This is a genomic window from bacterium, assembly GCA_021158245.1.
In the GTDB taxonomy this organism is placed as follows: Bacteria; Zhuqueibacterota; QNDG01; order QNDG01; family QNDG01; genus QNDG01.
In genome coordinates this window covers 1-40,930 of the sequence record JAGGVB010000171.1, presented here as the reverse complement: position 1 = coordinate 40,930, position 40,930 = coordinate 1, and the positions used below count along the sequence as shown (strand labels likewise).

45 protein-coding genes are annotated in these 40,930 nt (G+C 36.8%); 16 read left to right on the top strand and 29 right to left on the bottom strand.

The features are described 5' to 3' along the window. Window positions 1-3 precede the first annotated feature (3 nt). From surE to J7K93_09135, 6 genes are all read right to left on the bottom strand, one after another. On the bottom strand, window positions 4-777 hold the full coding sequence (surE, locus tag J7K93_09160) for a 5'/3'-nucleotidase SurE (GenBank protein ID MCD6117170.1): 774 nt from the start codon (window positions 775-777) through the stop codon (window positions 4-6). Further along, window positions 746-1,630 (bottom strand): acetyl-CoA carboxylase carboxyltransferase subunit beta, encoded by an 885-nt coding sequence (locus J7K93_09155; GenBank protein MCD6117169.1) that lies wholly within the window; start codon window positions 1,628-1,630, stop codon window positions 746-748. Before J7K93_09155 ends, surE begins: the two co-directional genes overlap by 32 nt. Before the next feature lie 34 nt (window positions 1,631-1,664). Further along, window positions 1,665-2,339: a tRNA (adenosine(37)-N6)-threonylcarbamoyltransferase complex dimerization subunit type 1 TsaB gene (gene tsaB / locus J7K93_09150; GenBank protein MCD6117168.1), complete on the bottom strand. Its 675-nt coding sequence runs from the start codon at window positions 2,337-2,339 to the stop codon at window positions 1,665-1,667. Beyond that, window positions 2,339-2,809 carry a tRNA (adenosine(37)-N6)-threonylcarbamoyltransferase complex ATPase subunit type 1 TsaE gene (tsaE, locus tag J7K93_09145; protein ID MCD6117167.1) on the bottom strand — a complete coding sequence of 157 codons (471 nt, stop codon included), beginning with the start codon at window positions 2,807-2,809 and terminating at the stop codon, window positions 2,339-2,341. Before tsaE ends, tsaB begins: the two co-directional genes overlap by 1 nt. 69 nt (window positions 2,810-2,878) lie before the next feature. Further along, window positions 2,879-3,604 carry a hypothetical protein gene (locus J7K93_09140; GenBank protein ID MCD6117166.1) on the bottom strand — a complete coding sequence of 242 codons (726 nt, stop codon included), beginning with the start codon at window positions 3,602-3,604 and terminating at the stop codon, window positions 2,879-2,881. A gap of 84 nt (window positions 3,605-3,688) precedes the next feature. After that, entirely contained in the window at window positions 3,689-5,248 is a 1,560-nt protein-coding gene (locus J7K93_09135) for a response regulator (protein MCD6117165.1), read from the bottom strand. A 329-nt stretch (window positions 5,249-5,577) separates the two neighbouring features. On the opposite strand from J7K93_09135, the gene rocD reads away from it, so the two are divergent. Beyond that, on the top strand, window positions 5,578-6,783 hold the full coding sequence (gene rocD, locus J7K93_09130) for an ornithine--oxo-acid transaminase (GenBank protein ID MCD6117164.1): 1,206 nt from the start codon (window positions 5,578-5,580) through the stop codon (window positions 6,781-6,783). Between the two features lie 150 nt (window positions 6,784-6,933). Here the strand turns inward: rocD and J7K93_09125 are convergent, their stop codons facing one another. The 15 genes from J7K93_09125 to J7K93_09055 all read right to left on the bottom strand — a co-directional run bounded on the left by J7K93_09125 (window position 6,934) and on the right by J7K93_09055 (window position 20,092). Further along, window positions 6,934-9,198, bottom strand: coding sequence for a GH92 family glycosyl hydrolase (locus J7K93_09125; GenBank protein ID MCD6117163.1), 2,265 nt, complete (start codon window positions 9,196-9,198; stop codon window positions 6,934-6,936). A 210-nt stretch (window positions 9,199-9,408) separates the two neighbouring features. After that, window positions 9,409-9,741: a tRNA-binding protein gene (locus tag J7K93_09120; protein MCD6117162.1), complete on the bottom strand. Its 333-nt coding sequence runs from the start codon at window positions 9,739-9,741 to the stop codon at window positions 9,409-9,411. Between the two features lie 51 nt (window positions 9,742-9,792). Beyond that, window positions 9,793-10,506 (bottom strand): GNAT family N-acetyltransferase, encoded by a 714-nt coding sequence (locus tag J7K93_09115; protein MCD6117161.1) that lies wholly within the window; start codon window positions 10,504-10,506, stop codon window positions 9,793-9,795. A 107-nt stretch (window positions 10,507-10,613) separates the two neighbouring features. Beyond that, window positions 10,614-11,096, bottom strand: a complete 483-nt coding sequence (locus J7K93_09110; GenBank protein ID MCD6117160.1) for an adenosine-specific kinase — start codon at window positions 11,094-11,096, stop codon at window positions 10,614-10,616. Window positions 11,097-11,382: 286 nt separating this feature from the next. Then, window positions 11,383-11,583: a twin-arginine translocase TatA/TatE family subunit gene (locus J7K93_09105; protein ID MCD6117159.1), complete on the bottom strand. Its 201-nt coding sequence runs from the start codon at window positions 11,581-11,583 to the stop codon at window positions 11,383-11,385. 44 nt (window positions 11,584-11,627) lie between these two features. Continuing rightward, a complete protein-coding gene (locus J7K93_09100; protein ID MCD6117158.1) occupies window positions 11,628-11,813 on the bottom strand; it encodes a twin-arginine translocase TatA/TatE family subunit in 186 nt (61 codons plus the stop codon). Window positions 11,814-11,820: 7 nt separating this feature from the next. Then, on the bottom strand, window positions 11,821-12,558 hold the full coding sequence (pssA, locus tag J7K93_09095) for a CDP-diacylglycerol--serine O-phosphatidyltransferase (GenBank protein MCD6117157.1): 738 nt from the start codon (window positions 12,556-12,558) through the stop codon (window positions 11,821-11,823). Next, on the bottom strand, window positions 12,555-13,229 hold the full coding sequence (locus J7K93_09090) for a phosphatidylserine decarboxylase (protein MCD6117156.1): 675 nt from the start codon (window positions 13,227-13,229) through the stop codon (window positions 12,555-12,557). The genes pssA and J7K93_09090 overlap by 4 nt, the downstream gene beginning before the upstream one ends. After that, the gene (locus tag J7K93_09085; GenBank protein ID MCD6117155.1) at window positions 13,216-13,902 is read right to left on the bottom strand and encodes a phosphoribosylaminoimidazolesuccinocarboxamide synthase; all 687 of its coding nucleotides are present in this window, start codon (window positions 13,900-13,902) and stop codon (window positions 13,216-13,218) included. The genes J7K93_09090 and J7K93_09085 overlap by 14 nt, the downstream gene beginning before the upstream one ends. Window positions 13,903-13,953: 51 nt before the next feature. Next, window positions 13,954-15,252 carry an adenylosuccinate lyase gene (locus tag J7K93_09080; GenBank protein MCD6117154.1) on the bottom strand — a complete coding sequence of 433 codons (1,299 nt, stop codon included), beginning with the start codon at window positions 15,250-15,252 and terminating at the stop codon, window positions 13,954-13,956. Window positions 15,253-15,261: 9 nt separating this feature from the next. After that, window positions 15,262-16,587, bottom strand: a complete 1,326-nt coding sequence (locus J7K93_09075; GenBank protein ID MCD6117153.1) for a hypothetical protein — start codon at window positions 16,585-16,587, stop codon at window positions 15,262-15,264. Window positions 16,588-16,616: 29 nt separating this feature from the next. Then, a complete protein-coding gene (locus tag J7K93_09070; protein ID MCD6117152.1) occupies window positions 16,617-17,840 on the bottom strand; it encodes a trypsin-like peptidase domain-containing protein in 1,224 nt (407 codons plus the stop codon). Between the two features lie 15 nt (window positions 17,841-17,855). After that, window positions 17,856-18,512 (bottom strand): fructose-6-phosphate aldolase, encoded by a 657-nt coding sequence (gene fsa / locus J7K93_09065; GenBank protein MCD6117151.1) that lies wholly within the window; start codon window positions 18,510-18,512, stop codon window positions 17,856-17,858. Between the two features lie 33 nt (window positions 18,513-18,545). After that, window positions 18,546-19,283, bottom strand: coding sequence for a tRNA pseudouridine(38-40) synthase TruA (gene truA, locus J7K93_09060; protein ID MCD6117150.1), 738 nt, complete (start codon window positions 19,281-19,283; stop codon window positions 18,546-18,548). A gap of 8 nt (window positions 19,284-19,291) precedes the next feature. After that, entirely contained in the window at window positions 19,292-20,092 is an 801-nt protein-coding gene (locus tag J7K93_09055; GenBank protein MCD6117149.1) for an energy-coupling factor transporter transmembrane protein EcfT, read from the bottom strand. A gap of 316 nt (window positions 20,093-20,408) precedes the next feature. Between J7K93_09055 and J7K93_09050 the strand changes: the two genes are divergently transcribed. Beyond that, window positions 20,409-21,344 (top strand): hypothetical protein, encoded by a 936-nt coding sequence (locus J7K93_09050; protein MCD6117148.1) that lies wholly within the window; start codon window positions 20,409-20,411, stop codon window positions 21,342-21,344. A 277-nt stretch (window positions 21,345-21,621) separates the two neighbouring features. Here the strand turns inward: J7K93_09050 and J7K93_09045 are convergent, their stop codons facing one another. From J7K93_09045 to J7K93_09015, 7 genes are all read right to left on the bottom strand, one after another. Continuing rightward, on the bottom strand, window positions 21,622-22,206 hold the full coding sequence (locus J7K93_09045; protein ID MCD6117147.1) for a chemotaxis protein CheB: 585 nt from the start codon (window positions 22,204-22,206) through the stop codon (window positions 21,622-21,624). 15 nt (window positions 22,207-22,221) lie between these two features. Next, window positions 22,222-22,596 carry a response regulator gene (locus J7K93_09040; GenBank protein MCD6117146.1) on the bottom strand — a complete coding sequence of 125 codons (375 nt, stop codon included), beginning with the start codon at window positions 22,594-22,596 and terminating at the stop codon, window positions 22,222-22,224. Window positions 22,597-22,611: 15 nt separating this feature from the next. Continuing rightward, window positions 22,612-23,100, bottom strand: coding sequence for a hypothetical protein (locus tag J7K93_09035; GenBank protein ID MCD6117145.1), 489 nt, complete (start codon window positions 23,098-23,100; stop codon window positions 22,612-22,614). A gap of 31 nt (window positions 23,101-23,131) precedes the next feature. After that, window positions 23,132-23,731 carry a nitroreductase family protein gene (locus tag J7K93_09030; GenBank protein ID MCD6117144.1) on the bottom strand — a complete coding sequence of 200 codons (600 nt, stop codon included), beginning with the start codon at window positions 23,729-23,731 and terminating at the stop codon, window positions 23,132-23,134. Window positions 23,732-23,870: 139 nt separating this feature from the next. Continuing rightward, window positions 23,871-24,806 carry a tRNA (adenosine(37)-N6)-dimethylallyltransferase MiaA gene (gene miaA / locus J7K93_09025; GenBank protein ID MCD6117143.1) on the bottom strand — a complete coding sequence of 312 codons (936 nt, stop codon included), beginning with the start codon at window positions 24,804-24,806 and terminating at the stop codon, window positions 23,871-23,873. Then, window positions 24,803-26,530, bottom strand: coding sequence for a DNA mismatch repair endonuclease MutL (gene mutL / locus J7K93_09020; GenBank protein MCD6117142.1), 1,728 nt, complete (start codon window positions 26,528-26,530; stop codon window positions 24,803-24,805). The genes miaA and mutL overlap by 4 nt, the downstream gene beginning before the upstream one ends. After that, a complete protein-coding gene (locus J7K93_09015; protein ID MCD6117141.1) occupies window positions 26,502-26,888 on the bottom strand; it encodes a ribosomal L7Ae/L30e/S12e/Gadd45 family protein in 387 nt (128 codons plus the stop codon). The genes mutL and J7K93_09015 overlap by 29 nt, the downstream gene beginning before the upstream one ends. Before the next feature lie 709 nt (window positions 26,889-27,597). Between J7K93_09015 and mazG the strand changes: the two genes are divergently transcribed. The 14 genes from mazG (at window position 27,598) to tatC (ending at window position 40,165) form a co-directional block, all read left to right on the top strand. Further along, window positions 27,598-28,368 carry a nucleoside triphosphate pyrophosphohydrolase gene (mazG, locus tag J7K93_09010; GenBank protein MCD6117140.1) on the top strand — a complete coding sequence of 257 codons (771 nt, stop codon included), beginning with the start codon at window positions 27,598-27,600 and terminating at the stop codon, window positions 28,366-28,368. Between the two features lie 315 nt (window positions 28,369-28,683). Beyond that, entirely contained in the window at window positions 28,684-29,841 is a 1,158-nt protein-coding gene (locus J7K93_09005; GenBank protein MCD6117139.1) for a DNRLRE domain-containing protein, read from the top strand. A gap of 37 nt (window positions 29,842-29,878) precedes the next feature. Continuing rightward, entirely contained in the window at window positions 29,879-31,087 is a 1,209-nt protein-coding gene (locus tag J7K93_09000) for a hypothetical protein (protein MCD6117138.1), read from the top strand. Window positions 31,088-31,207: 120 nt separating this feature from the next. Continuing rightward, window positions 31,208-32,473 carry a tetratricopeptide repeat protein gene (locus J7K93_08995; GenBank protein ID MCD6117137.1) on the top strand — a complete coding sequence of 422 codons (1,266 nt, stop codon included), beginning with the start codon at window positions 31,208-31,210 and terminating at the stop codon, window positions 32,471-32,473. Window positions 32,474-32,486: 13 nt separating this feature from the next. Beyond that, on the top strand, window positions 32,487-32,939 hold the full coding sequence (gene rpiB / locus J7K93_08990; GenBank protein MCD6117136.1) for a ribose 5-phosphate isomerase B: 453 nt from the start codon (window positions 32,487-32,489) through the stop codon (window positions 32,937-32,939). Next, window positions 32,936-34,228, top strand: a complete 1,293-nt coding sequence (locus J7K93_08985) for a serine hydroxymethyltransferase (GenBank protein ID MCD6117135.1) — start codon at window positions 32,936-32,938, stop codon at window positions 34,226-34,228. The genes rpiB and J7K93_08985 overlap by 4 nt, the downstream gene beginning before the upstream one ends. Beyond that, a complete protein-coding gene (locus J7K93_08980; protein ID MCD6117134.1) occupies window positions 34,228-34,701 on the top strand; it encodes a cytidine/deoxycytidylate deaminase family protein in 474 nt (157 codons plus the stop codon). The genes J7K93_08985 and J7K93_08980 overlap by 1 nt, the downstream gene beginning before the upstream one ends. Continuing rightward, window positions 34,698-35,147, top strand: a complete 450-nt coding sequence (nrdR, locus tag J7K93_08975; GenBank protein ID MCD6117133.1) for a transcriptional repressor NrdR — start codon at window positions 34,698-34,700, stop codon at window positions 35,145-35,147. Before J7K93_08980 ends, nrdR begins: the two co-directional genes overlap by 4 nt. 25 nt (window positions 35,148-35,172) lie before the next feature. Then, window positions 35,173-36,495: an electron transport complex subunit RsxC gene (gene rsxC / locus J7K93_08970; protein ID MCD6117132.1), complete on the top strand. Its 1,323-nt coding sequence runs from the start codon at window positions 35,173-35,175 to the stop codon at window positions 36,493-36,495. Between the two features lie 30 nt (window positions 36,496-36,525). After that, window positions 36,526-37,551 (top strand): RnfABCDGE type electron transport complex subunit D, encoded by a 1,026-nt coding sequence (locus tag J7K93_08965; protein ID MCD6117131.1) that lies wholly within the window; start codon window positions 36,526-36,528, stop codon window positions 37,549-37,551. 4 nt (window positions 37,552-37,555) lie between these two features. Next, window positions 37,556-38,134, top strand: coding sequence for an RnfABCDGE type electron transport complex subunit G (locus J7K93_08960; protein ID MCD6117130.1), 579 nt, complete (start codon window positions 37,556-37,558; stop codon window positions 38,132-38,134). Further along, on the top strand, window positions 38,131-38,730 hold the full coding sequence (locus tag J7K93_08955; protein MCD6117129.1) for an electron transport complex subunit E: 600 nt from the start codon (window positions 38,131-38,133) through the stop codon (window positions 38,728-38,730). The genes J7K93_08960 and J7K93_08955 overlap by 4 nt, the downstream gene beginning before the upstream one ends. A gap of 21 nt (window positions 38,731-38,751) precedes the next feature. Next, the gene (locus tag J7K93_08950; protein MCD6117128.1) at window positions 38,752-39,387 is read left to right on the top strand and encodes an RnfABCDGE type electron transport complex subunit A; all 636 of its coding nucleotides are present in this window, start codon (window positions 38,752-38,754) and stop codon (window positions 39,385-39,387) included. A gap of 16 nt (window positions 39,388-39,403) precedes the next feature. Then, window positions 39,404-40,165 (top strand): twin-arginine translocase subunit TatC, encoded by a 762-nt coding sequence (gene tatC / locus J7K93_08945; protein ID MCD6117127.1) that lies wholly within the window; start codon window positions 39,404-39,406, stop codon window positions 40,163-40,165. Between the two features lie 76 nt (window positions 40,166-40,241). Here the strand turns inward: tatC and J7K93_08940 are convergent, their stop codons facing one another. Then, a complete protein-coding gene (locus J7K93_08940; GenBank protein MCD6117126.1) occupies window positions 40,242-40,844 on the bottom strand; it encodes a hypothetical protein in 603 nt (200 codons plus the stop codon). Between the last annotated feature and the right edge of the window lie 86 nt (window positions 40,845-40,930).

Below are 40,930 nucleotides of genomic sequence, written 5' to 3'. Positions count from 1 at the left end.
TTATTATGCAGTAACATCCCAACTTTTCACCGTTTCAATAGATTCATAATGCGTTAGGTCAAAATGTACGGGCGTGATTGAAATATATCCTGATTGCACGGCACTTTCATCAATTTCAATATTGCTCTCTTTGTTAATTTTCTGTCCTGAAAGCCAGTAGTAAATGTTTCCCCTTGGATCATAACGTTTTTCAAATTTTTCCCTGAATATTTCATTACCCTGTCTGGTAACAGATATCCCTTTTATCTCTTTCTCGTCTATTGCAGGAATATTTATATTAAGATAGACGCCCTGGGGCAATTGATTATTCAGCATTTCTTCCGCAATTTTGCAGCTGAATCTTGCTGCAAAATCGAAGTCAGGGTTTTTATAAGTAGCGAGAGAAATTGCAAATGAAGGTATACCAAGCATGGCTCCTTCTGTTGCCGCAGATACAGTACCCGAATAGAGCATATTAATTCCGGTATTTGCCCCCAAATTTATTCCGGATATTATGAGATCGGGTTTTTTCTCAAGTATTGTCCAGAATGCAATTTTAACACAGTCTGCAGGAGTTCCAGTGACTGAATATCCGGCAAGCGGACAGTCTTTTGCCACTTTTTTTACTCTAAGGGGTTCAGAAAGCGTTATAGCATGTCCTACTGCGCTTTTTTCCGATTCAGGCGCTACAACTATCACTTTAAATCCACGATCTATGAGAGCCTTGTAAACAGCCATAATCCCCGGTGCATCAATTCCGTCATCATTAGTCAAGAGTATTGTAGGATGAGCGCTCACTCATTTTCCCCCGGTCTTCAATAAAAAAATTTATAATTTTATATAATGTATCTTTCAGGTCTTTTCTGTTGACAATTAAATCAACAAAACCGTGTTCCTGCTGAAACGATGAACTCTGAAATCCTTCCGGAAGATCCTGGCCAATTGTCTGCTTGATAACTCTGGGGCCTGCAAACCCTATTAAAGCTCCCGGCTCTGCAATATGTATATCTCCAAGCATTGCATAGCTTGCAACAACTCCCGCTGTTGTAGGATTTGTAAGAATTGAGATATAAAGCCCTCCTTGTTCAGAGAAACGTGCAAGCCTTGATGATGTTTTAGCCATCTGCATAAGAGAAATAATTGATTCCATCATCCTTGCTCCGCCTGTTGCAGATACAATTATCAGAGGTAATTTTTTCTCTCTTGCTTTTTCTATAGCTCTTGATATTTTTTCTCCGACAACGGATCCCATACTGCCGCCTATGAACGAAAAATCCATTGTACAAAATACAACAGGAAGCCCGTTTATTAAACCTTCTCCTATGCGTATGGCGTCTTTCAGCCCTGTTTTCTTTTTAACTTCTGCAAGGCGAAGGGAATATTTCTTTTTATCTTTAAAGTTAAGGAAATCAACCGATTCCATATCAGGTGACATCTCTTTAAACGAACCGTGATCAAGCAATAATTTGATGTAATTATTCCCTGTAATTCTAAAGTGATAATCACATTTTGTACACACGTAAGAATTAGCTTCAAGCTGTTTTTTGTAGATAACTTCTCCGCACTCCTTACATTTTATCCAAAGGCCATCAGGGATATCCTTTTTTATATTTGATGTCAACCCTGGCAATTTCCTTTTAAACCACGTCATTTTACTTCCTTACATTCAGTTTTTCAAACAATCTCTATAACGCTCCCAAGTATTTGTTTAGATAAATGGGCGTAACACTGTCTTCTACGCTATTAGTTCCTTTTGACAATTTTTTAATACCTTCTGATGAAACTGAAGAGCCGTTCGGCATAAAATAGTCATAATTTGCAAAAATAGCACTCTTAATATAATTTTTTATTTGCGATCTTAAAAAACCATTTATATCGCCTGTAATAATAATTGATTTATCAGCAGGCAGGCCTTTATGGATATCCTTTTCAGGAAGAGTTTCATATTTAGTTTTTAAAATCCATGCATTATTTTCATTCCTGTAAACTGCTCTGTAATACTCACCTTTTCTGGATTTCAGAATCGTTGCAGCAAATTCTGCAGCAAAAGGAAGCTGTTTAACAAGAGCATCAAGGGTCGGTACGCCGATTAAAGGGATATTGCATCCTTTTGCAAGCCCTTTGGCAAATCCAATTCCTATTCTCAGGCCGGTAAATGATCCAGGGCCTATGGAAACTGCGATTGCATCGAGGTCTTTCATCGAAATATTGGATTGCTTCATAATGTGTTTAACTGCACCTGGAAGCATCTCTGCATGAGTATATCCCCTATTAAGGCGATAATCTGCAATAATACTGTTTTCATTCGAAAGGCCTGTACTGCAGACTTCTGTTGCTGTTTCTATACCAAGTACATTCATTAATTCCTATCCTCAGCTATCTTGCAAAATTCTACAGAGATAATCCTTTCATTTTCAACGAACAGGCCATTGTCAAAAACTCTTCCGAATCTTATTTTTATTGTATCAGCAGGTAAAATATCATCTGCTATTTCCGGCCATTCAATTATTGAAATCCCCCCTCTGTCAAAATAATAAAAAAGTCCGAGATTTTCAACATCCTGCATAGAAGAAAGTCTGTAAAAATCAAAATGGAAAATATTCAGATCATTTCCTCTATACTCCTGTACAAGGGTAAAGCTCGGGCTGGTTACGTAATCTGAAACATTTAATCCCCTGCATAACCCCTGAGTGAACACGGTTTTCCCGCTTCCAAGGTCTCCATACAATGCAATGATATCACCGGGATTAATTCTTTCGGCCAGTTTCACTGCAATATTAAAAGTTTCTTCCCGACTTTTGGACCTGTATTCAATCTTTGAATTACACAAGATAACGGATTCTTTTATGATTCTCTCCTTTCAAATCAATTATTCGATACAAAATATCCGGACAAATAATCACATTTGTTCCATTAATGCTATTTTTGATTGTTTTTCCGATAGCATTTCATGCTGATATTTTCCTCCGCAATATTTTTTCAACAAATCAATAATTTCAGCACATACTTGTTCTACTTCCCCGGCATTAACCGGAGGTAGCCCGTCAACATTAAATTCAACATTTTTTGTTTCAGGAATTAATATGGTATGATTTGCCTGTCTCCAGGTCCAGCGTCTTGTAAGTACTGTTTTGCCTTCTGTAAAAATAATTTCTCCAGGCAACGGATTCTCAATTTTATCAGAACCAAATGGAATAAAAATTTCATCTCCCTGTGCGTACATCAACGATAAATCATTTTTAACAGAGTCTATTGAATGTCCTCCTACCGGGACTAAATGACGCAATGAAATTATATTTCCGATATCTACCAGTTTATTTATTGACGGAATTTTATCTCCTCGAAGAACTCTTCTTGCCATAGCTTCCATTGACGGCCGGAATTTACTCGGTTTGGCACCAAACTTCCGATAAGCTTCACGCCATGACGAAATACGTTCATTCTCCAAGATTTGATCAATTTTTAATCGTCCTTTCAGAGCACTTTCTTCAGATCTTAACAAATTAACCAATTTTTCAGGAGATTCCCCGTTATTAACCTCATAACATAAAACAATTCCGCGGTGATATCCCGTGAATTGAGAAAATACTCTTTCTGAAATAATATAGGATATTCCTTTGTCCATTATCTGTCTCCTGGTTTTAAAATATCAAACAGTCCAATTGATTTTCACATTCCTTAAATTGACGTTCAATTAACAAGTATATTATTATTTGGCAGTCATTGTAATAACAGGAAGAATCATCTCCTCAAGAGAAATTCCTCCATGCTGAAAGCTGTTTTTAAAAAGAGTCAGATATTTATGGTAATTTGTCGGATAAACAAAAAAAACATCCTCAGTTGCAATTATATAATTTGTATTCAGGCTCTGGACAGGCAAACCATATTCTTCAGGGCTGTTTATTTCAATAAAACCCTTACCTTCAGCACGAATCCCTCTTCCATATTTGTATCTTAAATTTGTAGAGGCAAATCTGTCAGCATAAATAGTTGTCCCCCTCTTAACCCGAATAGATCCGTGATCAGTAGTGAGTACGGTTATAATTTTTTCCTGAGCTGCTTTTTTTATAATTTCAAACAGAGACGAATTCTTAAACCACGATTTTGTAAGGGATCTATATGCTGATTCATCAGGTACAATTTCATGAATTATTTCAGAATCATTCCTTCTGTGTGAAATTATATCAATAAAATTAAAAACCATTGCTATGAGCTGATTATTTACCATATTTTTAAAATGAATAAGTGCATGGTTTGCCTCTTCCCTGGTAATGATTTTTAAATATTGGGGATTGCCTTTAACATTGATATGGTTTTTATTTACCTGAAATTTTAAAAATTCATACTCAAATTTGTTCAAACTTGCCTCAGAATCAGCGTTCTTCATCCAATATTCAGGAAATTGTTTTTTTATCTGAGATGGGAATAGCCCGGAAAAAATACTATTCCGGCTGTATGGCGTAGCAGAGGGGATTAAAGAACACTGATAATTCCTTTCAATTTTTACAAAATCGTACAGCATAGGTTCAATGGCAAGCCATTGATCAAGCCTGAGGTTATCTATGACAATAAAAAGAACTTTTTCGCCCTTTTTAAGAAATGGGAATACATAGTTTTTCATTACATCAGTTGATAGAACAGGCCTTTTATCCGAATTTATCCATTCCCTATAGTTGCTTTCAATAAAACGTGCGAATGAATGATTGCATTCCGCTCTCTGATCTTCAAGGGTCTGATTTAAGCCAAGGTCATTGTGTTCATCAAGGTTTAAATATCTTTCAGAGAGTTTAAGATGTATCTCTGCCCACTTTTTAAAATCCAACTGCCCCTGTAATAAATTTGTAATTTCAGAGAATTCTTCAATATAATCTCTGGTAATCTTATCTCTTGCTATACGCCGTTTTTCAAGGATTCTTTTGCATGAAGACAGAATCTGGCTTGGATTAACCGGCTTTGTCAGATAATCTTCAATTTTACCACCGATTGCCTCTTCCATCAGATCTTCTTCTTCCGATTTAGTAATCATAACAATAGGTATAGACGGGTCAATAATTTTAATTTTATTCAATGCTTCCAGGCCGTCCATACCAGGCATCATTTCATCAAGAAGAAGAATATCATATCTTTCTTTTTTTACCAGAGAAATGGCATCTTCAGCATTAGTAACAGGTGTTACACTATAACCTTTTTCCCGTAAAAAAATTATATGCGATCTCAGATGATCGATCTCATCATCTGCCCACAGAATGTTCCCTTTGTTTCCATTCATATTTAGATCTAGTACCTTAAAAGCTATAAAACTTAACAATTTTTCGTATGATAGTCAATAAAATTTTCATGAGATAATTTTGCCAAACTCTCTGTTATCAATAAATTTACGAAAACGTAAATAAATATCTATATTTTACTCTTGCATTTTTCACTTATTTTCTTTAATATTGTCGGGATTTTGTTTCTAATTTAAAAGCAGATTGGAATTAGATATGCTCCTGTTTCTTCTTGTAAAAAATATGGATTTAGCATAGCATTTATCTCTATCCTGAACAATTACCATATTAATTCTGAAATATTTATAAAATTTATTACAAAGGAGACGTTATGACTTCTGAAGAACTCATTAAATTGGAAGATCAGTACGGCGCACACAATTACAAGCCTCTTGATGTTATTTTAAGCAAAGGTGACGGCATTTGGGTTTATGATGTTGACGGTAATAAATATCTGGATTTTCTCGCTGCATATTCATCTGTCAATCAGGGCCACTGCCATCCCAGAATCATAGCAAAAATGACAGAACAGCTCAATAAACTTACAATTACATCACGTGCTTTCAGAAATGACCAGCTTGCACTTTTCTGTAAAGAGGTTTGTGAACTTGCCGGAAAAGAAATGCTTATCCCCATGAACAGCGGTGCAGAAGCTGTTGAAACCGCAATCAAAATGGTACGAAAATGGGGATATACTAAGAAAAATATTGAACTTGGCAAGGCAGAAATTATTACATGTGCAGGCAATTTCCACGGACGAACAACAACAATTGTAGGGTTTTCAACAGAAGAACACTACAAAAAATATTTCCTTCCGTTCACACCGGGTTTCAAATCAATTCCCTATGGCGATGCTCAGGCTTTAAGAGATGCTATCAATGAAAATACGGCTGCATTTTTATATGAGCCTATTCAGGCAGAAGGCGGAGTTTTAATTCCTCCGGAAGGTTATCTTAAGGAAGTAAGAGAGATATGTACTGAAAATAACGTACTTATGGTTGCAGACGAAATTCAGACAGGGCTCGGCCGCTGCGGAAAACTATTTGCTTCAGATTGGGAAAATGTTAAACCTGACGCATACATAATGGGCAAGGCACTTTCAGGCGGTTTTTATCCGGTATCTGCAGTTGTAACAGACAGAGAAATAATGGAAGTTTTTACTCCGGGCGAACATGGTTCAACATTTGCCGGAAATCCCCTTGCGTGTTCTGTTGCACGCGAAGCATTAAAAGTTTTAACCGAAGAAAAACTTGTAGAAAATTCAAATGAACTCGGCAACTACTTCATGGATAAATTACGTACAATTAACAGTAAACATATAAAAGAAGTCAGAGGCCGCGGGCTGCTGATTGGGCTGGAACTTCATAAAGAAGCAGGCGGAGCAAGAAGATTCTGCGAAGCGCTTATGGATGAAGGGCTTCTCTGCAAAGAGACTCATGAGGATGTTATTAGATTCGCACCTCCTCTTGTTATCAAAAAAGAAGACCTTGACTGGGCATTTGACAGGATCAAAAAAGTTCTTGAGACTTTGAATTAGAACGAATCGGTATAAATAATTAACAGGCGTATCTTCCATAGATACGCCTGTTAATATTAATAGCATTACACTGTCATCTCAATAAATCAGTTATGCGTTTTCCTTTTTACGCAGAGATCTTCTGAAATTACAAATTTTACAGATCAGTCTTCAATTAGTGCCAACTCCCCACTGTTTATTCGGCTCAGGCCCCATAACGTACACTATTTCCCCTCCATTCTTTATTTCTTCATAAGGGATAAATGGCTTATTCCACTCCCTGCCGTTCACTGTCATTGACTGTATGTACATATTCTTTTTAGAAAAATTCTCTGCCTGAATGATCAATTTCCGTTTTTCGGCAAGTTTAACAGTTACTTTCTCAACACAAGGAGTTCCGACAACATAGATATTGCTGCTTGGAGCTATGGGATAGAATCCCATACAGTTAAAAAGATACCATGCGGACATCTGCCCGCAGTCATCATTCCCGCAAAGAGAATTCGGTTTGTTGCCGTACTGGCTTGTCATAATCATTTTTATAAGTCTCTGGGTCTTCCACGGTTTTCCGGCATAATCATAGAGATAAGCAACATGATGACAGGGTTCGTTTCCGTGCCAGTATTCGCCGAATCTTCCGCCTATATCTTCTGAACCCTCCTCAACTTTGCCTTTTTTCCCCGAATAATTAAAAAACTCATCAAGCATTTTATTAAAAGCAGCCCGGCCTTTCATAAGTTTTATCAGGCCATTTACATCATGCGGCACATACCATGTGTACTGCCAGTTTGTACCTTCTGTTATATCCCGTTTGTTCATATCTGCAATGTATTTATGGGGATAAAACGGCGTTCTAAAATTTCCGTGAGAATCCCTGCCTCTCATTAAATTGGTTGACGGATCAAATATGTTTTTGTAAGACGCGGCCCTTTTCATAAAATACTTATAATCATCTTTTTTACCAAGTTTGTTTGCCATGCGTGCTATGCAATAGTCATCATAGGCATACTCAAGAGTTTTGGATACAGATTCATTCTCATGATCAAACGGTACATATCCAATGCGGGCATATTCTTTAACCGAGTCATAGTCAGGATTCATGGCAGTTGTTTTTACTGCTTTATATGCTCGTTGATAATCAAACCCCTTCAATCCTTTAAGGCATGCATCAGCAATTACAGAAACAGCATGATAGCCGATCATACACCAGGTTTCAGTGTTGTTAAGCGACCATATTGGCAGAAGTTTGTCTACACTCTGATCATAAAGAGCAAGCATGGAATTAATCATATCCACATCTCGTTTCTGATCAATAAGTGTGTATAATGGATGCAGTGCTCTGTATGTATCCCAAAGAGAAAAGATTGCATAAGGTTGAAAATTTTCTGCATGGTGAATATTTTTATCCTCGCCGCGATATGCACCGTCAACATCATCATAGATAGTTGGTGTAAGCAGGCTATGATAAAGTGCAGTATAAAATGTTTCTTTGACATCTTCAGGGCCCTTCACCTGCATTCTGTGCATCTCTTTTTCCCATGCAGCACGGTTTTTCAGCACAACTTTATCAAAATCCCAATCAGGGATTTCAGTATCAAGATTCATCAGTGCATTTGCTGCGCTTACAGCGGAAATTCCAATTTTAACAAGTATTACTTCGTCTTTATTTGTTTTGTAGCCGGCGACAAACTGAAGATTGCGCCCGAATGCTTCATATTTGCTTGTAAACCGCCGCGTATTGTAAAATACCCTTTTACTATTTTTTATTATTGCGAAAGAATCATACGGTTTGGAAAATCTGGCTGCAAAAAAGAGACGCCTCTCTCTTGCCCAGCCGTTTACAAGATGATAACCTGTAACAAGGCTTTTATCCTCAACCCTGACATGAGACCACACAATTCTCCATTGAAGAACATGGCCGAGATCTATCATAATATTTGAACTGTCGGACTTTGGAAACGTAAATCTCAATATCCCTGCTCTCGGGCTTGCTGCCAGTTCTGCTTTGATGTTATACTCTTCTAAGTTTACGGAATAGTAACCTGCCTCTGCTTTTTCTTCAACATGGGAAAAAGGAGTGGTTTTCCCGGATTTAGGCCTGCCTTTAGTCGGAAGGATTAAAAAATCGCCAAGGTCGGGAATGCCTGTGCCGCTTAAGTGCTGCATACTAAACCCATAAAGCGTTGTATCTGCATATTCATACCCGGAAGCTGTTTCCCAGCTTCTCTTGTCAGTATCAGGGCTAAGCTGTACCATTCCGTGAGGAAAGGAAGGCCCGGGGAATACATTTCCGTCATTATTTGTACCAATAAGTGGCTTAATGTACTGAACCAGATTTTCATTCCCGGCTTTGATAGAATCGGGATTACGGCTGCTGCAGCTGATCAACATAAAGAATGACAGGTATGCCGCAAAAAATAGTTTTACTTTCATCATTTTACTGTTACTCCTTTATGGTTATTCGGGTTAAGGGAAAGTCTGTTTTAATTTAAACATTATCACCTGCAAATACAAGAATAAAAACAAAGATTATGGATTTTCTAAAATGCTTATGGGTTTTCTGCAAAAAAACACCTTTCCACAGGAAGTTCATGTAATGCTGGCCAATTATTCTGATTCATGGAAAACATTGTTTGAATAATATTTTTATAGAATTTTTGTGCCTACAGGTATTAAAGATTCGGGTGCAATCAGAACACACTCAGAGCTGTCCTCTGTTTCCGCTGCGAGAAGCATACCATTAGAGATTTCTCCTCTGATTTTGGCAGGTTTTAAATTTACAAGAACTATTATTCTTTTTCCTTTCAGCTCCTCCTCAGAATAATACGGAATCAGGCTGCTTACAATTTTCACAAGTTCCGAAGAACCGACATCCACTGTCAAGGAATAAAGATTTTTACTGTCCGGCACCCGTACAACATCTATAATTTGGCCAACTCTCATATCAAGTTTTTTAAAATCATCGTATTCTACAACCATTTAAATCTCCGATAGAAACAATCTCAAACCACAGTACACAAATAAGAACAATCAATCCTGCCATAACCCCATACGCAATACATCTCTGTAAGAGTTATCAACAAGTATCTCATTTCTTAAAATTCCCTCAACTTTAAAACCGAGTTCTTCATTTAACTTTATATTTCTTATATTTGTATCAAGAGTATTTAAATAAATCTTATTGAGCTTAAGGCCCTGTTTGCCGTATTCAATCCACAGGCTTGTGGCTTCCTTTCCAAGTCCCTTACCGCGCATCTCAGGCACACCGATAAGTTTCCGCAGCTCAGCCTTTTTCTGGAAATCATCTTTGTTTAAAAATGCCATCATACCTATTACTCTGCTATTTTCTTTAAAAATAATTGTCCCGAGAACATTATTATTGTTTTTTAAAAGTTCATCAACAGTTAAAATTCTTGATGTTGCATGGGACATCAGGAAGTAACGCCCGGATTTATCATCTAACCAGATTTTTAGGTCTTTCAGATCCAGGCGTTTATCAAATTTCCTTATTGTAATTCTTTCTCCGCTGACAGGAAGATTGTCAGCATTTATTCTTTTTTGTATGTCATTTTTTTTATAGGGCCTGTCATTGATGCTATTATCCGGATTTGTTGCGCAATCGAGGATTTTATTAACAAGCCTTACATAATCTATCTGCATAAACCCATAATCTTTTGCCTGTTTAAAAATGCTTCTTGCAAAAGTATCAATTGTTACAGAAGGAATTTTCTCTTCTTTATCCACTTTCATGTCCCCATTCTAAAGAAGCCCAATTATGCTGTTTTACTTCCATAGTAAAAGCAAGTCGGATAACAATAACTGCTTTATTAATATTTAGCTCAGTATATCTTTCATAGTTTATACCCTATTGTCCTCAAAAGGTCCTTCCTGTTTTGAATATCATCTTCTGTTTCAAACCCTTTTGGCTTTATTCCGTCAATCACACCTGTAATACCTCTGCCAAGTTCGGTTTCCGCTACAATAACCTGAACAGGATTTGCAGTTGCACAAAATATTCTGCATACTTCCGGTACATTTTTTACTGGCCCAAGTACATTAACAGGAAAAGCATTTCCGAGAAAAATGATAAATAAATGGCCTGCGCCTATTTTTAAAGCATTTTTCTTTGCAAGGTCCGTTAATTCTTCATCTGTTCCTGAAAATCTGATAAGCCCTGGCCCGGATGCTTCACAAAATGCCAGGCCGAATTTAATGCCTGGTACTGTCTGCACAAGCACTTCATGCAGGTCTTCCACAGTTTTGATAAAATGGGACTGGCCCAGTATAAAGTTCATATCCACAGGCTTATCAATGTCAATGATTTTAAAATCCATTATTTTCTCCGGAATTAAATCCTCTTAGATAAAAATCAGTCCTTAATATTTCAATCATTTATTTGTAAATTATACTCCTATATGAAAAATTTATTGGCAAAAATTAATTTTGTTTCACTAACATAAAAATGCAGACTGAGAATTGCATGTTTTCTTTTTGTATTAATCCTTTTTACGAATAAAACACTTACTCAGTTCACACTAAAAGTTTTTTAAAAAACGCAAGAACTCTGTTGTTCTTAATAAATTCTCTAACCTGATTGATTATGTCCCAAAAATCAAGTTTTTATGATTTATCATCTTCCTTCTTTTCGTCTTTATCAAATTCATCCAGTTCTTTTTCTACATCGCGGGTTGCTTTTTTAAATTCCTTCAGACTTTTTCCAAGACCTTTTGCAAGTTCAGGCAGTCTTTTTGCGCCGAAGAAGAGAAGAAGTACCATAAAAATCAGCAGCCATTCAGCAGGGCCGATTGATCCTAATCCCATTTTAATTACCTCCGAGATCTAATTATTTATTAACAGGTTACTTTTTATCCTTCCAGATCATTATTGTCAATTATAATTTTTTCCAAATCTTCTTTTGTTTTTTCAGCACTGTGTCTAAGTTTTCTTATTGTCCTGACAAATGAACGTATGACATGAGGCAATTCTTTTTTATCAAACGCAAAAAGAAAAACAATTAAAATTATAACTATCTCATAAGGGCCTATTGACATATCATTCTCATCTATTTACCTTGGGCCAGAAAAGAAATTCCAAAGAAACATCCTTTAATTTTATTTTAAAAAGCCAAATTATTAAACCGTTTAAAATATATCCGCAGAAAATCGGAAAAAGTACATAATGCGGTAAAAGCATCATTGAAATCAGAAGGGCTATCTTTATTAGAGATAAAAATGATTTTAACCATGATTTCCCGAACTCAAACCTGGGCCAGTGGTACATAACAGTACTTACCATTAGTATTGAGATAAACGGCACAATTATAAATAGCCATCCGATACTAACAAAAGTAAAAATATCCTGATAAAGCAACAGAACAAAAGAGGCTGCAGTAAATCCTGCAACAGGTATGGGAAGGCCAATATATCCTATACTTCTGTCTCCCATTTGCAGGATATTAAATCTTGCAAGCCTGTAAGCACCAGCCATTACAAAAATGCACATAAAAATAAGCGCTATCGCAAAACCATTAGATCGCAGAAGCATAAATATTAAAAGGCCCGGAGCTACTCCCGAAGAAACCAAATCCGCAAGAGAGTCAAGCTCATTTCCAAATTCAGATGTTGAATTTGTCCAACGTGCAATTTTGCCGTCCATACCGTCACAAAAAATTGCAAAAATTAAAAGCCAGGCTCCCGTCAAAAATAATCCGTCAGCAGTTGCACCTATTGAAGCAACACCTAAAACCAGATTAAGCATTGTAAAGATTCCCGGGATAAAAGGAGCTTTTATCTTCATTTTTTCAGCTCTCCGATCACTGTAACCCCTGCTTTTACTCTATCGCCGGTTTTAACTTTTAATTCTACTGTTGAAGGAATAATAATCTCAACTCTGGATCCGAATAGAATCATACCGTACGGATCTCCCTGGACTACTTTATCATCTTTTTCTAAAGAACAGATTATACGTCTTGCAACTATACCGGCAATTTGGTTAACTTTTACTGAAATATTATCATTTTTAATTAGAATTGATTTTTTAAAATTATTCTCTCCCGCTTTTTTTTCAAATGCGGGAAGAAAAAGCCCCTTTTCTACACTCACATCAAAAATTTTTCCGCTCACCGGTATTCTGTTAACATGAACATTAAAGAGTGATAAAAAAATCGCTACTTTGACTACATGTTCATTAAACAACGAATCAGACAGATTGGTTTCAATTAAGACTACTCTGCCGTCAGCAGGAGAAATTACAAGGTCTTTGCCTTTTCTACATTCTCTCGAAGGATTTCTGAAAAACCAGGTCAGCCATAAAAAAATAATAAAACTCAGAAATGCCAGACACAGAATAGAAATATAACCGGACACTGCAAAGATAATTGAAAAAATAATTGTCATGCAACCCGTAACCGCAAAAAAGAGTGCGCCCTTTTCAAACAGGATTACCCCTTTAAAATCAGATTCTTTCATCCATAACCCTGTAGGCTTCAGCAAGAGATTTGAATTTCGAGAAAAATTCCAATCCGTTATCCGAATCATAAAGCATTGTTGAATCAGCGGATATTTCATCTACGAGCATAATTCGTTTTTCATCATTCATACTGCGTCCGTATTCAAGAACAATTTTTCCGAGAAGTAATTTTCTTCTGCTGAAAAAAGATTTTAGGACAGCATTAATTTTTCTGCTTATACTGTCAATCTCTTTCATTTCATCATGAGTTGCGTGCCCGAAAGCGCTGGCATAATCAGCAGAAATCATGGGATTTTTTACATCCTTGTTTTTCAGATATAACTCAACAACAGGATACTCAAGCATGAATCCCTTTTTAATTTTGAATCTTTTTGAGAAATCCTTGTCTGCAATATTCCATACAACAACCTGTACAGGTATTACATCAGCCTCTTTAACCAGTATTTCATTATCCTGCATACTGTCAGAAAGATGTGTCAATACATGATAACTTTCAAGAAATGTAAAAAGTGTCCGGGATATTTTTGCATTTACATTCCCTTTGTTCTTAACTTTACTCTGTGTTCCGGGCAACTCATCCTTGAAATGCAGGACAATAAGGCCTTCCTCCTCAGTAGGATAGATCTTTTTTGTTGTTCCGTTGTAAATGATTTTTCCTTTTTTAATTTCCACAACTCCCCCTATCTTTAGTTTAAACAGAGACAGTATTGTATTTGATTTGCCCTATTTAAGCAAACCGACTCTTTTAAATATATTATCAACATTTCTAAGCTGAATGTCAAGATTAAACAGATCTTTTATTTCAGAATCAGTTATATTGTTTAAAATATCTTTGTTATTAACAACTTCATCAAAAAAATCTGTTCCATCCTTCCAGCATTTCATTGCCGATTTTTGAACCATTGCGTAGCTTTCTTCCCTTGTCAGGCCTCTTTTTACAAGTGCAAGAAGAAGTGCCTGTGAAAAAATCAAACCATGTGTTCTCTCAAGGTTCTTTTTCATGTTCTCAGGATAGACAATTAGTTTATCTATAAGCCCGAGAGCTTTTGTGAGCATGTAATGAATAATTATTGTTGAATCAGGAAGAATCACTCTTTCAACAGAAGAGTGAGAAATGTCTCTTTCGTGCCATAATGCTACATTTTCAAATCCCGCAACTGCATTTGATCTTACAAGACGCGCAAGCCCGCTTATTCTCTCACAAATTATCGGATTTCTTTTGTGAGGCATTGCAGATGATCCCTTTTGCCCTTTTGAGAAATATTCTTCCGCTTCAAGTACCTCGGTCCTCTGAAGATGACGTATCTCAACTGCAATCTTTTCAAGGCTTGCAGCCAGTACCGCAAGCACAGCAAGAAAGTGCGCATGCAAATCTCTCTGAACAATCTGAGTTGATACAGGGGCAGCCTTTAATCCGAGTTTTTTACACGCCATCTCTTCAACTTCCATATCAAGATGTGCAAATGTTCCTACTGCTCCTGAAATTTTTCCGACTCTTATATCCTCAATAGCATTTTCAAGACGTTTTCTGTTTCGCTTTGCTTCATCATACCACAAGGCAAATTTTAATCCGAATGTTGTAGGTTCTGCATGAACGCCGTGAGACCGGCCTATACATACTGTATTCTTAAATTCCAAAGCTCTTTTACCAAGTACATTAATAAAATCATCAAGTACTTTTAAAATGATTCTGCCCGCTTCCTGAATCTGCAGAGAACCTGCCGTATCAAGAACGTCTGAAGAAGTCATGCCGAGATGTATATATCTTGAGTCCTGCCCTACAAATTCAGAAACGCTTGTAAGAAAAGCAATAACGTCATGGTGCACAACTGCTTCTATTTCGTCTATTCTGTTTATATTAAAAGCAGCTTTGGATTTAATGTTTTTCCATGCAGTTTCAGGAATTACTCCTCTTTCCGCCTGTACTTCGCAAACTGCAAGTTCAACATCCAGCCATTTTTGAAATTTATTCTGCCGTGACCATATTTGCGACATTTCAGGCAGAGTATAACGTTCTATCACATATCCTCCTTATTTGAAATTGTATGTTATTGACATCTGGGTAAAAACCGGATTTTCCGAACCTGATAAAATCCTCATGCTATTATGGAGAAAATCGTTTACTGCCTTTGTATCAACAACAGTATCAATTGTGAAACGGCCCAATTTAAACCAAAGGCCGAAAACAGCATCAAAACCGCTTTCCGACATATTTACAGCATCTCCTGTAAAAAACATATTTGTTACTTTCATTTTTTCAAGAAGCTCATAAAATGAAAATCTTGCACCCATCCATCTTGTAAGATGAGCTTCAAGCCCAACTGAAACAAAGGGCAAAGCTTTGTATTTGTATTCAGATGCCGGATCTGCGCTGCCTGTTGAAAGTATGGTTTCAGATGATTTGAATGCTCCAGTAATTCCGGAAGCAATAGTAAGAAGAGTTTTTTCGTATGGGAAAATATCAAATCCCAATCCTGCATTGTACACAGAATAGACATTTTTATACGATCGCACTCCATCTGTTTTATCCGTACCTTTTACCAGATTTGTATATCCGCTTGACCCTGATAAATAGCTGATAAACGGTACGAGTATAGTTTTTTTTGAAAATGCATAAAATATTCTAAAATTAACACCATAGGCATTGTATCCGTAAGGGGCTTTGTACTGAGCAGTGTCTCTTGCTGCAATAATATGCCTGAAATCACCAGTGTGATAAATAATACTGCCTTCAAATCTTGATCTTCTGCCTGCTTTTGTGCTTATACCAATTGAGAAAAGTGATGATGAAAGTTCGTCGCTGAAATTCAGGCTGCTGTTTTCAGGATTTGAATATGTAAGTTCAGAGCCGTGTTTTGTAAGAGAAAATCCAAGATCAATTGCTGACATTTTCAAGCCGCCGAGCAACGTAAATCTGTGAGATGCTTCAGTAGACGCCAAACCCGAATTGTAGAGTGGCAGTAAATCATACACGCCCGAGCTCCTGTTAATCAGTCCGTTAAACCCGGTGAATTTAGTATCACTTTCAGTAATGTTCTCGGAACGGCTGTCAAGCATAAAACCAAAAGTAAATCTCTCGCCGATTTGAATAAAAACACCTCCGCGCCAAATTCCCGTACCCGGGACTGTACTGCTTGCAGAGGGAGCATGCTGGCCGTTAGCAAGAGATTCAATAAAAAACAGTCCGCCGTAGTTGGTTATTGCAGATGGAAACAGGCTCACATTATTGTAATCTCTGATGTAAAAACTTGCCTTGTATCCGAGAGCTGCTATCCGTGTATCACTCGCATGTAAGTTCATTGCAGATAAAGCGAAAAATACACAAACAGCTATGAATCCTGTACGGAAATTCAGCATTTCTCCCTCCTTATCCCAGAAAGCAGGAATCAATTGATGCCTTTTATCTCAATTGAGGCATCAAAGAGACGTTCATTCCTGTAAATCTTGAATTTTATTACGGAATTATTAATAATATCAATACTGTTTATGACCTGCTGGAATTCACGGGTGTTGTGTACTCTGTACCCGTTTACCCCTACTATTACATCACCGACTTTTATTCCCTTTTTCCATGCCGGCCCTTTTCTGCGTATACGTGATATAATCACTCCGTCTCCAGGTGAAATACCCAGCATCTTTGCGACTAGTGTATTAATATTTCCTATCTCAATTCCAATATGGGAAATCCTGTCAATTCTTCCGATTTTTTTCAAATCCGGAAGAATTCGCTTTACCCTGTTAATCGGGATGGCAAATCCTATGCCTACAGAGGTTTTTTCATAGGAACTTCCGGATATGATAATTGTATTTATTCCTATGCACTGTCCGAGGCTGTTTACAAGAGGGCCTCCGCTGTTTCCTCCGTTAATTGCAGCATCTGTTTGAATCATCCCTGTGTAGGATTTGTTTGCAACCTGCAGATCTCCTTTAAAATCCATGTTTGTTGCACTAATTACTCCTACAGTAACTGTTGGTTTCGCGCTAACATCAAAAAGGCCGAATGGGTTTCCAAGAGCAATCGCCCATTCACCTATTATGATATCATCTGAATTACCAAGGACAACATACGGGAAATCTGATCCGTCAATTTTCAATAATGCCACATCATAAACATAATCGGACCCTGCAATTTTTGCATTATACTGCTTGCCTGAAGTGGTAGTTACAACAATTTCAGAGGCATTATGAATGACATGCTCATTTGTCAGGATATATCCGTCAGGAGAGATAATAAATCCCGATCCAAGGCTTTTAACTTTCTGCTGATATGTGCGAGGAGGAAAAAACATCTGCCAGAACGGATCATCATCAAAGAGAGAACGTTGGACATATCTTTCTATCTTCATAACATTTATACCGACAATTGCAGGGCTTACCTGTTCTACAGATATTGTTATAGCATTTTGTCTTGATGTAGAAACAGATTCCTGCTCATCTGTGTTTATTGATGAAGCTGTTACTGCTTTGCTTGAATCAAGCTTTGCATTGTAAATTTTACTTTTGGACGAATTGTCCTCTCCTGCTGTACAGAAACTTGTAATCAAGACCAAGGCGAGCATAGATGCGAATGGAATTCGCGTATTTCGATAAATTCTTTTTGAAGAAGCCATTAAGGACTCTCCTTATCATTTTTTAATCTTATCCCAATCAGATAGAAATCTCTCAATGCCTATATCTGTTAACGGATGTTTAAGCAGCTGTCTGATAACTTTAAAAGGTATAGTTGCAATATCAGCGCCTATAATCGCAGATTCAAGCACATGGAGAGGGCTTCTTACGCTTGCGACTATTATTTCTGTTTTGAATTGATAGTTTTCAAAAACCGTTTTAATTTCTTCAACCAGATCCATTCCGATTGTGCTTGTGTCATCCAGCCTTCCCACAAACGGGCTCACATATGTTGCACCTGCTTTTGCAGCAAGCATAGCCTGGACTGCAGAAAAGACAAGCGTTACATTTGTATTTATACCTTCATTCGATAAAATTGATACAGCTTTCAGCCCTTCCTCTGTCATAGGTATTTTAATTACAACATGTTCATCAATTACAGCAAGTTTACGGGCTTCCTCAACCATTTTACCAGCTTCAAGAGCAATTACTTCACCGCTTACCGGGCCTTTAACAATATCACAGATTTCTTTTAAAATTGCACTACTTTCATTGCCGGTTCGTTCAATTTCTCTGGACAGAAGAGTAGGATTTGTTGTAACTCCATCTATAACACCAAGAGTGACAGCTTCTCTTATCTCGTCAATATTTGCAGTATCAATGAAAATTTTCATATTTCCTCCGTTAAACATTCTTTTATTTATTGATTATGGATAATCAACTCTAACAAAATATAGGCCTTGAGGCGGTGCAGTAGGCCCTGCTTTTGTCCTGTCTCTCTTTTCAAGAATATCAGCAAACTCATCCGGTCTTATTTTACCCCTGCCGACTTCCATCAGCGTTCCTATAATTATTCTAATCATATTGTGAAAAAATTTCACAGCTTCAATCTCAAAAATTATTTCTATGTCAGTTTCAATTAATTCAGCACGATAAACTTTCGAAAAACAATTACCGTCATTGCTTTCAACTTTACAAAAAGATGAAAATTCATGCTCTCCTTCAAGACATGCTGCTGCCTCAATCATCGGATTAACGGAAAAACTGTACTTTGGAGCCCAGCAGTAATTTCTCCCAATTGCCCTGTTCTCTTTTGATATCACATATCTGTAAATTCTTCTTACTGCATTTCTTCGTGCATTGAAATTGTTATCCACATACTCTGCATTTTTAATTATAATATCTCTCGGCAGCAGCACGTTCAACCCCTGCTTGAATGCTTTCAGGGGGAGATTTGAATCAATTTTAAAACTTGCAACCTGGCCCCATGCATGCACACCTGCATCTGTTCTGCCTGCAGCAATTATTCTTATGTTCTGTTTAGCAATCTTTTCAATTGCAGATTCAATCTCCTGTTGAATAGTTCTTTCACCAGGTTGAACCTGCCAACCTGAGAAATCAGTCCCGTCATATTCAATAGTTATTTTTATTACTTTTTCTGCCACAGAATTTTTCAACTAAGATAAATAGTCAAGAACGAAATCAAACCTGCAAATATGATTGCAAAGAAATCATTCCTCGAGAAATTTAAAAAAACATAGCTCGTTCTGCCCTCTCCCCTGTAGCACCTGGCATCCATTGCAAGCGCAAGATCATTTGATCTCCTGAAAGCAGAAAGAAACAATGGTATAATCAGTGGAATCAATTGCTTAACTCTTTTTATCATTCCTCCTTTAAATGAACTGCCTCTTGAAATCTGTGCTTTTTTTATTCTGTCTGTCTCTTCAAGCAGCAGCGGTATAAATCTTAATGATATTGAAAACATCAAAGCGAATTCATGCGATTTTATTCCAATTTTTTTAAAAATTCTCAAAAAATGTTCAATCCCGTCTGTAATTTCCATTGGGGAGCACGTAAGGGTAAGCAGATTAGCCGCAAGAATGAGTACCGTAATCCGCAAAGCATAAAAAATACCATGATAAAGTCCCGTTATGTATAGATTTACATCAATCAATGGGATTCTAAAAAGTATTTCTCCCTTTGTAAAAAACAGATGGAATAAAATTGTCAAAGAAAATAACCACACGAATGATCTGATATTATAAAGTGCCACTTTAAAACTAAGCTTTGACAGAAAAAACAGAAAAAACAGAAAAACCGTATATATGACCAGACCAAAAACAGATTTTACAACGAGAACCGTGCCCATCAAAATCATACACGAGAGTAATTTTGTACGAGGGTCAAGTTTATGTACTACAGAATTTCTGTAGGCATACTGCCCTAGCGTAATGTCCTTTAGAGATGATATCAATGGAAAGTTCTATAACTTTTAATTTTTTCTATTAGATAGCTTCGATACTATAATATAAAATTTTTTCATTAAAGTCAATTGTTAATTGAATGCAACTCAACAAGACATTTGAAATGTTTCTTTATGAATTAAGCAAAATATTTATTGATTTTTTCTTGACATTTGTAACCAAATAGAATAAATTAAATTAATAATTCTTTCCTCGATATTTTTTATACATACTGTATATTCTGTATCGCAATTAGATTTTTTACGGAGTTCGTTTTTAAATGTCAAATAATTTTTTATCAGATAATATTCTCAGAAAAAAGATACCATGATTAAAAGGGTATTAAAAAATTTCACCGGCATTACCGGCGGCGAGACTCTTTTAATAATTTCATCTGAACAATACAAAACTATTGCTGTATCTTTTTATAATACTTCTGTAAAAAATCAGATTCCAACGACTTTGATCATCATACCTGATACTACAAAAAGCTCATTCCTTCCCAAAAAATCGTTAACCCTTCTTATCAAAAATGCTGATGTAGTTTTTTTCTTTCTTGAAAAACCTGTACTGTTTTCAGAATCTTCACTCTTTCCGCATTTGGAATCTACACGTATAATTTCTTTTTGTGGCGTTAATGAGGATCAATTAAACAGAATTTGCAATCATGATATCAGCACTATTATTAAAAAAAGCCGTAAAATCGCAGATATTTTTTCAATAGGCAAAAATGCCACAATTACAACAGAAGATGGTACTGATCTAAAAGTTTCTATTTCGCGGTTTAAGGGCAATGCTTTTTCAGGCAAAGCATTATCACCTGGCCAGTACACAACAATGCCGTTTGGGTTTTGTTCAATAAACACTATGCGCGGTGTTTCAAAAGGAAAAATTATTGCAAACGGATCTTTTACAAATGTGGGGTTAATAAAAAAACCGGTGGCTATGCATATTTCAAACGGCAGAGTGAACAGGATGTTCGGAGATAATGAAGCAAAAAAAATCAGGGCTCAGATTCGTTCTAATTCCAAACCGTTAAGGGATATCATAAGTATAGGAGTCGGGACCAATCCCTATGCTGATTTTAGCGGCCATCCTTTTGAGGATAAATGTGCTATCGGCTCCCTACATATCACTCTCGGACATCATGAATCATCCTCTTCCGTTTTTTCACGCCTTCACAGATTTGATATAATTATCCAAAAAGCTACACTGAAAATTGACAGTATGATTCTTTTAAAAAACGGTGACCTGAAAGTCTAATGTTAATAAAAATGTTATGCGCAGTATAACAGAAACAGTTTAGTTTGTAATTGATAATAAAATTAAGATGCTATAGAGCATACTCCAAAAAAATTTTGCACGGTATCTAAAAATTACTGCCCTGAAATGTAGCCAAGCTATAGAGGCCGTATCAAATTTAATGTCATTCATTACAGGCCTTTTAGTAATTGACATGGATATTATTTATTGGAAAGACTTATTATAGCTCAAAGCTCTAAAGCTAAACGAAAATCAACACAAAATTAATTTCAGGGAGTTAGAATGTCCTTTCCTTTAAAATTCCAAGAAAAGCAATCAGTTTGTTTTTTATCTCTTCGGGAGATAATTCAAAATCAATACAGCCTGTTTCCATCGCCTTATTCGGCATACCATACACAATACTTGTTTCCTCATTCTGAGCAATTGTTGTAGCATCTATTTTCTTCATATGACAAATACCAGCAGCTCCGTCTGAGCCCATTCCAGTCAGAATAATACCCATTTTTTTTATTGAATTATCATTAGACAGGGATTTCATTGTAACATCAATTGATGGACAGACGTAATTAACTTTTTCACCCTTTCGCAGTTTAAAATATCTGTTTTCTCTCAGTGAAAGGTGAACTTCACTTGGCGCTACATATAGATTCCCCGATTTAATCTCTTCTCCCTGCTCTGCGAGTTTAACTCTTAAATCCGTGTGTTTCTGAATATTTTCACAAAAAGCTTCGTTAACAAATTTGGGCATATGCTGGACAAGAATAATCCCTCCGTTCAACAGCGGTACACCTGAAAATATTTCATGTAATATTCTCGGGCCACCGGCAGAAGCGCCTATTACAACTAAATTATACGATCTCATATTATAGGATGCCCTTTATTTTATATACGTTAAATATTCTTTAACTACTGACAATAACGTTTCTATTTTAAAAGGTTTCTTTATATAATCTAAAACATATTCCTTCAAGCTATCCATCTTTTTATCCGGTTCGCCTGTGCCTGTAAGCATACTTATAATTACTTTATCTTTGTAACCTCTGTCAATAATTTCTTTGATCGTATCCCATCCATCCATTTCAGGCATTACAACATCCATAAGTATTACGCCGCTAAACCCCTTTTCAAGCTCATCAAGGCATTCCCTGCCGCTTGTTACTGCAGTAACATTAATATCGTTACTTTCCAGAGTTTTCCTTACAACATTAAGAACGGAGGTGTCGTCATCAACTATCATGACCCTCTTTTTCATATTTCACTCCTATGTTTACCGGGTAAGCTTCCTTTTTGCTTTCTTTAACGTTCTTCCGAAAACAGGAAGAATTTTGACTCTCCTGTCCTCTCCCTGCACTCCTACAGACAGTGTTTTAATTCCATTCCGCTGTTTAAGATAATCATGAATAATAAAACGTTCAAAAGCCCCCATTACAGGAAGTTCTTCTTCTCTTCCGTTCATAAGTACTTCCTGTGTTTTTTGCTCCGCAAGCCTTCTCAATCTGCCTACAGGGTATATTTTTATTATAACATCTTCTTCCTCCCTGTAAGTTTTAATTAAATACTCTCCATTCCTGTTTTCAAAATAGTTATAAACCTGTTTTCTTTGAAACGAATTCAGGTTTTTAATTATTACAGGCTGCATGGAATTAAACAACTTGTTTTCAGCATCTTTTACAAGAGACAGTATTTCTTCATCTATCTCAACTCTCTTTCTATACCCTCTCTTTTCTCTTTTTCTATTATTATTTCGGTCAGACAATTTTATCTCCCTGATGAGTTCAATCAACTACCTAAACAGATTTATTAAATTTTCCATATATGTTAAAATGTACAATGTCTTCCAATTTTCTTTTTGGAACATGTAAAATACCGTTTTTATCTTTCCAGTATTTTATTGAATTATCCGCATTTTCAATTACAGGTTCCTCCGAAGGATAACCAAGCGCTATAACTGAATCCAGCCTTAAATTATGGGGTATACGAAATATTTTTTTGATATGCCTGATTTTTACTGATTTAATCCAGCAAGATCCCACTCCTTCCTCCCATGCGGATAGAAGAATATTCTGAATTCCCGCAGCAGCATCAACTTCTCCTGATTTCTTTTTCTTTTTAAGGTCAATAAGTACAATAATATATGCGACCGGCTCTTCTCCCTTTTCCGGATTCCCTTCGGGATTTATATATCCTGCCCATTTTAAGCCGGTAAAAACATTCTTTACCTTCTCTTTATCGTTTACAATTAAATATTCACATGGCTGGATGTTTGAAGCTGATGGTGCAAGCCTGGCAGCATTAACAAATTTTTTCAACAAGTCATCTTTAATTGGCAACTGTAAAAACTTTCTTACAGATCGGCGGGTAATTATAAGATCATAAACCTTACCCATTTACACAAACCTCCTAAATTCCCAAATCCGTAAAATATGCACTATTAAGATTTGGAAGTAAATTTACTTATACGTTTATAATTATAATAAATTACTCAATTTTTTGCAAGGCTTTTCTAATTTCAGAAGATTTAATCTTTTATGAAAAACATTTTTTTAAAATAAGCTCTGTTATCTCTTCCAGAGAGGTCTCTTCATTAACCTCAATCCATTCTATCCTTTTATCATGCCCGAACCATGTGATTTGTTTTTTTGCATATTTCCTTGTGTTCTGCTGGATTAAATGTTCCATTTCAAGCATTGACAACTCATTATCAAGATACCTGAATACTTCTTTATACCCTACCGAATCCATGCTGTTGAGTTCTCGTGTATATCCCATTGATAATAATTTTTCTACTTCTTTTACAAGGCCTGAAGAAATCATTTTTTCAGTTCTCAAATTTATTCTGCTGTAAAGTTTTTTCCTATCCCATCTGAGAGCAAAAAAAACAGGAGTAAAATCCCCCTTGTTTGTATTTTTTTGACGAAGTTTTGAAATAGGCATTTTTGCAAGCATGTACACTTCAAGAGCCCTGATAATTCTTTTCTCATCATTTGCATGTATTTTCTCTGCAGCTTCGGGATCTATACCGCAAAGCTGAGAATAAAGAAAATCCAGCCCCTTCTCATCAGCATCTGCTTGGAGTTGCTTTCTCAAATTTTCATCTCTGTAATTTCCGGAAAAAATTCCGTCAGCAAGGGCAGATATATAAAGGCCTGATCCTCCTGCAACAATGGGAGTCATTCCCTGTGATACGATTTCTGCTATTTTCTCTCTTGCCGTATGCTGGTACTCTCCTGCACTGAAATACTCGTTTGGTAAACGGATATCAATGCAATGGTGTGTAATACCGGACATCTCTTTTTTTGTCGGTTTTGCTGTACCTATATCCATATATTTGTACACCTGCCTTGAGTCAGCGGAAACGATTTGTGATTTAAGCTTCTCTGCTAGCATAATTGACAAACCTGTTTTACCGCTCGCAGTAGGCCCGGTAATGAAAATTACAACAGGCTTTACGCTTTTAATCAACGCCCGAACCTCCGGTCTAACTCGTCAAGTGTGATAATATGTACAATAGGCCTGCCATGTGGGCAAAAATACGGTTCACTTGTAGCAAATAACTGATCAATTAAAGATTCCATCTCTTGTGTAGTAAGCTTCTGCCCTGACTTGATTGCAGATTTACACGAATAAGATTTTGCAACAGCATCAAGTATATCTGAACCCTTCCCCCTCATCTCTGAATAATCATCAATAATATTTAAAAGCAGTTCCTTTTCCTTTCCGTTTTTTACTCCCACAGGTACTGCTTCAATTATTACAGTATTTTTCCCGAAATCCTTTAAATCAAAACCTATTTTTTCAAGATAAGGAAGAATTTCCATTAATATCTGATACTCTTCAGATGACAGAAGTACCGCCTGTTCAAATAAAAGCTGCTGAGAAACAGCCTGCTTCCTGTCCCTCGAGCGTATCACCTGTTCATAAAGAACTCTTTCATGCGCTACATGCTGATCTATTATTGCAATACCGCTTTTTATTTGAGAAATAATATAACGGTCATGAACTTGCCATACCGTTGACTGTCCATTTACATTCAACGGCTTTCTGTACTGAACTACAAAATGTTCATCACCTAATGATGGCCGCTGAACATCAAGAGTCAGCTGGCCGGAATCTTCTGTGGTTTTCATTTTTTTGGGAACAAGAGGAAAATTGTAGTTTCTTTTTGTGCCTGGAGACAAGTTAAATTCCGGTACAACCGAAGGCCTTCTTAAAGCATTTTTAACTGCCTGTTTTACAATAGAATAAACGAATCTCTCATCCGCAAAACGAACTTCAATCTTTGCCGGATGCACATTAACATCAAAAAACCTCGGTGTCATAGATAAATAAATAATATATATCGGAAATTCGTCCCTTGCAAGGCGTGTATCATATCCTGCAACAACTGCATGCGAGATACTTCTGTTTACAATAAACCTTTTGTTCAGGAAAAGGAATTGATCGTTCCTGCTTCTCTTACCGGTTCGCGGCCTGCTGATAAATCCTTCAACCTTAATACCACCGCTCTCCTCATTGATTTTAATCAACGAATTTGCAGAATCTTCACCGAGAAGCGACCTTACTCTTTGATCTTCATTCCCTGATAAAATATCAATCGTCTTCTGATCATTAACATACAGAGAAAAAGATACATCAGGATGAGATAGAGCCATCCTTCTGAATACAGCTGTAATATGCCTTAATTCAGTTGAAGCTTTTTTTAAGAATTTTCTCCTTGCAGGAGTATTGTAAAATAGATTCTTAACTGAAATTATTGTACCTTTACGAGGGGCAATTTTTGTTGCTTCCAGTATATTCCCTGCTTCAACATCGATTTTTGTCCCTTCATTCTCTCCTTCACGGCATGAACTTATAGCCATTCTGGAAACAGAACCAATACTTGCCAGAGCCTCTCCCCTGAACCCGAGGCTAATTATATCCTCCAAATCTTCAATTGCGGAAATTTTGCTTGTAGCATGATTTTTTATGCACATCAAAATATCTTCCTGGCTCATGCCTTCACCGTTATCCGCAACTTCAATAAGCTCTGCGCCGGAGTCTTTTACGCTAACAGTGATTGAAGTTGCCTGAGCATCCAGCGAATTCTCCATTAATTCTTTTACAACAGAGGCAGGCCTTTCAACAACTTCTCCCGCTGCAATCATGTGGGCTACCGAATCAGGAAGAATGTGTATCATAGATTTCATTTAATTCCTTTTTAATCAAATCAGCGTATGTTTTGTCCTTTACTCCTACACATGTGCAGTTAGGTTTTCCTACAACTCTATCAAATTCTCTTTTTCCCCTATACTCAAATATTTCAATTCTTGTTTTTTTGACCAGTGCATTAAGCTTTTTTCTGGTATTTTCTTTTTGTATCCTGCTTATTACAATAAGTTTCACTTCATCTTTTTTAATTGATGAAACTACAGAAGTAAATCCCCTTATTATTTTTCCTGATTTTATACCCATTCCCAGAAATTTTTCCGTTTTACTCCCATCGGAAGTGTTCATTTTCAGTTCTTTTAAGAATTTATTCCTGAGTTTTTTATCAGCATTGTTCAAGATACCCTTTTTAAATAATATTGAAAGACACTCAGGATTTCTGCATACGAAAATATTTTGAGAATTTTCCCTCACGGTATCAAGCAGAGATATCTCACCGTTATTCTTAACAGTAATGATAAACAGATTCTTAAGATCAACTGATTTATTGCATGCAGCACAAATATATTTCATAATAAACTTTTATTAAAAATAATCTAAAAATATTATTTCCCCAACTTTGAAAACAGATTAATCAGGTATATTACAAATATTACAAGAATAAACAGCCAGATTAAGGACTTCTTTCTCGCCATATTCTTTGAGCGTATTCTAGTAAATTTTATCTGCCTGTGTTTTTTGTTTTCTTCCTCAGGATTATAATACTGAAATTCAATGTCAAATTTTCTATTTTTTGGCAGGCGTGCCCCAAGCATTTTAACACCTCTTTATAAAATAGTTTAATTGTCATCTCTAACTGACTAAATATAAATACATTTCAAAACATAATCAAGCTTTTGATATTAAAATACTGGCACACCCGAAAAAGTATGGAAATTGTATCGCATGTTTTTACCCCGGCATCAAAAAATCTGAATCAACCTTCGGTGATTTTTGTTAATGTAATATAATTTCATTTCCTGCAGCAGGAATGAAATCATAAAACACTTGCAATTCTGCATTGTTTTTACCATTTTCTTTACAAAATAATTTCAACCTCGGAGGAAACGTGACAGAAAATAGATTTAACCGCCTTGTCGAAATAATGGACAAACTGCGCAGCCCTTCGGGATGCCCATGGGACATAGAACAAAATCACAAAACATTAATCCCATTTCTTCTTGAAGAATCTTATGAAGTGATTGATGTAATAAATTCCGGCGATAATTCAGGGCTGAAAGAAGAATTGGGAGATCTCCTGCTTCAAGTAGTATTTCATGCACAAATTGCCAAAGAAAATAATAATTTTAATATAAATGATGTGATTGACGGGGTAAGTGATAAACTAATACGAAGGCATCCTCATGTTTTCGGAGATGCAGTTATTAATACGGCAGAAGAACAGGAAAAAAGCTGGGCGAGCCTGAAAAAAAACGAGGGCAGGTCATCTGTTTTGGAAGGAGTGCCAAGATCAATGCCTGCGCTGGCCTTTGCCAAACGTATACAGCAGCGAGCATCTACAAAAGGGTTTGACTGGAATAAAGCAGAAGAAGTCTGGGCAAAAGTAGAAGAAGAGATTTCTGAGCTCAAGGAGCAGATAGAAGAAAAAAATGCTGATAGGACTGAAGAAGAGTTCGGTGATTTGTTATTTGCACTTGTAAATTATGGCAGATTCATTGATGTTGATGCCGAAAATGCCCTTAAAAAAGCTTCTGACAAATTCATTTCCCGATTCACTAAGCTGGAAAAAGCAATGGAGGATAAATCTCTTTCTATGAATGAAATGACATTGGAAGAGCTTGATAAAGAATGGGAAAAAATAAAAAAAACAGAGTCATGATTTCAATCATCATGCCAGAGGCAAAACTGGTCCATAATACTACTTTAAATATAGCGTATCTGTTATACTTATAAGGGCTATATGCAATCCCGGACTGTTTCTGTCTATGCCTTTATATTTGACATGAAAAATAAGGAACTATATTGCCTTAATTTTCGTTAGTTGAAAAGTACTTTATAATTTTTTCGGAGAAATAGCAATGTGATGTGTGCCTAAATCTTATTTATTCTATACTTGACAATGTTCAATTTATATTGTAAAATATAGGATATGGTTTTCAGGATAAATACTTAATACTTAACAACAGGATTTTTCATGAAACATAAAATTTATCTCAGTTTAATGGCATTACTAACATTGATTATTTTCTCTCAATGCGAAAGGAATAAGGGCAATCCTGTTGGTGCTGATTTATACAACAAAGCCATGGGTACAATTATGCCCCCCATTACTTTGAGTATTTTAGATACAACTTTTTCTGCGTCTGTTCCGACAGGCAAATCAAACTATCTTTATCTTGGGACATATCATAACCGCAAATCAGTTTCCATGTTCAGATTTATCAAGCTTCCTGACAGTGTACAAATAGACAGCGCTATTTTTACTTTTTATGTAAATAGAACATTTGGTGAAAAGCCCGCTGATCTTCTTCCTGATGCATATCTGCTGACATATCAATTTGATGAATCTTCTTTTACATGGCAGGACTACAGAGATATTAATCCTCTCGGAGAAAAACTTGAATTACAGCCCCTTTCTGCAACATCCGACACTACTGTTTCCTTCCTGCTTCCTCCTGATGTTGTAGAAACATGGGCGGATACAAATAAAGCTGATCTGAATTGCGGTTTTGCTCTGACTTATGACGAACCTGACACGGGTTTTATTTTTGAATTGTATAGTCAGGATTATATGAATTATGACAATATTAACCCGAGGCTCCTGCTTAAAACACATCTGGGAGACAGCTCATACACATATAATGTAACTCCATTCGATGTTTCTGTTACGGAACCGGATCAGGATAACAATAAATTTTCTATAATTGATAACGGCTCAGGGACAAGAACTATCATGTTTTTTTCCGTAGATTCAATTCCTGCAGATGCAACTATTAATACTGCTCTGTTAACTATTTATGCTGACACAACAAAATCCTTCCCTGACAATTCTGAAAATTTTATGCTTAGATTGTACCCTGTCACAGATTCTGAATGGCCCATACCTGAAGTGCCTTATGATACAACCAGATATTCAAATCCTGAACTAATAGCTCATACTGACTCCCTGACTATAAACCTGACATCTTTTGTCCAGGACTGGACCTCAGGCAAATCCGAAAATCACGGTTTGATATTTATGGGTGCAAGCGAAGGCACTAATATTTTAGAAAGAAAATTCTTCAGCAGTTCTGCTGCTCTTAACAAAAGGCCTTTAGTGAAAATATTTTATACAATTCCGCCAACAAGGTAAGAAATAGACACTTTACATATATCCGGAGAAATACTTTATGAATAAAATACGCAAGAATATTTACATATTAATCATTGCAGCAGCTAATTATCTGCTTGTAACAAATGTTTTTTCAGGAACGATTCTATCCTCTTTCGGCCTTGGTGCACCATCTGTTACTTTTGGATCAAGGGCAATGGGAATGGGCTTTATTTCAGTATCACAGGACAGCCCGTTTTATATAAATCTTGTTAATCCAGCGTCTCTTTTCCGAATAAAAACAACGATGATTTCAGTTCAATATGTTTATACAAATAACAATTATTCGGATTCCCAAAACAGTGCATCATCGCATTATTCCAATGTCAATGGTTTTGCCTTTGCACTTCCTGTTACATCCAGAATTGGTTTTTCTCTTCAATTCTCTCCAAGTACCAGAGTTGATTATCTTTTAAGCTTTGAGGGCAAAAATGGCGGTTATGATTTCACTCAATCAGTTGAAGGAATGGGTGGGTTGAACAACTTCAAGCTTTCCTCTTATTTTTCGCCCTTTCCAAATTTTTCTCTCGGATTCAGCGGATTGTATACATTCGGCAGAATTGATGAAACATGGGCTGTTGACTATAATAACAGTAACTTTTCCAGTACAGGTGATCTTTTTCTTTCAAGAAATACAGGTTACGGCTTTATTTGCGGATTCCTCTACAGGCCTGTAAAAATTTTATCAATCGGTGCAGCATACAGCCCGTCTATGAAACTTAATACAAATACAGATACTTCATATCGTTTTGAGACTGATAAATACACTTTTTCTTCAACTCACATTCTACCGTCATGGGTTAAGGCGGGCGCTTCCCTGACTTTATTTAAGAAACTAATACTTGGTACTGAGGTTGGTTTTACAAAATGGGATGAGTTTAAACTTAACGATAAAAGTATTGCAAATATAAAGAATACACAAAGCATCTCTCTTGGCCTGGAATTCCTTCCAACATCAAAGCCAACTGATTCTTACATAAAAAAGATATCTTACAGAGCCGGATTCTGTTCCAAACCGTACTTCTACCTCTCACCCAACGGTGAAACAATTCATGAAACATGGCTGACCTTTGGATTTGGATTCCCTCTTTACGGAGGTTCAAAAATTGACTTTGCTTTCAATTTTGGCAGACGTGGATCCCTTGATAAAAACGGTATAGAAGAAAATCTTTTCAGGCTTGGTGTTTCTGTTACTACCGGAGAAAAATGGTTTATGAGGAGATATTAAAATTTATAATTATTTTTCTTGATTTTATCTGATATTTTTATTAAAATTTTCAATTAATTTTTAAGCTTAATCAGAATTTATTATTATGACAGATTTAAAATAAAACAAGGAGGAAGAAAAGTGTTACACAAAAGAGCTATTTTGGTTTACCTTTTGGCATTAATAGCATTAGCATTATTTGCCAATCTGCAATTTACAGGATGCGCTGCATCAAAGCCGGATCCTGCATTAGTCGCAGCACAACAGAAGGCAATTCAGGACTCATTAATGGAAGTCCATAAAAGAGAAATTGCGAAATTATTCAGTTTCGGTATGGAGCCTTTTAAACAAGGAGATTATGCAAAGGCATTAAAATATTTTCGCAGAGTTGCAATATTGGACACAACAGGCCTATACGGCAAAAGCCTTTATAAAAGGCTCGGCACTGCATACATTCAAACCGGTAATCCGGACAGTGCAGCAGTCGCTTATAAACTCGGGATTGAAAGAAATTCAAATGATGTATATTGCTATAATGCTTTAGGGTACATCTATAGAATAAAAGGTGAAAATGACAAAGCCATTAAAGTTTATAAAAAACTTCATGAGCTTGAGCCCGATTCTGCAGGCCATCTTAGATATTTGGGCGAACTTTATGTAAAAAAAGATATGCTTCCTGAAGCAATTGCAACTTTTCGCCAGGTTTTAGAAAAAAATCCCAATGACAGAAAAAGCCAGGAGACATTAAGTTCTCTACTCAATCAAACCGGCGATATTGAGAGTATGATAGCGACTCAAAAATCTCTTGTAGAGAATAACCCTGAAAATCTTCGTTATCGGATAGATCTTGCACAGAGTTATTTTAAATCAAACCAGTTTGAAAAAGCTATCGAACAGTTTAATTTTGTAATCTCAAAAGATGATAAAAATATCTCAGCCTTGGAATATCTCGGCGAATGTTATCAGCAACTGGAAAAGTATTCTCTTGCAGTAAAAGCATATAATAAAATACTTGCTTTAGAGCCTGCCAATAAAAAGAACCGTTGTAATCTCGCAATGAGCCTTGCATCAATGGGAAGATATTCATCTGCAATAAAAAATGCAAACCGTGTTATTTATAAAGACCCTCAATACGGCCTTGGCTATATTGCAAAAGGTATGGTTTATGAGCAGAGTGCTGAAAAATGTGTAAAACGCAATGGCGGAAAAATCACATGGAACGACAAACTCGTTTATAAACTTGCTTATGACTCATTTATTAAAGCAAAAAAAGACCTTTCCGTAAAACAGGATGCTGAGAGCCATATTAATTATCTTGTTTCAGTTATACCTACAAAAGATGATTATTTTATGCATAAAACTCAAAGATATCCGCAGGGAAGCTGTTATACATGGATTCATTTTTAAAAGTGGGCTTTTTATGTTAATTGCAATAGGATCCGACCACGCCGGCTTTATGCTTAAAGAACATATAAAGAGCGTATTAAAAGAAGACGGTGTGGTTATAAAAGACATAGGTACTGATTCCGAAGAATCTGTTGATTATCCTGACTTTGCTTATAAGGTAGCACGTGCGGTTTCTGACGCGGATGCAGAACTCGGTATCCTGATCTGCAGTTCAGGCATAGGCATGTCTATAGCTGCTAATAAGGTAAAAAATATTCGTGCGGCTCTTTGTGCTACACCAAAACTTGCAGAAATGAGTAAACTGCATAATAATGCAAATATTGTTACTCTTGGAGCAGACTATATTTCAAAAAACTTGGCCGTAGATGTTATTAGAAAATTTCTTGAAACACCTTTTTCTGAAGCACCTCGGCACATTCGCAGAGTTAATAAAATATCTGATATCGAATCAAAGGTGAACAAATGAAAACCATTAAAACTCAGGACCCTGAAATTTTCAATGCTATTCAGGGAGAAATTCAGCGGGAAAACAATACTCTGGAATTAATTGCTTCTGAAAATTTTGTAAGTAAAGCAGTTCTTGAAGCTCTTGGCTCAGTGATGACTAACAAATATGCCGAAGGCTATCCGGCAAAACGCTACTACGGTGGTTGTGAATATGTTGATGATGCTGAAAATCTTGCAAGAGACAGGGCAAAAAAACTGTTTAATTGCGAATATGTCAATGTTCAACCCCATTCAGGTTCACAGGCAAATATGGCTATCTACCTTGCTTTTCTCAAACCGGGAGATACTGTTCTCGGAATGAGCCTTGCACACGGAGGCCATCTTACACACGGAAGCCCTGTAAACTTTTCGGGACAGCTTTATCATTTTGTTTCTTATGGAGTTAAAGAAGAGACAGGTACAATTGACTTTGACGAAGTATGGAAACAGGCAAAAGAACATAAACCCAGGCTCATTGTTACAGGTGCAAGTGCATATCCCAGGTTTATTGATTATGCAAAATTCCGCGAGATTGCTGACAGCATCGGAGCCTTTCTAATGGCAGATATTGCTCATCCTGCCGGCCTGGTTGCAACAGGGCTTCATCCAGACCCCCTTCCCTATTGTGATGTTGTTACTACAACTACACATAAAACATTAAGAGGGCCTCGCGGAGGTATGATTTTAATCGGTAAAGACAAAGAAAATCCATTCGGAATAGTTGCTAAAAAATCCGGAAGGCATAAAATGATGTCTGAAGTAATGGATAGTGTTGTTATGCCTGGCATGCAGGGCGGGCCCCTCATGCATGTGATTGCAGCTAAGGCCGTTGGATTCGGAGAGAACCTTCAACCTTCTTACAAGGAATACTGCAACCGTATTCTTGAGAATGCGCAGGCAATGTCCACACGGCTTACAGAGCTTGGTTATAATCTGGTATCCGGAGGCACTGATAATCATCTTATGCTTGTTGACCTGAGTAACAAAGGTATTTCAGGCAAGGCTGCTGAAAAAGCTCTTGAAAAAGCAGGCATAACTGTTAATAAAAATATGGTTCCTTTTGATAAAAAAAGCCCTTTTGTTACAAGCGGAATTAGAATCGGAACTCCCGCAATGACTACAAGAGGTATGGAAAAACCTGAAATGATAGAGATTGCAGACATGATCCACACTGTTCTTTCAGACCTTGACAATGATTCTGTTATTTCCAAAACAAGGGATCAGGTGTATAACCTTTGCAGCCGTTTCACTCTTTACAATTTTGATTAATGAGCGATAAAACACATCAACGCCCTTCGTGGGATGAATATTTTATGCAGATTACGCTTCTTGTGGCTCAGCGCTCTACATGCCTGCGCCGCAAAGTCGGTGCAATTATTGTAAAAGATAAACGAATTCTGGCAACCGGTTACAACGGAGCTCCCCGAAACATGCCCCACTGCCTTGATATCGGATGTTTAAGGGATAAACTCGGCATACCAAGCGGAGAGCGCCATGAACTCTGCCGCGGTATTCATGCAGAGCAGAATGCAATAATTCAGGCAGCTACTTCAGGTGTCAATATAGAAGGATCTGTACTTTACTGCACAAATCATCCATGTGTATTATGCACAAAAATGATAATTAATGCAGGCATTCTCAAAGTTTATTATCTCGAAGGATACAGTGACGATCTCTCAAAACAGATGGCTGAAGAAGCAAATCTTCCCATGATTCAGTATAAATTTGAGGATAAAAAATGAAATGCCCTTTTTGCGGCGCTGACGACGACCGCGTTGTCGATACTCGTCCACATTTTGACGGATCTGCAATAAGACGCCGAAGGCTTTGTAATAAATGCGGAAAACGTTTTATCACAATAGAAGAAGTAGAAGATAAAACATTTTACGTTATTAAGGCAGACGGGAGAAGAGAATCCTTTAATAGAGACAAGCTGCGTAAGGGAATTGAGATTGCCTGCATAAAACGGCCTGTATCCATTGATCAAATTGATAAAATCGTAAGCAAGATCGAAGCAGAAATTAAAGCCGAGTTTGTTAAAGAAATTGACTCCTTAAAAATCGGCGAACTTGTTTCAAAATTACTTAAAGAACTCGATGAAGTAGCTTATGTCCGATTCGCATCAGTTTATAGAAAGTTTAAAGACAAGGAAGAATTCTTAAGAGAACTCAATCAATTAATCGAATAATGTGAGGACTGAACAATCAATGTTTCTGAAAAAGAGTTTTAAAGGCGGGGCACACCCTCCTGACAACAAACATTACTCCGAAAATAGGGCTATTGAAACACCTCCTTTGCCCGAATCTGTTGTTATACCTGTTCAGCAGCATATTGGAGCGCCTGCAGAGCCTCTTGTAAAAAAGGGAGACCGTGTCAAAACCGGCCAACCAATTGCAAAAGCTTCAAAATTTGTTTCACTGCCTTGCCATTCATCTGTAACCGGAACTATTGCAGCAGTTGAAGAACGCCCCCATCCCCTTGGCGTAAATGTACTCTCAATTGTAATTAACCGTGACGGAGAAGACGAATGGTTTGAGGATTATACCATTAATGGAAATTATCAGAATTTTTCTAATGAACAAATAAAAAACATGATACAGGACGCGGGAATTGCAGGTATGGGCGGAGCAGCATTCCCTACGCATGTAAAACTTTCTCCGCCAAAAGATAAGAAAATTGATGTACTAATTATAAACGGCGTGGAATGTGAACCATTTTTAACTTCTGATCATCAAATCATGCTTGAACGGGCTGATGACATATTAAATGGAATTAACATTCTTAAAAAAGCCGTTGGTGTTAAAAAAGCAATAATTGGTATTGAAAAGAACAAACCTGATGCCATTCAGCTTTTTAAGAAAAAATGTGAAAATACTGACGGCATTACAGTACTTCCTCTTGAAGTTAAATATCCTCAAGGCGCTGAAAAACAATTAATAAGGGCTGCTACCGGGCGCGAAGTGCCAAGAGGTGGGCTTCCAATGGATATTGGCGCCATTGTCCAGAATGTTGGTACAGCTATTGCGGTTTACGAAGCAGTTGCATTTAATAAACCTCTTTTTGAACGCACTGTCTGCGTAACAGGCCCGGGTATTAACGAATCAAAAAATCTAAAAGTACGCATAGGCACATCTTTTAAATACCTCATAGATTTTTGCGGAGGATATACAGAGAACGCTGCAAAATTAATCAATGGCGGGCCCATGATGGGTATCGCACAAAAAAATGATGAGGTTCCTGTTCTCAAAGGTACATCCGGCATAGTTGTTCTTGATAAAAAACAAGCTGACCTTAGGTCAGAAAATCCTTGTATTTCATGCGCGAGATGTGTTGATGTCTGTCCGATGAAACTCATTCCAAGTATGATAGCAACTTATGTAGAACACAATTTTATTGATGATGCATACAAATTCGGCCTTTTTGATTGTATTGAATGCGGTTCCTGCAGCTTTATATGTCCATCCAAACGCAATCTTGTACAGTACATCAAACAAGGGAAAGCAAAATGGAACAAACTTAACAGGAATACTGATTAATTTTAAGGAATAACTGGAGGTTCCTGACTAATGGATAAAACTTTTTTTATATCCCCTTCTCCTCATATTAAGGACAAGGATTCCATACATAAAATTATGTATACTGTAATACTTGCTCTTTTACCTGCTGGTGCCGGAGCTGTATACTTTTTCGGGTTAAGAGCTCTTTGGGTAATTCTTGTAACAGTTGCAGCAGCTCTTTTAAGTGAAGCATTATGTGACAAAATGATGAAACGTCCCGTAACCATCAGCGATGGGAGTGCAATAATAACAGGCATCCTGCTTGCATACAATCTCCCTGCGGAAGTTCCTTTGTGGCTTCCTGTAACAGGAGCATTTGTAGCAATTGTAATTGGGAAAATGGTTTTCGGTGGATTAGGTTTTAATCCGATGAACCCTGCTCTTATTGGCCGTGCTTTTTTAATGGCTTCATGGCCTGTAAATATGACTGTATTCAGAACAATCCCAAGACACGGTACATTATCAGGGATTTCAGCCATTACAAGTGCTACACCCTTGAATGTTTTTAAACATTCAAGGGAAATTCTGATAAACACCTCTTCTTTCTCTACTCAGCAGATCACAGAAGCAGCCAATGCAGTTTCACAATTTTCTTCAAGTTACGGAGAGCTGTTCTGGGGGAAGGTTGGCGGCTGTCTAGGAGAGACATCTGCTGCGCTATTGATTCTTGGCGCTCTGTTTTTAATGTATAAACGTATAATCGGATGGAAAATACCATTTTCATATATTGGTACGGTTGCTGTTCTATCTTGGATATTCGGCGGTACTAACGGGCTGTTTTCCGGTGATCCACTTTTTCACGTTCTTTCCGGAGGATTAATTCTCGGGGCCTTTTTTATGGCAACCGATATGGTAACTTCACCAATTACATTTAAAGGCAGAATATATTTTGGAATAGGCTGCGGTATTTTAACTATTGTTATAAGACTGTGGGGAGGATATCCGGAAGGAGTTTCTTATTCCATACTTCTAATGAATTTAACTACCCCTCTTCTTGATAAATACACCAAACCAAAACCATTCGGAGGTAAATAGTTTAATGAAAGATATTCCAAAATTCGCACTGACATTATTAATAGTTACCTTAATTGCATCCGGATCTCTCGCATGGGTAAATAATATAACCAAACCTAAGATACTTAAGCTTCAAACCCAGGACCTTGAACATGGACTTCTGAATGTATTGCCTGCTGCACGAAAAGGCGTTATTGATCCGGTTAAAGGTCATAAAAAAACCATCTTTTATAAAGGCTATTCCGATCGAGAAAAAAAACATCTGATCGGATACGCTTTTCTTGTTCCTGCAAGCGGCTATTCAAGCACAATTCGAACACTTGTCGGAGTTGATACATCAGGGGTTATAATTGCAATTCAGATTCTTTCCCAGCAGGAGACTCCAGGCCTTGGAACAAAATGCCAGGAAATACGGTCAGGTGACACCAAACCATGGTTCCAGGAACAATTCATTGGTAAACAATGTAGGGATATTTCCGTTAATAAGGACGGTGGTGAAATTGTCGCATTGACAGGTGCTACAATAACATCACGTGCTATTACAAATGCAATTGCAGATTCCTCAAAATCAGTTTTTAATATTATTAATAGGAAAATAAAATGAAAGCGTCTCACGAGTTACTTAAAGGTATTTTTGCAAGTAATCCTGTTTTCAGGCTTCTGCTTGGCCTCTGCCCTACTCTCGCCGTTACGTCCTCGGTGAATAATGCGATTGGAATGGGCAGTGCAGCAACTTTTGTCCTTTTAAGCTCTAACTTTGTAGTGTCTCTTATCAGGAAGTTTGTTCCTTCAAAAATCAGAATTCCTGTATATATTACTGTTATTGCAACATTTGTTACAATTGTGGATCTGCTTATGGCAGGATTTTTTCCCGATCTTCATAAATCTCTCGGAATATTTATCCCTCTTATTGTAGTAAATTGTATCATACTCGGCAGGGCTGAAGCATTTGCAAGTAAAAACAATGTTTTCTACTCTCTGGTTGATGGGCTTGGTATGGGGCTCGGATTCACTCTTGCACTGATTATCATATCAACATTCAGAGAAATTCTCGGCAACGGCACCTGGCTTGGCATGCCTGTGTTCGGAACTTCATTTAAGCCGGCTCTTTTAATGATATTAAACCCTGGAGCTTTCTTTACAATAGGATTTATTATAGCTTTTCTTAATTGGTTTGATAAAAAAACAAAAACGACATAATAATCATGGGGATAGTTCGCAATGGACTTACAATCACTTTTATTAATATCAATTGGATCGATTTTCATTTCCAATATTGTTCTTTCCAAATTTCTAGGATTGTGCCCTTTTATAGGTGTATCAAAACAGCTTGATTCAGCAATAGGCATGGGGATGTCCGTTATTTTTGTCATGACTCTTTCATCTGCGGCTACATGGCTAATCTATACCTATTTTCTTGAGCCTACATCGCAAAATCTTATCTTTAAGCTCTTTCTCAGGGGAAAAGGTTCTTCTCCTGACCTGACATATCTTAGGACAATATCATTTATTCTTGTTATTGCAGGTTTCGTTCAGTTTGTTGAAATGGTCATACAAAAAATCAGCCCTGCGCTTTACAAGTCACTTGGTATTTATCTTCCTTTAATTACAACGAATTGTGCAGTATTGGGAATTGCTCTTTTGAACATTGATAATAATTATACTTTTATTGAGAGTCTTGTTAACGGTTTTATGTCCGGCGCAGGATTCACACTTGCTCTGATTTTAATGGCAGGTTTGAGAGAAAGAATTGAACTTGCAAACCTTCCAAAAGCAATGAAAGGCGTACCTATTGCATTTATTCTGGCAGGATGTATGTCTCTTGCATTTCTTGGTTTTTCCGGGCTTTCTTTTTAAGTAATCCGATGTAATTATGGAAGATAAAAATAAATCAGCTAAAAATGAAATGCCGTTCCTCGAACATCTCGAAGAGCTCAGGCAAAGGATTCTTAAAAGCCTGGCTTCAGTAATTTTATTTACTCTCGGGGCATTTCCATTTACCGGATTTCTTCTCAATTTTCTTACTTTGCCGAATGACAATTTGCCTTCACCTGCAAAACTTATCTTTCTAAAGCCTGCAGGAATGCTCATTGTAAGAATGGAAATCGCTATTGCTGCAGGGCTTATTTTTTCTCTTCCGGTTATTCTTTATCAGTTTTGGATGTTCGTATCTCCGGGTTTGTTGTACAAAGAAAAAAAGTTTCTCTTTCCTTCTCTTCTATTCACAACATTCTGCTTTGTTTCCGGCTCTTTTTTTGCCTATAAAATTCTCATTCCAGTAGTTTTGCCGTTTTTGTTCAGTATGGGTACCGAATTCATAGAAGCAAATATCAATATCACCGAATACATCAGTTTTGTATTGCGCCTCATTATAATCTCCGGGTTAATTTTTGAACTTCCGGTTCTCTCTTTTTTCCTTGCCAGAATAGGTGTTCTAAGTCCAAAATTTATGCGTAAATACAGAGGCTATGCCGTAGTGCTGGTATTTGTTTTTGCAGCCATAATAACTCCTCCTGACCCTATGAGCCAGTTATTAATTGCAATCCCACTACTTTTTTTGTATGAATTAAGTATTTTTATAGCTCTATTTGCACAGAAGAAACGTCAAAAAGGCGAGGCAGCAAGGGATATTTGAAATTGGGAGTTGTATACTACCCGAGAATAACGGGCAGTATACAACTCCATACAAAAATGATTCGATTAAATGCACTCTACCACTGGAGGTACTGCTTTTCTCCTGTTAACTGCTGAAGGCGCTTTTCTACAATTGCCTTTTTATTTGCCACTCTTTTTTGATTTGCTTCCTTTAAATTGTTAAGCTTTTTTTCCAGCCTGTTTATTTCTGACTTTCTGTTCATCTGTCTTAAATCAAATATTTTATACAGAAGCGATTCAAGCTCTTGTTTTATCTGGCTTCTCTCAGACACTACTTTTGTATTTTTATAATCTTCAGCAAGCTTCAAGCTTTTTCCAGTTAATTTTCTCTCTTCCATTATCTGATTATACCGCTCAGGATCCGAATTTTTTATTGATTCAACAAATGTAATTTCACGGTATAATTTTAGTACTTTTGCATTATACAATCTTGGATTTCTCTCTTTTAATAAAGTCAACTTTTCAGAATTTCCAAGTTTATTTTCTTCAAGATATTTTAAAACCATTGATTCCTGCTCAGGAGTTGCTCTTTTGTTTTGTAAATTACTTTCCCTTTTCTTTCTAATGTCTCCTTGAGGATTTGTCCCTGTAATCTGCGCACTGCTTTGCAGAGTAAAAATAAATATAAATATTGACATAAAATATAACACTCTTTTCATAACAAAGCCTCCTTTAGCTTAATTTTCAACAATCATTTCTATAACTTTCTTTCTCAAATCAATAAAATCTTCAGAAAAAACAGAAC

Excerpts from the sequence above, each read along its gene's own strand:
- J7K93_09155 (MCD6117169.1), bottom strand. The coding sequence starts at position 1,630 with ATGACGTGGTTTAAAAGGAAATTGCCAGGGTTGACATCAAATATAAAA.
- tsaB (MCD6117168.1), bottom strand. The coding sequence starts at position 2,339 with ATGAATGTACTTGGTATAGAAACAGCAACAGAAGTCTGCAGTACAGGC.
- J7K93_09140 (MCD6117166.1), bottom strand. The coding sequence starts at position 3,604 with ATGGACAAAGGAATATCCTATATTATTTCAGAAAGAGTATTTTCTCAA.
- J7K93_09135 (MCD6117165.1), bottom strand. The coding sequence starts at position 5,248 with ATGAATGGAAACAAAGGGAACATTCTGTGGGCAGATGATGAGATCGAT.
- rocD (MCD6117164.1), top strand. The coding sequence starts at position 5,578 with ATGACTTCTGAAGAACTCATTAAATTGGAAGATCAGTACGGCGCACAC.
- J7K93_09125 (MCD6117163.1), bottom strand. The coding sequence starts at position 9,198 with ATGATGAAAGTAAAACTATTTTTTGCGGCATACCTGTCATTCTTTATG.
- J7K93_09120 (MCD6117162.1), bottom strand. The coding sequence starts at position 9,741 with ATGGTTGTAGAATACGATGATTTTAAAAAACTTGATATGAGAGTTGGC.
- J7K93_09110 (MCD6117160.1), bottom strand. The coding sequence starts at position 11,096 with ATGGATTTTAAAATCATTGACATTGATAAGCCTGTGGATATGAACTTT.
- J7K93_09105 (MCD6117159.1), bottom strand. The coding sequence starts at position 11,583 with ATGGGATTAGGATCAATCGGCCCTGCTGAATGGCTGCTGATTTTTATG.
- J7K93_09100 (MCD6117158.1), bottom strand. The coding sequence starts at position 11,813 with ATGTCAATAGGCCCTTATGAGATAGTTATAATTTTAATTGTTTTTCTT.
- pssA (MCD6117157.1), bottom strand. The coding sequence starts at position 12,558 with ATGAAGATAAAAGCTCCTTTTATCCCGGGAATCTTTACAATGCTTAAT.
- J7K93_09090 (MCD6117156.1), bottom strand. The coding sequence starts at position 13,229 with ATGAAAGAATCTGATTTTAAAGGGGTAATCCTGTTTGAAAAGGGCGCA.
- J7K93_09075 (MCD6117153.1), bottom strand. The coding sequence starts at position 16,587 with ATGCTGAATTTCCGTACAGGATTCATAGCTGTTTGTGTATTTTTCGCT.
- J7K93_09070 (MCD6117152.1), bottom strand. The coding sequence starts at position 17,840 with ATGGCTTCTTCAAAAAGAATTTATCGAAATACGCGAATTCCATTCGCA.
- fsa (MCD6117151.1), bottom strand. The coding sequence starts at position 18,512 with ATGAAAATTTTCATTGATACTGCAAATATTGACGAGATAAGAGAAGCT.
- J7K93_09050 (MCD6117148.1), top strand. The coding sequence starts at position 20,409 with ATGATTAAAAGGGTATTAAAAAATTTCACCGGCATTACCGGCGGCGAG.
- J7K93_09045 (MCD6117147.1), bottom strand. The coding sequence starts at position 22,206 with ATGAGATCGTATAATTTAGTTGTAATAGGCGCTTCTGCCGGTGGCCCG.
- J7K93_09040 (MCD6117146.1), bottom strand. The coding sequence starts at position 22,596 with ATGAAAAAGAGGGTCATGATAGTTGATGACGACACCTCCGTTCTTAAT.
- J7K93_09030 (MCD6117144.1), bottom strand. The coding sequence starts at position 23,731 with ATGGGTAAGGTTTATGATCTTATAATTACCCGCCGATCTGTAAGAAAG.
- mutL (MCD6117142.1), bottom strand. The coding sequence starts at position 26,530 with ATGAAATCTATGATACACATTCTTCCTGATTCGGTAGCCCACATGATT.
- J7K93_09005 (MCD6117139.1), top strand. The coding sequence starts at position 28,684 with ATGAAACATAAAATTTATCTCAGTTTAATGGCATTACTAACATTGATT.
- J7K93_09000 (MCD6117138.1), top strand. The coding sequence starts at position 29,879 with ATGAATAAAATACGCAAGAATATTTACATATTAATCATTGCAGCAGCT.
- rpiB (MCD6117136.1), top strand. The coding sequence starts at position 32,487 with ATGTTAATTGCAATAGGATCCGACCACGCCGGCTTTATGCTTAAAGAA.
- J7K93_08985 (MCD6117135.1), top strand. The coding sequence starts at position 32,936 with ATGAAAACCATTAAAACTCAGGACCCTGAAATTTTCAATGCTATTCAG.
- J7K93_08980 (MCD6117134.1), top strand. The coding sequence starts at position 34,228 with ATGAGCGATAAAACACATCAACGCCCTTCGTGGGATGAATATTTTATG.
- nrdR (MCD6117133.1), top strand. The coding sequence starts at position 34,698 with ATGAAATGCCCTTTTTGCGGCGCTGACGACGACCGCGTTGTCGATACT.
- J7K93_08965 (MCD6117131.1), top strand. The coding sequence starts at position 36,526 with ATGGATAAAACTTTTTTTATATCCCCTTCTCCTCATATTAAGGACAAG.
- J7K93_08960 (MCD6117130.1), top strand. The coding sequence starts at position 37,556 with ATGAAAGATATTCCAAAATTCGCACTGACATTATTAATAGTTACCTTA.
- J7K93_08955 (MCD6117129.1), top strand. The coding sequence starts at position 38,131 with ATGAAAGCGTCTCACGAGTTACTTAAAGGTATTTTTGCAAGTAATCCT.
- J7K93_08950 (MCD6117128.1), top strand. The coding sequence starts at position 38,752 with ATGGACTTACAATCACTTTTATTAATATCAATTGGATCGATTTTCATT.
- tatC (MCD6117127.1), top strand. The coding sequence starts at position 39,404 with ATGGAAGATAAAAATAAATCAGCTAAAAATGAAATGCCGTTCCTCGAA.
- J7K93_08940 (MCD6117126.1), bottom strand. The coding sequence starts at position 40,844 with ATGAAAAGAGTGTTATATTTTATGTCAATATTTATATTTATTTTTACT.